This window comes from Burkholderia sp. E168m15 (assembly GCF_016586105.1).
Lineage (GTDB): Bacteria > Pseudomonadota > Gammaproteobacteria > Burkholderiales > Burkholderiaceae > Burkholderia > Burkholderia orbicola.
Genome location: NZ_BCPO01000076.1, coordinates 1 through 54,964, shown reverse-complemented (window position 1 = coordinate 54,964; position 54,964 = coordinate 1). Strand labels below are relative to the sequence as shown.

The 54,964-nt window shown below is 69.3% G+C and carries 54 protein-coding genes; 25 read left to right on the top strand and 29 right to left on the bottom strand.

The features are described from left to right. Positions 1-100: 100 nt before the first annotated feature. Positions 101-1,012, bottom strand: coding sequence for a LysR family transcriptional regulator (locus JMF86_RS12845; RefSeq protein ID WP_011546072.1), 912 nt, complete (start codon positions 1,010-1,012; stop codon positions 101-103). Positions 1,013-1,111: 99 nt separating this feature from the next. Here JMF86_RS12845 and mdlC point away from each other — a divergent pair, with 99 nt between their 5' ends. The 4 genes from mdlC to JMF86_RS12825 all read left to right on the top strand — a co-directional run bounded on the left by mdlC (position 1,112) and on the right by JMF86_RS12825 (position 6,822). Further along, complete coding sequence (gene mdlC / locus JMF86_RS12840; RefSeq protein WP_011694386.1) at positions 1,112-2,719, top strand: benzoylformate decarboxylase; 1,608 nt, start codon at positions 1,112-1,114, stop codon at positions 2,717-2,719. Between the two features lie 29 nt (positions 2,720-2,748). Further along, positions 2,749-4,200 (top strand): aldehyde dehydrogenase, encoded by a 1,452-nt coding sequence (locus JMF86_RS12835; RefSeq protein WP_011546071.1) that lies wholly within the window; start codon positions 2,749-2,751, stop codon positions 4,198-4,200. A gap of 13 nt (positions 4,201-4,213) precedes the next feature. Further along, positions 4,214-5,158, top strand: a complete 945-nt coding sequence (locus JMF86_RS12830; RefSeq protein WP_011546070.1) for a ketopantoate reductase family protein — start codon at positions 4,214-4,216, stop codon at positions 5,156-5,158. 260 nt (positions 5,159-5,418) lie between these two features. After that, positions 5,419-6,822 carry an MFS transporter gene (locus JMF86_RS12825; RefSeq protein WP_011546069.1) on the top strand — a complete coding sequence of 468 codons (1,404 nt, stop codon included), beginning with the start codon at positions 5,419-5,421 and terminating at the stop codon, positions 6,820-6,822. 29 nt (positions 6,823-6,851) lie between these two features. On the opposite strand, the gene kynA is transcribed toward JMF86_RS12825, so the two are convergent. The 3 genes from kynA to kynB form a co-directional block, all read right to left on the bottom strand. After that, a complete protein-coding gene (kynA, locus tag JMF86_RS12820) occupies positions 6,852-7,787 on the bottom strand; it encodes a tryptophan 2,3-dioxygenase (protein ID WP_011546068.1) in 936 nt (311 codons plus the stop codon). Positions 7,788-7,888: 101 nt separating this feature from the next. Next, complete coding sequence (gene kynU / locus JMF86_RS12815) at positions 7,889-9,142, bottom strand: kynureninase (protein ID WP_233629292.1); 1,254 nt, start codon at positions 9,140-9,142, stop codon at positions 7,889-7,891. Between the two features lie 27 nt (positions 9,143-9,169). After that, positions 9,170-9,811 carry an arylformamidase gene (gene kynB, locus JMF86_RS12810; protein WP_011546066.1) on the bottom strand — a complete coding sequence of 214 codons (642 nt, stop codon included), beginning with the start codon at positions 9,809-9,811 and terminating at the stop codon, positions 9,170-9,172. Between the two features lie 129 nt (positions 9,812-9,940). Between kynB and JMF86_RS12805 the strand changes: the two genes are divergently transcribed. After that, the gene (locus JMF86_RS12805; RefSeq protein WP_006477992.1) at positions 9,941-10,441 is read left to right on the top strand and encodes an Lrp/AsnC family transcriptional regulator; all 501 of its coding nucleotides are present in this window, start codon (positions 9,941-9,943) and stop codon (positions 10,439-10,441) included. Here the strand turns inward: JMF86_RS12805 and JMF86_RS12800 are convergent. From JMF86_RS12800 to JMF86_RS12790, 3 genes are all read right to left on the bottom strand, one after another. Next, positions 10,428-10,937, bottom strand: coding sequence for a flavin reductase family protein (locus JMF86_RS12800; protein ID WP_006477993.1), 510 nt, complete (start codon positions 10,935-10,937; stop codon positions 10,428-10,430). The genes JMF86_RS12805 and JMF86_RS12800 overlap by 14 nt on opposite strands. A 280-nt stretch (positions 10,938-11,217) precedes the next feature. Beyond that, positions 11,218-11,883 (bottom strand): hypothetical protein, encoded by a 666-nt coding sequence (locus JMF86_RS12795; protein WP_011546065.1) that lies wholly within the window; start codon positions 11,881-11,883, stop codon positions 11,218-11,220. Then, the gene (locus tag JMF86_RS12790) at positions 11,880-13,286 is read right to left on the bottom strand and encodes a selenium-binding protein SBP56-related protein (protein ID WP_011546064.1); all 1,407 of its coding nucleotides are present in this window, start codon (positions 13,284-13,286) and stop codon (positions 11,880-11,882) included. The genes JMF86_RS12795 and JMF86_RS12790 overlap by 4 nt, the downstream gene beginning before the upstream one ends. Positions 13,287-13,851: 565 nt before the next feature. On the opposite strand from JMF86_RS12790, the gene msrA reads away from it, so the two are divergent. Further along, positions 13,852-14,412, top strand: coding sequence for a peptide-methionine (S)-S-oxide reductase MsrA (gene msrA, locus JMF86_RS12785; protein WP_011546062.1), 561 nt, complete (start codon positions 13,852-13,854; stop codon positions 14,410-14,412). Positions 14,413-14,437: 25 nt separating this feature from the next. Here the strand turns inward: msrA and JMF86_RS12780 are convergent, their stop codons facing one another. The 3 genes from JMF86_RS12780 to pdxH all read right to left on the bottom strand — a co-directional run bounded on the left by JMF86_RS12780 (position 14,438) and on the right by pdxH (position 17,749). Next, the gene (locus JMF86_RS12780) at positions 14,438-15,739 is read right to left on the bottom strand and encodes a DUF72 domain-containing protein (protein ID WP_011694384.1); all 1,302 of its coding nucleotides are present in this window, start codon (positions 15,737-15,739) and stop codon (positions 14,438-14,440) included. A gap of 23 nt (positions 15,740-15,762) precedes the next feature. Then, a complete protein-coding gene (locus JMF86_RS12775; RefSeq protein WP_006477998.1) occupies positions 15,763-16,983 on the bottom strand; it encodes a cyclopropane-fatty-acyl-phospholipid synthase family protein in 1,221 nt (406 codons plus the stop codon). Between the two features lie 121 nt (positions 16,984-17,104). Continuing rightward, on the bottom strand, positions 17,105-17,749 hold the full coding sequence (gene pdxH / locus JMF86_RS12770) for a pyridoxamine 5'-phosphate oxidase (protein WP_011546060.1): 645 nt from the start codon (positions 17,747-17,749) through the stop codon (positions 17,105-17,107). A 128-nt stretch (positions 17,750-17,877) separates the two neighbouring features. On the opposite strand from pdxH, the gene JMF86_RS12765 reads away from it, so the two are divergent. After that, entirely contained in the window at positions 17,878-18,735 is an 858-nt protein-coding gene (locus tag JMF86_RS12765) for a ThiF family adenylyltransferase (protein WP_011546059.1), read from the top strand. 148 nt (positions 18,736-18,883) lie between these two features. On the opposite strand, the gene trxA is transcribed toward JMF86_RS12765, so the two are convergent. Both trxA and JMF86_RS12755 read right to left on the bottom strand, forming a co-directional pair. After that, positions 18,884-19,732 (bottom strand): thioredoxin, encoded by an 849-nt coding sequence (gene trxA, locus JMF86_RS12760; protein WP_011694383.1) that lies wholly within the window; start codon positions 19,730-19,732, stop codon positions 18,884-18,886. 52 nt (positions 19,733-19,784) lie between these two features. Further along, positions 19,785-20,666, bottom strand: a complete 882-nt coding sequence (locus tag JMF86_RS12755; protein WP_011546057.1) for a pirin family protein — start codon at positions 20,664-20,666, stop codon at positions 19,785-19,787. Between the two features lie 257 nt (positions 20,667-20,923). On the opposite strand from JMF86_RS12755, the gene JMF86_RS12750 reads away from it, so the two are divergent. Then, positions 20,924-21,802 carry an O-acetylserine/cysteine exporter gene (locus tag JMF86_RS12750; RefSeq protein WP_011694382.1) on the top strand — a complete coding sequence of 293 codons (879 nt, stop codon included), beginning with the start codon at positions 20,924-20,926 and terminating at the stop codon, positions 21,800-21,802. A gap of 44 nt (positions 21,803-21,846) precedes the next feature. Here the strand turns inward: JMF86_RS12750 and JMF86_RS12745 are convergent, their stop codons facing one another. Beyond that, positions 21,847-23,373 (bottom strand): N-acetylmuramoyl-L-alanine amidase, encoded by a 1,527-nt coding sequence (locus tag JMF86_RS12745; RefSeq protein WP_023477625.1) that lies wholly within the window; start codon positions 23,371-23,373, stop codon positions 21,847-21,849. Continuing rightward, on the bottom strand, positions 23,355-23,906 hold the full coding sequence (gene tsaE, locus JMF86_RS12740; RefSeq protein ID WP_041489242.1) for a tRNA (adenosine(37)-N6)-threonylcarbamoyltransferase complex ATPase subunit type 1 TsaE: 552 nt from the start codon (positions 23,904-23,906) through the stop codon (positions 23,355-23,357). Before tsaE ends, JMF86_RS12745 begins: the two co-directional genes overlap by 19 nt. Before the next feature lie 17 nt (positions 23,907-23,923). Here tsaE and queG point away from each other — a divergent pair, with 17 nt between their 5' ends. The 3 genes from queG (at position 23,924) to xerD (ending at position 26,650) form a co-directional block, all read left to right on the top strand. Next, positions 23,924-25,159, top strand: coding sequence for a tRNA epoxyqueuosine(34) reductase QueG (queG, locus tag JMF86_RS12735; protein ID WP_011546054.1), 1,236 nt, complete (start codon positions 23,924-23,926; stop codon positions 25,157-25,159). A 67-nt stretch (positions 25,160-25,226) separates the two neighbouring features. After that, on the top strand, positions 25,227-25,694 hold the full coding sequence (locus JMF86_RS12730; protein ID WP_011546053.1) for a methylated-DNA--[protein]-cysteine S-methyltransferase: 468 nt from the start codon (positions 25,227-25,229) through the stop codon (positions 25,692-25,694). Beyond that, a complete protein-coding gene (xerD, locus tag JMF86_RS12725) occupies positions 25,694-26,650 on the top strand; it encodes a site-specific tyrosine recombinase XerD (RefSeq protein ID WP_011546052.1) in 957 nt (318 codons plus the stop codon). The genes JMF86_RS12730 and xerD overlap by 1 nt, the downstream gene beginning before the upstream one ends. A 68-nt stretch (positions 26,651-26,718) precedes the next feature. On the opposite strand, the gene JMF86_RS12720 is transcribed toward xerD, so the two are convergent. Beyond that, a complete protein-coding gene (locus tag JMF86_RS12720; RefSeq protein ID WP_011694378.1) occupies positions 26,719-28,281 on the bottom strand; it encodes a class I adenylate-forming enzyme family protein in 1,563 nt (520 codons plus the stop codon). Positions 28,282-28,516: 235 nt separating this feature from the next. Here JMF86_RS12720 and ybaK point away from each other — a divergent pair, with 235 nt between their 5' ends. Together ybaK and plsY are read left to right on the top strand one after the other, a co-directional pair. Next, positions 28,517-29,008, top strand: coding sequence for a Cys-tRNA(Pro) deacylase (ybaK, locus tag JMF86_RS12715; RefSeq protein WP_011694377.1), 492 nt, complete (start codon positions 28,517-28,519; stop codon positions 29,006-29,008). Positions 29,009-29,124: 116 nt separating this feature from the next. Continuing rightward, a complete protein-coding gene (gene plsY / locus JMF86_RS12710; protein WP_011546049.1) occupies positions 29,125-29,766 on the top strand; it encodes a glycerol-3-phosphate 1-O-acyltransferase PlsY in 642 nt (213 codons plus the stop codon). A gap of 67 nt (positions 29,767-29,833) precedes the next feature. Here plsY and JMF86_RS12705 read toward each other — a convergent pair whose 3' ends face one another. Next, positions 29,834-30,319 carry a YajQ family cyclic di-GMP-binding protein gene (locus JMF86_RS12705; RefSeq protein WP_006478013.1) on the bottom strand — a complete coding sequence of 162 codons (486 nt, stop codon included), beginning with the start codon at positions 30,317-30,319 and terminating at the stop codon, positions 29,834-29,836. Between the two features lie 136 nt (positions 30,320-30,455). Between JMF86_RS12705 and murB the strand changes: the two genes are divergently transcribed. Next, positions 30,456-31,505 (top strand): UDP-N-acetylmuramate dehydrogenase, encoded by a 1,050-nt coding sequence (gene murB, locus JMF86_RS12700; RefSeq protein WP_011546048.1) that lies wholly within the window; start codon positions 30,456-30,458, stop codon positions 31,503-31,505. Positions 31,506-31,592: 87 nt separating this feature from the next. Here the strand turns inward: murB and argF are convergent, their stop codons facing one another. Then, positions 31,593-32,522, bottom strand: a complete 930-nt coding sequence (gene argF, locus JMF86_RS12695) for an ornithine carbamoyltransferase (RefSeq protein ID WP_006482207.1) — start codon at positions 32,520-32,522, stop codon at positions 31,593-31,595. 411 nt (positions 32,523-32,933) lie between these two features. Between argF and JMF86_RS12690 the strand changes: the two genes are divergently transcribed. Beyond that, positions 32,934-33,254, top strand: a complete 321-nt coding sequence (locus JMF86_RS12690; protein WP_011546046.1) for a DUF3579 domain-containing protein — start codon at positions 32,934-32,936, stop codon at positions 33,252-33,254. 156 nt (positions 33,255-33,410) lie between these two features. Here the strand turns inward: JMF86_RS12690 and rpsT are convergent, their stop codons facing one another. Next, positions 33,411-33,683: a 30S ribosomal protein S20 gene (gene rpsT / locus JMF86_RS12685; RefSeq protein ID WP_006482211.1), complete on the bottom strand. Its 273-nt coding sequence runs from the start codon at positions 33,681-33,683 to the stop codon at positions 33,411-33,413. Positions 33,684-33,988: 305 nt separating this feature from the next. Between rpsT and murJ the strand changes: the two genes are divergently transcribed. Continuing rightward, on the top strand, positions 33,989-35,539 hold the full coding sequence (murJ, locus tag JMF86_RS12680; protein WP_011694376.1) for a murein biosynthesis integral membrane protein MurJ: 1,551 nt from the start codon (positions 33,989-33,991) through the stop codon (positions 35,537-35,539). A gap of 8 nt (positions 35,540-35,547) precedes the next feature. Beyond that, on the top strand, positions 35,548-36,390 hold the full coding sequence (locus tag JMF86_RS12675; RefSeq protein WP_011546044.1) for a SirB1 family protein: 843 nt from the start codon (positions 35,548-35,550) through the stop codon (positions 36,388-36,390). 147 nt (positions 36,391-36,537) lie between these two features. Here JMF86_RS12675 and adk read toward each other — a convergent pair whose 3' ends face one another. The 4 genes from adk to lpxK form a co-directional block, all read right to left on the bottom strand. Further along, the gene (gene adk, locus JMF86_RS12670; RefSeq protein ID WP_006482212.1) at positions 36,538-37,200 is read right to left on the bottom strand and encodes an adenylate kinase; all 663 of its coding nucleotides are present in this window, start codon (positions 37,198-37,200) and stop codon (positions 36,538-36,540) included. A gap of 208 nt (positions 37,201-37,408) precedes the next feature. Further along, on the bottom strand, positions 37,409-38,200 hold the full coding sequence (gene kdsB / locus JMF86_RS12665; RefSeq protein WP_011546043.1) for a 3-deoxy-manno-octulosonate cytidylyltransferase: 792 nt from the start codon (positions 38,198-38,200) through the stop codon (positions 37,409-37,411). 125 nt (positions 38,201-38,325) lie between these two features. Further along, on the bottom strand, positions 38,326-38,520 hold the full coding sequence (locus tag JMF86_RS12660; protein WP_006482216.1) for a Trm112 family protein: 195 nt from the start codon (positions 38,518-38,520) through the stop codon (positions 38,326-38,328). Beyond that, a complete protein-coding gene (lpxK, locus tag JMF86_RS12655; protein ID WP_011546042.1) occupies positions 38,501-39,529 on the bottom strand; it encodes a tetraacyldisaccharide 4'-kinase in 1,029 nt (342 codons plus the stop codon). The genes JMF86_RS12660 and lpxK overlap by 20 nt, the downstream gene beginning before the upstream one ends. 449 nt (positions 39,530-39,978) lie before the next feature. On the opposite strand from lpxK, the gene xseA reads away from it, so the two are divergent. Together xseA and sodB are read left to right on the top strand one after the other, a co-directional pair. Beyond that, positions 39,979-41,361, top strand: a complete 1,383-nt coding sequence (gene xseA / locus JMF86_RS12650) for an exodeoxyribonuclease VII large subunit (protein WP_201317006.1) — start codon at positions 39,979-39,981, stop codon at positions 41,359-41,361. Positions 41,362-41,593: 232 nt separating this feature from the next. Next, positions 41,594-42,172 carry a superoxide dismutase [Fe] gene (gene sodB / locus JMF86_RS12645; protein WP_011546040.1) on the top strand — a complete coding sequence of 193 codons (579 nt, stop codon included), beginning with the start codon at positions 41,594-41,596 and terminating at the stop codon, positions 42,170-42,172. Positions 42,173-42,273: 101 nt separating this feature from the next. Here sodB and chrA read toward each other — a convergent pair whose 3' ends face one another. Next, the gene (gene chrA, locus JMF86_RS12640) at positions 42,274-43,485 is read right to left on the bottom strand and encodes a chromate efflux transporter (protein ID WP_011694375.1); all 1,212 of its coding nucleotides are present in this window, start codon (positions 43,483-43,485) and stop codon (positions 42,274-42,276) included. Between the two features lie 106 nt (positions 43,486-43,591). Further along, positions 43,592-44,299 carry a Crp/Fnr family transcriptional regulator gene (locus JMF86_RS12635; protein WP_011546038.1) on the bottom strand — a complete coding sequence of 236 codons (708 nt, stop codon included), beginning with the start codon at positions 44,297-44,299 and terminating at the stop codon, positions 43,592-43,594. A gap of 81 nt (positions 44,300-44,380) precedes the next feature. Here JMF86_RS12635 and JMF86_RS12630 point away from each other — a divergent pair, with 81 nt between their 5' ends. From JMF86_RS12630 to JMF86_RS12620, 3 genes are read left to right on the top strand one after another with little or no spacing between them, the layout of a single operon-like run. Next, the gene (locus tag JMF86_RS12630) at positions 44,381-44,905 is read left to right on the top strand and encodes a DUF962 domain-containing protein (RefSeq protein ID WP_011546037.1); all 525 of its coding nucleotides are present in this window, start codon (positions 44,381-44,383) and stop codon (positions 44,903-44,905) included. After that, positions 44,898-46,010: a 2-dehydropantoate 2-reductase gene (locus JMF86_RS12625; RefSeq protein ID WP_011546036.1), complete on the top strand. Its 1,113-nt coding sequence runs from the start codon at positions 44,898-44,900 to the stop codon at positions 46,008-46,010. Before JMF86_RS12630 ends, JMF86_RS12625 begins: the two co-directional genes overlap by 8 nt. A 42-nt stretch (positions 46,011-46,052) precedes the next feature. Beyond that, positions 46,053-46,658, top strand: coding sequence for a bifunctional 2-polyprenyl-6-hydroxyphenol methylase/3-demethylubiquinol 3-O-methyltransferase UbiG (locus tag JMF86_RS12620; protein WP_011546035.1), 606 nt, complete (start codon positions 46,053-46,055; stop codon positions 46,656-46,658). A gap of 19 nt (positions 46,659-46,677) precedes the next feature. On the opposite strand, the gene JMF86_RS12615 is transcribed toward JMF86_RS12620, so the two are convergent. Together JMF86_RS12615 and mdtD are read right to left on the bottom strand one after the other, a co-directional pair. Then, positions 46,678-47,952: an EAL domain-containing protein gene (locus tag JMF86_RS12615; RefSeq protein ID WP_011546034.1), complete on the bottom strand. Its 1,275-nt coding sequence runs from the start codon at positions 47,950-47,952 to the stop codon at positions 46,678-46,680. Between the two features lie 167 nt (positions 47,953-48,119). After that, entirely contained in the window at positions 48,120-49,556 is a 1,437-nt protein-coding gene (gene mdtD / locus JMF86_RS12610; protein WP_011694373.1) for a multidrug transporter subunit MdtD, read from the bottom strand. Between the two features lie 239 nt (positions 49,557-49,795). Here mdtD and JMF86_RS12605 point away from each other — a divergent pair, with 239 nt between their 5' ends. Next, the gene (locus JMF86_RS12605) at positions 49,796-50,119 is read left to right on the top strand and encodes a DUF2917 domain-containing protein (RefSeq protein WP_011546032.1); all 324 of its coding nucleotides are present in this window, start codon (positions 49,796-49,798) and stop codon (positions 50,117-50,119) included. Here JMF86_RS12605 and JMF86_RS12600 read toward each other — a convergent pair. Beyond that, positions 50,092-51,324, bottom strand: a complete 1,233-nt coding sequence (locus tag JMF86_RS12600) for a citrate/2-methylcitrate synthase (protein WP_011546031.1) — start codon at positions 51,322-51,324, stop codon at positions 50,092-50,094. The two genes, JMF86_RS12605 and JMF86_RS12600, sit on opposite strands and share 28 nt — an antisense overlap. Positions 51,325-51,464: 140 nt before the next feature. Between JMF86_RS12600 and JMF86_RS12595 the strand changes: the two genes are divergently transcribed. After that, positions 51,465-52,856 carry a CoA transferase gene (locus tag JMF86_RS12595; RefSeq protein ID WP_201317005.1) on the top strand — a complete coding sequence of 464 codons (1,392 nt, stop codon included), beginning with the start codon at positions 51,465-51,467 and terminating at the stop codon, positions 52,854-52,856. Positions 52,857-52,877: 21 nt separating this feature from the next. Here the strand turns inward: JMF86_RS12595 and JMF86_RS12590 are convergent, their stop codons facing one another. Next, positions 52,878-53,624 (bottom strand): GntR family transcriptional regulator, encoded by a 747-nt coding sequence (locus JMF86_RS12590; RefSeq protein WP_011546029.1) that lies wholly within the window; start codon positions 53,622-53,624, stop codon positions 52,878-52,880. A 167-nt stretch (positions 53,625-53,791) separates the two neighbouring features. Here JMF86_RS12590 and JMF86_RS12585 point away from each other — a divergent pair, with 167 nt between their 5' ends. Continuing rightward, positions 53,792-54,637 carry an aldo/keto reductase gene (locus JMF86_RS12585; protein WP_011546028.1) on the top strand — a complete coding sequence of 282 codons (846 nt, stop codon included), beginning with the start codon at positions 53,792-53,794 and terminating at the stop codon, positions 54,635-54,637. 27 nt (positions 54,638-54,664) lie between these two features. Here JMF86_RS12585 and JMF86_RS12580 read toward each other — a convergent pair. Beyond that, positions 54,665-54,964 (bottom strand): hypothetical protein (locus JMF86_RS12580; RefSeq protein WP_201317004.1); only part of this gene is annotated, 300 nt, incomplete at its 5' end.

Genomic DNA, 54,964 nt, shown 5'->3' with positions numbered 1-54,964 from the left:
ATTCAGGCGGACGAAAGTCAAGGCGGGGACACGGCATTTCGATGGTGCGCTGCGGCGCCGTGCGGGCAGGGCGGGCGCGGGGAGCCGCTGGAAAAGGGCGTCAGCGCCCTTCGCGCGTGAGTGCGACGAGTTCGTCGAGCAGCTTGCCGGTCGGCCCGGGGAGGATGCCGTGACGGCGCCGGAACGCGGTGAGCGTGCGCACTGCGACGACTTCGCGCACGGGCAGCGTGTCGATCGTGCCGGCGCGTCGTTCCGCCCCGTACATCGGTTCGGCCATCCAGCAGAGGAATCCCGCATGCGCGACCAGGCTTTTCAGCGTCGTGACCGAGCGCGTCTCGACCGCGATGTCGGGCAACGGCAGCCCGTGTGCGTCGAAGGTCGCGCGCATGTGGTCGAACGGCGCGGTGCCGCGCGGCGGAATCGCCCAGCGTGCGTGCAGCGTATCGGCGAGCGTCGGCGGGCGGCCGAGCACGCGCAGCGGATGGTGCGGCGCCGCAACGATATGGCTGCGGTCTTCCCAGCGGCACTCGGGAATCGCGACGATCTCGTCGGTATCGGGCCCGTGCGCGGACAGCGCAAGATCGATCTCGTGCTTGATCAGCCCTTCCGCGAGCCGGTCCCACACGCCTTCGATGATTTCGACGCGCAGGTTCGGCCAGCGATCGAGCACGCGGCCGACCGCGACCGGCAACACGAGGCTCGCGATGCTGCCCACCGTGCCGACCTTGATCGTGCCCTTCGCGAGCCCGCGCATCGCGTCCAGTTCCTCGCGCGCATGCTCGGCCTCGTGCTGCAGCAGCGTCGCGTGCGGCAGCAACGCTTCGCCGAACGCGGTGAGCTGCACGCCCTTCGAATGGCGTTCGAACAGCGGCGCGCCGACCTGATCCTCGAGCCGCTTCAGGATCCGGCTCAGCGCCGGCTGCGTGACGTGCAGCGCGTCGGCCGCGCGGCCGAGGCTGCCGCACGCGACGATCGTGGTGAACGCACGCAACTGTCGGAGATCGAAAGTCATGCTGGAACGTAATGGCTTTGCGCAAAAAATACAGTATCCGTGAATGGCTTGCGCTTCGATACTGTGGAAACCGCCAAGCCATCGAGGAGACGCCCGAGCATGTCCGGCACCCCGTCCCAATCCGCCGCACCCGTCACGGTCCGCGACGCCGTGATCGACCTGTTCCGCCAGTTCGGCATCGACCGCGTGTTCGGCAACCCCGGCTCGACCGAGCTGCCGATGTTCCGCGACTTCCCCGCCGATTTCCGCTACGTGCTCGGCCTGCAGGAGGCCGTCGTGGTCGGGATGGCCGACGGTCACGCGCAGGCCACCGGCAATGCGGCGGTCGTGAACCTGCATTCGGCGGCGGGCGTCGGCAACGCGATGGGCAATCTCTTCACCGCGTTCAAGAACCGCTCGCCGCTGATCGTCACCGCGGGCCAGCAGGCGCGCGCGATTCTGCCGTTCGATCCGTTCCTCGGCGCGACGCAGGCCGCCGAGCTGCCGAAGCCGTACGTGAAATGGAGCATCGAGCCGGCGCGCGCGCAGGACGTGCCGGCCGCGATCGCGCGGGCGTACCGCATCGCGATGCAGGAGCCGCGCGGCCCCGTGTTCGTGTCGATTCCGGTCGACGACTGGGATCAGCCGGCCGAATTGCTGCCGCGCCGTGACGTGAGCAGCATCGTGCGGCCCGATCCCGACGCGCTTGCGCGACTTGGCGACGCGCTCGACGCGGCGCGCCGCCCGGCGTTCGTGGTCGGCGCGGCCGTCGATCGCGCGGGCGCGTGGGACGACGTCGTGCGCGTCGCCGAGCGGCACCGTGCGCGCGTGTACGTCGCGCCGATGTCGGGGCGCTGCAGTTTTCCGGAGGATCATCCGCTGTTCGCCGGCTTCCTGCCCGCGATCCGCGAGAAGATCGTCGCGCGGCTCGACGGGCACGATCTCGTGTTCGCGTTCGGCGCGCCTGCGTTCACCTATCACATCGAGGGCTTCGGCCCGCACGTGCCGCCGGGCGCGACGCTCGTGCAGCTCGTCGACGATCCGGGCGTCGCCGCGTGGACGCCGTCGGGCGACGCGGTGGTCGGCAATTTGCGGCTCGCCGCGCGCGATCTGCTGGCGCGGCCCGCGCCGCCCGAGCGGCCGATGCCCGCGCCGCGCGCGCCGCGGCTGCGCGTCGACGCGCCTGCTGCCGGCGAACGCATGTCGGTCGCGTTCGCGCTGCAGACGCTCGCCGACGTGCGCGACGCGCACGACATCGTCGTCGAGGAGGCGCCGAGCGCGCGGCCGGTGATGCAGGAACATCTGCCGTTCACGCGCAGCGGCACGTTCTACACGATGGACAGCGGCGGGCTGGGCTACGGGATGCCGGCCGCCGTCGGCGTCGCGCTCGCGCAGCCGGGCCGACGCGTGATCGCGCTGATCGGCGACGGCTCGAGCCTGTATTCGATCCAGGCGCTGTGGAGCGCCGCGCAGTTGAAGCTGCCGATCACGTTCGTGATCCTGAACAACCGGCGTTACGCGGCGCTGCAGGATTTCGCGCCCGTGTTCGGCTTCGGCCCCGGCGACCCGGTGCAAGGCACCGATCTGCCCGACCTGGATTTCGTCGCGCTCGCGCAAGGGATGGGCTGTCGCGGCGTGCGCGTCGCCGAAGCGGCGAGGCTGCGCGACGCGCTGACCGACGCGCTGCGCGCGGCGACGCCGGTCGTCGTCGAAGTCGAGATTGCGTGACGCGCCGCGCGCGTCTTTCCGGAGATTCCATGCAAACCGTAGCGATGCTGATCGGCGGCGAACGCCGCCACTCGTCCGGCGGCGCGACCTTCGTGCGCCGCAACCCGCTCGACGGCGAAGTCGCGTCCGAAGCGCCCGCGTGCACCGTCGACGATGCGCGCGCGGCGGCCGATGCGGCTGCCCGCGCGTTTCCCGACTGGGCTGCGCTCGGCCCCGGCGCGCGGCGCGCGTTGCTGCTGAAGGCGGCCGCCGCGCTCGAAGCGAAGCACGAGCAGTTCGTCGCCGCGATGGCGGCCGAGACGGGCGCGTCCGCGCTGTGGGCCGGCTTCAACGTGCAGCTCGCGGCGAGCGGGCTCGTCGAGGCCGCGTCGTTGACCACGCAGGTCGGCGGCGAGCTGATTCCGTCCGACGTGCCGGGCTCGCTCGCGATGGGCGTGCGGCAGCCGGCCGGCGTCGTGCTCGGCATCGCGCCGTGGAATGCGCCGGTGATTCTCGCGACGCGCGCGCTCGCGCTGCCGCTCGCGTGTGGCAACACGGTCGTGCTGAAGGGCTCGGAACTGTGCCCGGTCACGCACGGGCTGGTCGTCGAGGCGCTGCAGGAGGCCGGACTGCCGCCGGGCGTCGTCAATTTCGTGACGAATGCGCCCGACGATGCGGGCGCCGTCGTCGACGCCCTGATCGCGCATCCGGCCGTGCGCCGCGTGAATTTCACCGGCTCGACGCGGGTCGGGCGGATCGTCGCCGAAGCGTGCGCGCGTCACCTGAAGCCGTCGGTGCTGGAACTCGGCGGCAAGGCGCCGTTCGTCGTGCTCGCCGATGCCGATCTCGACGCGGCGGTCGCCGCGGCTGCATTCGGCGCATTCGCGAATTCCGGGCAGATCTGCATGTCGACCGAGCGCATCGTCGTCGACGCCTCGATCGCCGATGCGTTCGTCGCGAAGCTCGTCGACAAGGCCGCGTCGCTGCCGCTCGGCGATCCGCGCCACGGGCCCGTCGTGCTCGGTTCGCTGATCGACACGAGGGCCGTCGAGCGCTGCAACGCGCTGATCGATGATGCGCTCGCGCACGGCGCGACGCTGCGGTGCGGCGGCCGGGCCGACAGCACGCTGTTTCCCGCGACGCTGCTCGACCACGTGACGCCGGCGATGCGCATCTACGCGGAAGAGTCGTTCGGCCCGGTGAAGGGGATCGTGCGCGTCGACGGCGAGGAGGCCGCGATCCGCTGCGCGAACGACAACGCGTTCGGGCTGGCGTCGGCCGTGTTCAGTCGCGACGTCGCGCGGGCGCTGCGCGTCGCGGCGCGCATCGAGGCGGGCATCTGTCACGTGAACGGCCCGACCGTGCACGACGAGGCGCAGATGCCGTTCGGCGGCGTGAAGGACAGCGGCTTCGGCCACTTCGGCGGCAAGGCCGGCATCGCCGCGTTCACCGACCTGCGCTGGATCACCGTGCAGACGGCCCCGCGCCACTATCCGTTCTGACGAGGCGCCGACGATGAGAATTGCAATTCTGGGCGCGGGCGCGATGGGCTCGCTGTTTGGCGGGCGGCTCGCCGAAAGCGGCGAAGCCGTCACGCTGATCGACGTGAACGATGCGCATCTCGATGCGATCGGCCGCGACGGGCTGCGCATCGACGACGACCGCGGCGACCGGCGCGTTCGCACGCTGCAGGCCGTGCGGCCGGAAGCCGCGAATGCGCACGCGGCCGCAGCACTCGACACACCGTTCGACCTGCTGATCGTTTTCACGAAATCGCTGCATACGCGGGCGGCGCTCGACGGCGTGCGGGCGCTGCTGAGCTCGGACACGTTCGTGCTGACGCTGCAGAACGGGCTCGGCAACGTCGAGACGCTGAACGCGTTCGTGCCGCTCGAGCGCATCCTGGTCGGCGTGACGACGTGGCCGGCCGATGCGGCCGGCCCTGCGCACGTGCGCTCGCACGGCGCCGGCACGATCCGGATGATGACGGCCGACGGCGCGGTACGTCCCTTTGCGACAGCCGTAGCCGACACGCTGTCGCGCGCGGGGCTCGCGTGCACGCTCGACGCCGACGTATGGGCCGCGATCTGGGAGAAGGTCGCGTTCAACGCGGCGCTCAACACGCTGTGCGCGACGACGGGCTGCACCGTCGACCAGCTCGGCCATCATCACGACGGGCCGCGGCTCGCGCTCGCGATCGCGGCCGAGACGGCCGCCGTCGCGCGCGCGAAGGGCATCGCGGTCGACGGCGAGCGCATCGCGCGCAACGTCGAGCATGCGATCCGCGACCATCGCGGCCATCGCCCGTCGATGCTGCAGGACGTGCTCGCGGGCCGTCGCACCGAAATCGATGCGATCAGCGGCAAGGTCGTCGCGGCCGCGCGTGAAGCGGGCGTCGCGGTGCCGCATGCGGAGACGCTGCTCGCGCTGGTCCGCTTGATCGACGCACGGACGAATTGAGCAACAGGCCAGCGGCCGGCTGGCGCCGCATGACGATACGGATGCCGCGCCCGCGGGGCGATGGCGCCGGATCGTGAAGGGTGGGACGAGACACCGGCGCCGATCGATGGGCGCCGCTCGACTGCACAGCATGAGATTCGGGCACGCGTGCGCGCGCCAGCCCGGACAACCGGAGACGCCATGAAAACCATTGAATGCCGTTGTCTTGTCGCGCACCGTTCGCGCATCTTGCCGCCGCCGCGCGGTGCATCGGAGGCCGCATGAGCACGCCCGACGCACTGAATGAACGGCCGTCGTCGATCGACATCGGCACGACGCTCGACGACGGCCCGTTCACGCTGATGCAGCGCTGCGTGGTGCTGCTCGCCGCGCTCGCGATCGTGCTCGACGGCTTTGACGGCCAGTTGATCGGTTTCGCGATTCCGGTGCTGATCCGCGAGTGGGGCATCACGCGCGGTGCGTTCGCGCCGGCCGTCGCGGCGGGACTGGTCGGGATGGGTATCGGCAGCGCCTGCGCGGGGATCGTTGCGGACCGCTACGGCCGCCGCCAGGCCGTGATCGGCAGCGTGTTCCTGTTCGGCATCGCGACCTGCGCGATCGGGTTCGCGCCCGACGTCGCGACGATCGCGATGCTGCGTTTTTGCGCGGGGCTCGGGATCGGCGGCGCGCTGCCGACGGCCACGACGATGACCGCCGAATACACGCCCGCGCGGCGCCGCACGATGATGGTGACCGCGACGATCGTCTGCGTGCCGCTCGGCGGGATGCTGGCCGGCCTGTTCGCGCACGAGGTGCTGCCGCGCTACGGCTGGCGCGGGCTGTTCTTCGCGGGCGGCGCGTTGCCGCTCGTGCTCGGCTTCGTGCTGGTGCGCGCGTTGCCCGAATCGCCGCGCTATCTCGCGCGGCGCCCCGCACGCTGGCCGGAACTCGGCGCGCTGCTCGCGCGGATGCAGCGGCCGGTCGCACCGGGCACCGTGTTCACCGATACGAAGGACGCCCGTGCGCCGGGCAGCCGCGGCGGCTTCGGCGCGCTGTTCGCGAGCGGCCAGGCGCGCGACACGATCGCGCTGTGGTGCGCGTTCTTCATGTGCCTGCTCGCCGTGTACGCGGCGTTCAGCTGGTTGCCGACGATGCTCGCGGCGAGCGGGTTGAGCGTGTCGGTCGCGGGCTCGGGCCTCACCGCGTACAACCTCGGCGGCGTGATCGGTGCGCTGCTGTGCGCATGGGCGATCGCGCATGCGGGGTCACGCTGGCCGCTCGCGCTGTGCAGCATCGGCGGCGCGGCGAGCGCGGTATGGCTGATGGGCGTCGATGCCAGCCGCCATACCGGCTGGCTGATCGTCGGGCTCGGTCTGCACGGGTTGTTCGTCAACGCGGTGCAGTCGACGATGTATGCGCTGTGCGCGTACATCTATCCGACGGCCGTGCGCGCGACGGGCACCGCGAGTGCGCTCGCGTTCGGTCGGCTCGGCGCGATCCTCAGCGCGTTCGCGGGCGCGATCGTGATCACGGCGGGCGGCGCGGGTGCGTACCTGACGATGCTGGCCGTCGCGATGGGGGTGGTGTGCATCGCGCTGCTCGCGATGCGGCGGCACATTCCGCGGCTGTCGCGCGCGGCGGCGCAGCCGCGCGAAGGGGAGGCGCTCGCCCGCACGTCGTCGTGATCGTCGTGACGGCGGGCGCGTGGCGTGCGTTACAGCGTGGTGCGCACGTGCCAGAGCTCGGGGAATAGCACGACGTCGAGCATCTTGCGCAGGTACGGCGCGCCGCTCGTGCCGCCGGTGCCCTGCTTGAAGCCGATGATGCGCTCGACCGTCGTCACGTGACGGAAGCGCCACTGGCGGAACGCATCCTCGAGATCGACGAGTTCCTCGGCCATCTCGTACAGCTCCCAGTGCTGCTGCGGATGACGATAGACCTCGAGCCACGCGGCCTCGACCGTCTCGTCGTGCCGCGTCGGCTGGGTCCAGTCGCGCTCCAGCCGCTCTGCCGCGATCGGGAAGCCGCGCCGCGCGAGCAGTCGCACGACTTCATCGTAGAACGACGGCGCCTCGAGCGTCGCGCGCACCTGTTCGAGGATGTCGGGCCGGTGCGCATGCGGCTGCAGCATCTGCGCGTTCTTGTTGCCGAGCAGGAATTCGAGCTGACGATACTGGTACGACTGGAAGCCGGACGACTGGCCGAGGTACGGGCGCATCGCCGAATACTCGGACGGCGTCATCGTCGACAGCACGTTCCACGCCTGCACCAGTTGCTCGAGGATGCGCGACACGCGTGCGAGCATCTTGAACGCCGGCGGCAGCGCGTCGGTGCGCACCGCATCGAGCGCGCCGCGCAATTCGAACAGCGCAAGCTTCATCCACAGCTCGCTCGTCTGATGCTGGATGATGAACAGCATCTCGTTGTGATCGGGCGACAGCGGATGCTGCGCGTCGAGGATCGAATTCAGCGACAGGTAGTCGCCGTAGCTCATCGACTTCGAGAAATCGAGCTGCGCGTTGTGCCAGCCGGCTTGAGCGTCGGCCTCGCCCGGCACGTGCGGGGCTTCGTGCGGGGCTTGCGCCGGTTGTGCGGCGCGTGCGCCCGAGAACGGGCAGCCTGCCGGCGCGTCGCCGCCGGGGGGCTGCATATGACCAGAATTCACGACTATCTCCAGATTTGAATGACGAACGCGTGGCGCGCTTCGCATGCAGCTGCGGCATGCAACGGCGGCGCGCCGCGCAAAACCGGTCAGGTCACCGCGCCGCGTTCGGCGAACTCGGGTGCCTTCCACGCGTCGGTGGCGAGGATGTCGCGCAGCGTCTCGACCGCATCCCACACGTCGGCGAAGCGCGTATAGAGCGGCGTGAAGCCGAAGCGCAGCACGTACGGCTCGCGGTAGTCGCCAATCACGCCGCGCGCGATCAGCGCCTGCATCACTTCGTAGCCGTGCGGATGCTCGAAGCTCGCCTGCGAGCCGCGCTGGTGATGCGCGCGCGGCGTGACGAGCTTCAGCGACAGGCCCGCGCAGCGCGCTTCGACGAGCGCGATGAACGCGTCGGTCAGCGCGAGCGACTTGCGGCGGATCGCGTCCATGTCGGTCTGCAGGAACACGTCGAGCCCGCATTCGACCATCGACATCGACACGATCGGCTGCGTGCCGCACAGGAAGCGCGCGATGCCCGGATCGGGCGCGAAGCCCGGCTGCATCGCGAACGGCGCGCGGTGGCCCCACCAGCCGGACAGCGGCTGCGAGAAATGCGCGAGATGGCGTTGCGGCACCCACACGAACGCGGGCGAGCCGGGGCCGCCGTTCAGGTACTTGTACGTGCAGCCGACCGCGCCGTCCGCGCGCGCGCCGTTCAGGTCGACCGGCACCGCGCCGGCCGAGTGCGCGAGATCCCACAGCATCAGCGCGCCGGCGTCGTGCACCAGCTGCGTGACGGCCGGCATGTCGTGCATGTAGCCGGTGCGGTAGTTCACGTGCGTGATCATCGCGACGGCCGTGTCCGCGCCGAGCGCGCCGGGCAGGTCGGCCGGATCGTCGATCAGGCGCAGCTCGTAGCCGCCGCCGAGCTGCTCGATCAGCCCCTGCGCGATATACAGGTCGGTCGGGAAATTCGAGCGCTCCGACACGATCACCCGGCGCTCGGGCGCGCGCTCCGCCTGGTGGCGCAGCATCGCCGACAGCAGCTTGAACAGGTTGATCGAGATGGTGTCGGTCACGACCGTTTCGCCGGGCGCGCCGCCGATCAGCGTCGCAAGCTTGTCGCCGAGGCGGCGCGGCAGCGCGAACCAGCCGGCGGTGTTCCAGCTGCGGATCAGGCCTTCGCCCCACTCGGCGCCGATCACCTGCTGCGCGCGGGCGGCCGATGCGCGCGGCTGCGCGCCGAGCGAGTTGCCGTCGAGGTAGATCACGCCGTCGGGCAGCGCGAACTGGTCGCGCAGCGGGGCCAGCGGGTCGTCGCGGTCGAGCGCGAGCGCATCTTCACGGGTCTTGATCATCATGATGTGGGGTCGTAGGTCGGGTAATCAGGAAGCGTGCGCGGGCAGCGCGCGCAGCACCGCGCGCACGGGGCTCGCGTCGAGTGTCGCGAATTTGAGCGGCAGCGCGATCAATTCGTAGTCGCCGGGCGGCACGTCGTCGAGCACGATGCCTTCGAGGATCGCCATCCGGTGCGCGCGCACGCGGTGATGCGCGTCCATCGTCTTCGATTCCTGCGGGTCGAGCGACGGCGTATCGATGCCGATCAGCTTCACACCGTGCGCGGCGAGCAGGTCGACGGTATCGGGTGCGACCGCGCAGAAATTGCTGTCCCATTGTTCGACCGCGGCGCGCGCATACGTGCGCAGCAGCACGCGCGGCGGTACGCCGTCGAGCGCGGCTTCCACATCGGCCGGCCGCACGACCGGCGACGCGCCGATGCAATGAATCACGCGGCACGGGCCGAGATAGGTATCGAGCGGCACCGCGCCGATCGGCGCGCCGTCGGCATCGTAGTGCAGCGGCGCGTCGCAGTGCGCGCCCGTGTGCGGCGACAGCGTCAGGCGCGCGACGTTGACCGGCGAACCGGCCTCCATCCGCCATACGCGTTCGACGGCAACTGGCGTATCGCCCGGCCACACGGGGGTGGCGGGGCTGACCGGCGGCGAGATGTCCCAGAGTGTGTCCATGGCATGACGAAGCGTGAGTCGATCCTTCGAATGATAGGTGGACGCTCGCAGAAAGTGCTTGCGAAATAAACATGGACAATCCGCCGGATTGGCAGATAATTCGACTCAGAGGGAAAACGGGGACCAAAAATGCACGCGATCACGCTCGATGCCACCGACTGCCGGATTCTGGCGGTACTGCAGGAGGAGGGCAGAATCAGCAATCTCGACCTGGCCGAACGCATCTCGCTTTCGCCATCCGCCTGCCTGCGTCGCATGCGCCTGCTCGAGGAGCAGGGCGTGATCGAGCACTATCGCGCGTGCCTGAGCCGCGAGAAGCTCGGCTTCGAGCTCGAGGCGTTCGTGCAGGTGTCGATGCGCAACGAAGAGAATCAATGGCACGAGCGCTTCGCGGAAGCGCTGCGCGAATGGCCGGAGGTGGTCGGCGCGTTCGTCGTGACGGGCGAGAGCCACTATCTGCTGCGCGTGCTCGCGCACAACCTCAAGCACTATTCGGATTTCGTGCTGAACCGCCTCTACAAGGCGCCGGGCGTGATGGACATCCGGTCGAACATCGTGCTGCAGACGCTGAAGGACGAAGCCGGCGCGCCGGTCGGACTGGCGCGCACGGGGGCGATCAAAGCGGTGTGAGGCCGTGGAAGCCGCCGCCGTGGAACACGAGCGGCGGGGCCGTTTCCGATACCGCGCGCACGCCGCAGCGTTCCACTTCGCCGACGAAGATCACGTGGTCGCCTTCGTCGTAGCGGCTGCGGTTGTGGCATTCGAACCACGCGAGCGCGCCGTCGAGCACCGGCATTCCCGAGTTGCCGGCCGCGTGCGCGATCCCTTCGAAACGATCGCCCTTGTAGGTCGAGAAGCGCTTGCACAGGTCGAGTTGCGACGCCGCGAGCACGTTCACCACGTAATGGCTGTTGCCGCGGAACACCGGCGTCGACGCCGATTTGTGCGCGAGGCTCCACAGCACGAGCGGCGGATCGAGCGACACCGAATTGAACGAGCTGGCGGTGATGCCGATCAGCTGGCCGGACGGCGCGCGCGTCGTGATCACCGTCACGCCCGTCGCGAACTGGCCGAGTGCCTGCCGGAAGGCGGCCGCGTCGAAATCCGGCGGATTGGCGTGGCTCATCGGGCAGCCATCCGGAACGGGACGGGCGGGCGCGACACGACACGGGCGTGACGGGCGCGGCGGACGAAAAATGACAACGCGGTCGATTGGGAAGGGGTGCGCATGGCCCGATTTTAGCGGAATCGGGGCCGCCGGACCCGGTCGGGCGGCGCATCGCGACGGCAGGGTGACGTAGCGAACACTGCGGCGCGCAGCCGGCAGCGCCGTTCCGTCACGTTTTTTAACGGTGCGGCCATTCCATTCGGTGCCGCGTTGCGCGAACGGGTCCTCGCTGCCCGCACTATCGCGCCGCCGCCAGCCCGAGCGACAGCGCTCCCGTCACGATCAGGCTCGACGCCCACACCGCATCGAGATTGAACCAGCTCCGCGCCACGAACTTCAGCCCGAGATAGCGGTACACGAGCCACGCGAGCCCGCCGCCGGCGGCGATCATCGCGGCTGCATGCACGGCCGCGACGACAAGCGCCATGCCGAGATGCGCATCGACGAGCAGCGCCGCCGCGCGGTGGCCGGCATCCCGGTCGAGCCCGCACAGGCCGAGGTAGATCGGCACGAGCATCAGCCCCGCGCCGTGCGCGAGCGCGACCGCGAACGACCACAGGCCGAGCCGCGCCGGCGCGATCCGTGCAAGCGCCCGCGGATGCCGGCGCCGGATCAGCAGCACCGCGCCGAAGCCGATCACGAGCGCGCTCGCGCCGATCCGGATCGCCGTCTGCCACGCGAGCAGCGCGGCAAGCAGCCCGAACGGCAGCATCACCGCGAAGACGGCCAGCGCATGACCGAGCGCGAGATAGCCGAGCGCCGCGACGAGCGCGCTGCCGCGGCGCGTCATTAGCGCGTTCGATACCGCGAGCGGCCAGCCCATCGCCGGGTTGAGCCCGTGATAGACGCCGCTCGCGAGCACGGCCGCCCACAGCGCGAACGGCGCGTGAAGGCTGGTGCTCAACGCTTGACCGACGGATAGCAGAACGAGTCGGTCGAGCAGTCGCCGCCTTCGAGCCGGATCTGGTGCGCGCGATAGCCGTCGGGGAATTCGACCCAGTAGTCGTCGGCGAGCGTCAGCCCGCCGTCCGGCCCCGCGTGCGCGAGCACCTGCGCGGCCGGCACCCCGTCCGGATAGAACTGGTCGTCCCACGTCGAATAGAGCGAGTTGGTCCAGTACACGCGCCGGCCGTCGCGGCTGATCTCGACCATCTGCGGGCCGCCCGCGAACGTGCGGCCGTTCGGGTGCGGCGCACGGCGCGCGATGCCGCCGATGCGCACCGACCCCGCGAGCACCGGGTTGTGCGGGTCCGACACGTCGTACTGGCGCATCTCGCCGGTGCCCCAGCACGACACGTACAGGAAGCGGTCGTCGAGCGACAGGTCGATGTCGGTCACGAGCGGCGGCACCGCGCCGAATCCTTGCAGCAGCGGCGGCAGCTCGTCGGCCGTGGCCGGCTCGGCCGGGATCGTCGCGGTTTTCTTCACATGGAACTTGCCGCCTTCGCGCCACCAGGTCCAGATCGAGCCCTCGAGATTGGTCGTATCGACCACGACGCCGACGAACCCGTATTCGCGCACCGGGTCGTGCGCGGGCCGCACCTCGAGCGCCATCTGGTGCTGCGCGCCGAGATCGATCGTCTGCACGTTGCGCCGCGCGCGCAGGTCCCAGAAATGCAGCCGGTGCCCGTACTTGTTCGCGAGCAGATCCTCGGGGACGATCCCGTTCTCGAATTGCGGCGGCAACGCCCATTCGCTCGACACCATGTAGTCGCGCGGCAGGTTCCACCAGAAGTCGTAATGCTTGTCCTGCGGGCCGCGGTCGATCTCCCAGCGGCCGAGCACGTCGAAGGTCTCGCAATCCATGATGAAGATGCCGGGCGCGCCGTCGGTGCCGTCCTTGCCCGCGCCGCCCAGCGTGCTCACGTAGATGCCCTCGGGCCCGCAATGCACGGTGTGCGGCCGCGAATAGCCTGTCTTCGCGAAGATCTCGTCGGGCTCGATGATCTTGTGGATGCGCGCCTGCGTCGGGTGCGGCTTCGTGTCGATCACGTAGATGCGCGACGAGCGCAGGCCTGGGATGATCAGGAAGCGGCGCTCGAGGAACGCATGGCCGGTCAGCGGCGACAGCGACGACGAGCACGCATTCCAGCCGAAGTGATGAAATTCGTCGCCGGTGTTCGGCATCGTCACCGTATGCACGATCTTGCCGTACGTCGACGAGCCGGGCTTCACGTCGATCACGGCGAGCGCGTCGGGTCTGGAAAAATCGGGGCTCAGCAACAACGTATAGGCAAATTCCTCCGCCGGCGCCTGCATCGCAAGCTCGGGCGAAGCGTGAAACGTCGGGTCGGGCCGCATGCTCATGGTGATGTCCTCTGAATGGTGTCGAATCGTGGACGCACGGCCGTTCGTTGCGGGCGTGCGGACTGCGGTGGCCGCGCGGCGCGCATCATGCCGGCGCGGCGATCGGCCAGGCGGACGCCCGCGTCGGCGACGCGCGCGATGCCGTGCATCAGGTCGTGAAAGCGGGAAAAGGCGAGAGGTTGGCGCGCCGCGCACTCGGTGAACCGGGCGCGCGCCATCGCGATGGCGCGATGGATGTAGCGGCGACGGGGCCCGCGACGCGGGCGATGTCTGTTAAGGCGTGCATATCGATGTTCCGGCAGATGATGTGGGCATCGGGGTCGGGCATGCATCGGACGCTGCGCGGGTGCGACGGGTTGGCCGCCGCTTGCGCGTGCCTAAGTGTAGACGAGAAACACGCGGCGGGGCGCGTGCGGCGCCCTGTCCGATCTGCCAGTTGTGCGCACGAGTGAGATACTTGACGAAGTGCCGCTGCCTCCCGCCTCGCGGGGCGGGCAGCGGCGATGCGAAACGATGGCGCCGGCACTGGCGTGCCGGCTGCCGTCATCCACGAGGGACTGATTTCATGGGGAACGAGATGCTTGAAACCGCGACGCTCGGAGGCGGGTGTTTCTGGTGCACGGAGGCCGTGTTTCTCGACGTCGATGGCGTGACGGCCGTCCAGTCGGGTTATGCGGGCGGCCATACGCGCAACCCTGGCTATCGCGACATCTGCGAAGGCGACACCGGCCACGCGGAAGTCGTCAACGTGACGTTCGATCCGGCGCGCATCGGCTATCGCGAGATCCTCGAGATCTTCTTCGCGACGCACGATCCGACCACGCTGAACCGGCAGGGCAACGACGTCGGCACGCAGTACCGGTCGGTCGTGTTCACGCATTCGGATGCGCAGCGCGACACGGCGCTCGACCTGATTGCCGAGCTCGAACGCGAACAGGTGTTCGGCCAGCCGATCGTCACGCAGGTCGTGCCGCTCGACGGCAACTACTGGCCGGCCGAGGACTATCATCAGAACTATTACGCGCGCAACCCGGGGCAGGGCTATTGCTCGGTCGTGATCGGGCCGAAGCTCGCGAAATTCCGGCAGAAGTTCTCGCACCGGCTGAAGTCGCTGCGCGGCGCGTAAGCGTCGGCGGCGGCGGAAACCGCGGTCACGCCGCCTCGTTGCGCCACTGTGCGCACGCGGCGGCGATTTCGCGTGCGAGCGCGATGCACGACAGCGGCGCGGAGCCTTCCGCCTTGTTGTTGATCGTGATGATCACCGGCTGCCCGGCCAGCGCGTAGCGCGCGGCCAGTTCGGCGAGCGCCGAGCGGGTGGCTGGGTCTTCGTCGACGAGCTTGTCGAACGGCTCGTATTTCGCCTTCGCCTGCTCGTACTTGAAACCGCCGTGCAGGCTCCAGCGTACGATCAGCGGGCCCGGCGCGTCGCCGTCGAGCAGCGCGAGCGCGGCGGCCTGGCGCAGCGGGTCGGGCATCCGCGCGTGCAGGCCGACGCAGTAGCGCACACCGAGCGCGGCCAGCGCGCGGATGAAGCGCGGCGTGAGCAGGCTCGCGTCGCGGATCTCGATCGCGTAGCGCGTGCCGTCGGCATCCGGCGGCAGCGACGGCAGCGCCGCGAAGAACGCGGTGAGCCGGTCGATCAGCGCGGCCGGTTCAGCGAGCAGTTGGTCGGGCAGCGGCGAGAACTGGAACACCAGCACGCCGGCTTTGCGGCCGAGCCCGTCGAGGCACGGCTGGACGAATTCGCGGGTCGCGAGCTGGGCATCGAGGAAAGTCGGGTTCGGCCCGGACGGCTCGCCGCGCCGGCCGCGGATCACCGCGTCGGTCACCGCGGCCGGCGCCTTCACGACGAAGCGGAAATCGTCGGGCACCTGTTGCGCATAGCGCAGGTAGTCGGCCACCGACAGCGGGCCGTAGAACGACCGGTCGAGGCTCACGCTCCTCAGCAGCGGATGCGCGCCGTACGCTTCGAGCCCTTCGCGCGACAGCTTCGTCTGCGCGAAATCGCCGTCGTAGACGATGCCGTTCCAGCCGGGGAAGTACCACGACGACGTGCCGAGCCGTACGTTCGGCGGCAGGCCGGCCGCAGCGGCGGCGACGTCCGCCGAGATCGGCGCGGGAAGCACGCCGCGTTTGCGGCGGCCTTTCTTCGGCGCGGCGACCGGCGGGGACGGTTCGTCCCACAGCAGGCCGGACGACGGGACAGGTTCGTCGTCGTCGGCGGGTCGGGAGGTCGTACGGGCGGGCGGTGGTGCCGGTCGTGCGTCTTCCGGCGTGTCCGGCGTCACGTGCTCATCGGGGCTGGCGGGTTGCTCGTCGTCCGCTGGCGATGCGCGTGCGGCATCCGTCGGCATGCCGAACAGGTCGAATTGCCCGTCGGCGTGCGACTCGTCGGTGTCGTCGCGCTGCTGTCGTTGCGGCGGCGCCTTGCGCCGCGTCCTGCCGTCACCCATGCATGCCCAGCGTGATGCGCCGCCTAGCGCGGCAGCGCGTGTTCGTACATGTAGCGCCGCGACCACGGCAGCGTTTTCGCGCTGCGTCCGGCCTTGCGGCACACGATCTGGAAGATCGACACGTCGTCGTGCTCGAACGCATACGCGCAGCCGGCGAGATACACGCGCCAGATACGGAATTTTTCGTCGTCGACGAGCTTTCTCGCTTCCTCGGCTTTCGCTTCGAAATTTTCCGTCCAGATATCGAGCGTGCGCGCATAGTGCCGGCGCAGGCTTTCGACGTCAACCGCCTCGAGTCCGCCGCGCTGCGCCGCTTCGAGCGCGAGGCTGATGTGCGGCAGCTCGCCGTCCGGGAACACGTAGCGATCGATGAATTCGCCGCCGCCGAGCGCCGTTTCGCCGCTTTCCGCGTCGGTCGACGTGATCCCGTGGTTCATCGCGATGCCGTCGTCGGTGAGCAGGTCATGCACGCGCGAGAAATAGAGCGGCAGGTTCTTGCGGCCGACGTGCTCGAACATCCCGACGCTCGTGATGCGGTCGAACTGGCCTTCGATCTCGCGGTAATCCTGCAGACGAATCTCGATCTTGTCTTCGAGCCCCGCGGCCTTCACGCGCGCGGTCGCGAGGTCGAACTGGTTCTGCGACAGCGTCACGCCGAGACACGTCGCGCCGAACTTCTGCGCGGCGCGCAGCACGAGCGCGCCCCAGCCGCAGCCGATGTCGAGCAGGCGCTGGCCGGGCTGCAGCTGGATCTTCGTCAGGATGTGGTCGATCTTCTTGATCTGCGCGGTGGCGAGATCCTCGTCGCCGTTCTCGAAGTACGCGCACGAGTACACCATGTTCTCGTCGAGCCACAGCTGGTAGAACTCGTTCGAGACGTCGTAGTGGTACTGGATCGCCTTCTTGTCGGTGCTCTTCGTGTGATTGAAGTAGCGCTTCACGCGTGCGAGCTTGCTGGCGCTCGTCACGGTGCTGCGCGCGAGCGAGTAGCCGATGTTGATGATGTCCGACAGCTTGCCTTCGATGTCGATCTTGCCCTTCACGTACGCCTCGCCGAGATTGTCGAGGCTCGGTTCGAGCAGCAGCGGCAACGCCGACGCGCTGTTTACCTTCAGCGTGACCTGCGGCGCGCTGAAGGTGCCGAAATCGAGTTGATCGCCGTTCCACAGCACCAGTCGCGCCGGTATGTTCGCTTTCGCCCGTACTTCATCCGCCCACTGTGCCAGCTTCTTTTCCCAGAACATTTGGATTCTCCGTTTGTTCGTTGAATCGAATACAGCCAAGTATCCTGACCGGCGCCCGCCGCTTGCGGCGCGGGCACCCGGATGCAACACGAGACACGACCGGCGCGCACCGGCGCCGCGCTTACGGCGACAGGCGCGAGATCGTCCAGCCCGACGCCGCCGCGGCGTCGCGCGTATAGAGCAGGCGGTCGTGCAGCCGCGACGGGCGCCCCTGCCAGAACTCGATCGAGTCGGGCACGAGGCGGTAGCCGCCCCAGTGCGGCGGGCGCGGCGGGTTGTCGCCGTAGCGCTCGCTGACGGCCTTCTCGCGCGCCTCGAGCGTCGCGCGGCTGTCGATCACGGCGCTCTGCTCCGACGCCCATGCGCCGATGCGCGAGCCGAGCGGGCGCGACGCGAAATAGCGGTCGCTTTCTTCCGCGCTGGTTTTCTCGATCCGGCCTTCGATGCGCACCTGGCGCTCGAGCTCGATCCAGTAGAACAGCAGCGCGGCTTGCGGATGCACGGCGAGATCGTGACCCTTGCGGCTTTCGTAATTGGTGAAGAAGACGAACCCGCGTTCGTCGACGCCCTTGATGAGCACGATCCGGGCCGACGGCCGGCCGTCGGCGCCGACGGTCGCGAGCGTCATCGTGTTCGGCTCGGGCAGTTTGGCGGCGAGCGCCTCCTTGAACCAGCGATCGAACTGGGCGAAGGGGTCGGGGGCGGCATCGGCTTCGTCGAGCGAAGCACGTGAATAGTTGATGCGGAGATCGGCGAGAGTCGTCATGTTATGCAAACGCTTCAATCTGGGGCCAGTATAGCGAACGCGCGAGAATCGTGCGTGCACAGTGGCGCGTGGGAGCGGGGAGTTCAGGCAGAATAGAGGGCTGCACGACTTACGTTTTCCTTGCTGCCATGTCCTCCGCCGACGCTGCCCCGCCCAGTTCTTTCGATCTTACCCCGACCCCGGAAATCCAGCTTGACGTGGATCGCGCGCGGCGTTTTGGCGGCGTCGCGCGCCTGTATGGCGCGCCGGCCGCGGCCGCATTCGAGCGGGCGCACGTCGCGGTGATCGGGATCGGCGGCGTCGGGTCGTGGGTGGCCGAGGCGCTCGCGCGCAACGCGGTCGGCACGCTGACGCTGATCGATCTCGACAACGTCGCGGAAAGCAACACGAACCGGCAGATCCATGCGCTCGACGGCAATTACGGCAAGCCGAAGGTCGACGCGATGGCCGAGCGCATCGCGCTGATCGACCCCGCGTGCCGCGTGAACCGGATCGAGGATTTCGTCGAGCCCGACAACTTCGACGCACTGCTCGGCGGCGGTTTCGACTACGTGATCGATGCGATCGACAGCGTGCGCACGAAAGTCGCGCTGATCGCGTGGTGCGTCGCGAAACGGCAGCCGTTGATCGTCGTCGGCGGCGCGGGCGGGCAGCTCGATCCGACGCGCATCCGCATCGACGATCTCGCGCTGACGATCCAGGACCCGCTGCTGTCGAAGGTGCGTGCGCAGTTGCGCAAGCAGCACGGTTTTCCGCGCGGGCCGAAGGCGCGTTTCAAGGTCAGCGCCGTGTATTCGGACGAGCCGCTGATTTACCCTGAAGCGGCGGCCTGCGACATCGAGGACGGCGCGGAGCCATCCGCGGCCGCGCACGTCGCGGGGCTCAACTGCGCGGGTTTCGGTTCGAGCGTGTGCGTGACCGCGAGCTTCGGTTTCGCGGCGGCCGCGCATGCGCTGCGAGCGATCGCGGCACAGGCGGCCGGCTGAGCGTGCAACGCGCGGGCAGGAAAGGGTGATGCTGCGGCGCGGGTAACGCGCGTCGAGCGATACGGCAGGTCAGCCGGGCCATCGTGGCCCGGCCTCTCGTGGCCCGGCCTTTCGTGGCCCGGCCTTTCGTGGCTCGGCTCGTCGTACTTCAGTTGAGCGCCATGCTCAGCTTGCGTCGCCACGCGGCGACGAGGTCGGGGCGATCGCCGGCCAGTTCGAACACCGAGATCATCGTGCGGCGGCCGAGATCGTCGCCGTATGCGCGATCGCGCGTCACGATTTCCAGCAACTGTTCCAGTGCCCCTTCGTACGCGCGCCGCGCGATCAGGCTCTGCGCGAGGTCGAAGCGCGCGTCGAGATCGGCGGGATTCGCCGCGATGCGCGCTTCGAGCGCGTCGGTCGGCGGCAAGTCGGCCGTGGCGTCCAGCGCGTCGAAACGGGTCTTGATCGCCTGGTAGCGCGGATCGCCGTTCTGCACGGTTTGCGGCGACAGGCGCTCGGTTTCCGCGCGCGCGGCGTCGACCTCGTTGCGCGCGAGCAGCAGCTCGATCAGGTCGAGGCGCGCGTCGTCGTAGCCGGGGTTCAGCGCCAGCGCCGCTTCGAGGTGGGCGAGCGCATCGTCGAAGCGCTGTTCGGCCATCGCATATTGCGCGGCGCGGCGCTCGGCTTCCTCGGCCGCCGGCAGCAGCCGGTCGAGGAACGCGCGCAACTGGCCCTCGGGCAGCACGCCGACGAACTGATCGACCGGGCGCCCGTCGGCGAACGCGATCACATGCGGGATGCTGCGCGTCTGGAAGTGCGCGGCGAGTTCCTGGTTCTCGTCGACGTTGACCTTCACGAGCTTCCAGCGGCCTGCGTAATCGGCCTCGAGCTTTTCCAGCAGCGGGCCGAGCGTCTTGCAGGGGCCGCACCACGGCGCCCAGAAGTCGACCAGCACGGGCGTATCCAGCGACGCCTCGATGACGTCTTTCTCGAATGTGGCAAGCGTGGTGTCCATGTCGTTCTCTCCCGTTCGAATGTCGTCAGGATGGGGGCGGCGCGCCGCTTTTTCAACGCGGCTTCGCTTCGGGCAGCGGAATCCATTCCGTCTCGCCAGGCACCTTGCCCATTTCCTGGCGCGTCCACGCCGCTTTCGCCCGCTCGATCGCGTCGCGGCTGCTCGCGACGAAATTCCACTCGATGAAGCGTTCGCCGTCCATCCGGTCGCCGCCGAGCAGCATCGCGCGCGCGCCGCTGGCGCTCGTCAGCGTGACCGTCGCGCCCGGCGCGAGCACGGCCATCTGTTCGGCCGGTACCGGCGTGCCGTCGATCGCGAGCGCGCCGTCGACCACGTAGACCGCGCGCTCCTCGTGCGATGCATCGAGTTCGAGCCGGCCGCCGGCCGCGAATTCGGCCGCGACGTACAGCGTGCGCGAGAACGTCGTCACGGGCGAGCGCAACCCGAACGCGTCGCCGGCGATCACGGTCAGCGCCACGCCGTCTTCGTCGCGCTTGGGCAGCGTGTCGGCCGCGTGGTGCTCGAACGACGGCTCGGTCGTCTCGTGCGCCTGCGGCAGCGCAACCCAGGTCTGGATGCCGTGCACGGTGTGGCCGCTCGCGCGCTGCGCGTCCGGCGTGCGCTCGGAGTGGACGATGCCGCGGCCGGCCGTCATCCAGTTCACGTCGCCCGGCACGATTTCCTGCAGCGAGCCGAGGCTGTCGCGGTGCAGGATCGCGCCGTCGAACAGGTAGGTGACCGTCGCGAGCCCGATGTGCGGATGCGGGCGCACGTCGAGCCCCGTGCCGGCGGACAGCGTGGCGGGCCCCATGTGATCGAAGAAGATGAACGGGCCGACGAGGCGTGCGGCGAGCGCGGGCAGCGTGCGGCGCACCTGCAGGTTGCCGATGTCGCGCACGTGCGGCTTCAGCAGGGCTTTGATCGAGTCGGTCATGGGGGCCTCGTGGGGAACGGCTGGATTGCCGGTCATTGTACTGGCGGCGCGGCGCTGCGCGTGACGGGGGAGCGCGAAACGCGCGCGGCGCGATGCACCCGCGGCAGGCACGCGTCGTGCGGCATCCTCCGCCGTGCGCAGGCCGCCGCGCCCGCCGCCGATTCCATACGCGCCGCGCGGGTATCGGGCCGGGCGGCGAAACCCGGTAGACTGACCGGCTTCATACCGACAATTCGACAATCGAGGAGACGCCGATGATGGCCCCGAAGGACTTGCTGCTCGCGCTGGTCGTGATCCTCGCGTGGGGCGTGAACTTCGTCGTGATCAAGGTCGGCCTGCACGGCATGCCGCCGATGCTGCTCGGCGCGCTGCGCTTCACGCTCGCGGCCGTGCCCGCGGTGTTCTTCGTGCGCCGGCCGCAGATTTCGTGGCGGCTGCTGGTGCTGTACGGCGCGACGATCCAGCTCGGCCAGTTCGTGTTCCTGTTCACCGGCATGTACGTCGGCATGCCGGCCGGCCTCGCATCGCTCGTGCTGCAGTCGCAGGCGTTCTTCACGCTGGTGTTCGCGATGCTGTTCCTCGGCGAGCGGCTGCGCGTGCAGAACCTGGTCGGGCTCGCGATTGCCGCGGGCGGGCTCGTCGTGATCGCCGCGCAGGGCGGCCGCGCGATGACGCTCGCGGGCTTCCTGCTGACGATCTGCTCGGCCGCGATGTGGGCCGTCGGCAATATCGTCACGAAGAAGGTCGGCAAGGCGAACCTCGTGTCGCTCGTCGTGTGGGCGAGCCTTGTGCCGCCCGTGCCGTTCTTCCTGCTGTCGCTGTGGTTCGAAGGGCCGCAGCGGATCGCGACCGCGCTCGCCGGGCTCGACGGCGCATCGATCTTCGCGGTCGTTTATCTCGCGTTCGTCGCGACGCTGCTCGGCTACGGGCTGTGGAGCCGCCTGCTGTCGCGCTACCCGGCCGCGCAGGTCGCGCAATTCTCCCTGCTGGTGCCGATCATCGGGCTCGCGTCGTCGGCGCTGCTGCTCGACGAGCATCTGACGCAGGCGCAGTTGATCGGCGCCGCGCTCGTGATGGGCGGGCTCGCGGTGAACGTGTTCGGCGGGAAACTGCTGAGCCGCTTCGCGGCGTCGTGACGCGCCGGCACGCACTGCGTGCCGGCGGGGGGAAGCGGTGGCGCTCAGGCCATCCGGCTCTTCGCGAGCGGCGGATTCGCGGCGAAATAGCGCTTGATGCCGCGGAAGATCGCGTCGGCCATCTCGTCGCGATAGCTGTCGTCGTTGAGCCGGCGCTCTTCGTCCGGGTTGCTGATGAACGCGGTCTCGACGAGGATCGACGGAATGTCGGGCGCCTTCAGCACCGCGAACCCGGCCTGCTCGACCGAGCCCTTGTGCAGCTTGTTGATGCCGCCGACTTCCTTCAGCACGTAGTTGCCGTAGCGCAGCGAGTCGCGGATCTGCGCGGTCGTCGACATGTCGAACAGCGCGCGGTTCACGGCCGCGTCCGCCGTCTTGATGTTGATGCCGCCGATCAGGTCCGACGAATTCTCCTTGTTCGCCATCCAGCGCGCCGCGGCGCTCGTCGCGCCGTGGTCGGACAGCGCGAACACCGACGAGCCGCGTGCGGACGGCGTCGTGAACGCATCCGCGTGGATCGACACGAAGAGATCCGCGCCGACGCGGCGCGCCTTCTGCACGCGCACGTTCAGCGGCACGAAGAAGTCGGCGTCGCGCGTCATCATCGCGCGCATGTTCGGCGCGGCGTCGATCTTCGCGCGCAGCTTCTTCGCGATGTCGAGCGCGATGTGCTTCTCGTACGTGCCGTTGCCGCCGATCGCGCCCGGATCCTCGCCGCCGTGGCCCGGGTCGATCGCGACCGTCAGCAGACGCACGGTGCCGCCCTTGCCGGATTTCGGCGCGGTGAACTTGTAGGTGTCGCCGTCGTCGTCGCTGTCGTCGCGGCGCGCGATGACGGGCGGCGGCTTGACGGCCGGCTTCGCGGGCGTCGACGGCGTGCCGGCGGCCGGCGGCGCGTGCGGCGTGGCCGGCGTGTTCTGCGCGAAACGCTGGAAGAATGCGTCGCTGTTGTCGCCCGCGCCGGGCGGCGGGGTGCCGGGGCCCGCCAGCGTGGACGGCGGCTGCATCTGCTGCGCGCGCGCGGTGTCGTTGAGCGCCTGTTCCTTGCGTTCCGTCTGCGCGATCAGGTCGGACAGCGGATCGGGCGCGACGGCCGGATACAGGTCGAACACCAGCCGGTACTTGTACGTGCCGACGGGCGGCAGCGTGAACACCTGCGGCTTCACCGAGCCTTTCAGGTCGAACACCATCCGCACGACGTGTGGCTGATACTGGCCGACGCGCACCGACTGGATCTGCGGATCGTTCGGCGCGATCTTCGAGACGAGGTCGCGCAGCGCCTGGTCGAGGTCGAGGCCGCTCAGGTCGACGACGAGACGGTCGGGACCCTGCAGCAGCTGTTGGCTATTCTGCAGCGGCTGGTCGGATTCGATCGTGACGCGCGTGTAATCGCGTGCGGGCCACACGCGCACGCCGAGCACCGACGACGCGTGCGCGAGCCGCGGCGCGACGAGACCGAGCACCAGCGTCGACGCCCCCGCGCGCAGGATCTGACGGCGCCGCCAGTTGTGCGTCGCGGTGGCCGCCGATTCGATCGAGCGGAACGGTTTGATCAACATCTTTCGAGACATGCCTTTCCTGAAGCGCTGTACGCCCGGACGGTGAGGGCACGGCCGTCGCCATCCACGTCGAGCGAGAAAACCAGATCGGGCACGCCGAGCAGGGCGCCCGCCTGTTGCGGCCATTCGACGAGGCAGATCGCGGTGGAATTGAAATATTCGCGAAAGCCTGCATCGGACCATTCGGCCGGATCGTTGAATCGATACAGATCGAAGTGATAGACCTCGAGTTCCCCATCGCTGCGTTCGAGCGCGTACGGCTCGACGAGCGTATAGGTTGGGCTGCGCACACGCCCCTCGTGGCCGAGGCCGCGCAGGATCGCGCGCACGAGGGTCGTCTTGCCCGCGCCGAGATCGCCGACCAGCTGGATCTGCAGCCCGTCGAACGTATGCGCGCGGTCGAGCTCGAGGCGCGCCGCGTCGAGCGCGTGCGCGAAGCGGGTGCCGAAGGCCTCGGTTGCCGCTTCGTCGGCGAGCGCGACCACGCGCTCCGCGAGCGGGGCGGGCAACGTGGCATGAGGCGGTTGGCTGGACGTGGCTGGCATTCTCGTAAAATAGTGCGATGAACCGACTACCGGAACGCGCCGCATCCGACAGGCCTTCGACTCGTGACGAAGGCGCGGCGCCGTGCGCGCTCGACGATGCGGCGTTGACTGCGCTCGCCGCTCGCATCAGGGCGTGGGGGCGCGAATTGGGTTTCGGGGCGATCGGCATCAGCGATACCGATCTCTCGGATGCCGAAGCGGGCCTCGCCGCCTGGCTGGAAGCCGGATACCACGGCGAAATGGATTATATGGCGAAACATGGGATGAAACGCGCGCGGCCGGCCGAACTTGTGGCCGGTACGCGACGCGTGATCTCCGTGCGGCTCGCCTATTTGCCGGGCCAAACGCTCGCGGCCGACGCGCCCGCTGGCGAGCCCGGCGCGCTCGTGCCGCACGACTGGCGCGCGCGCGAACGGGCGCGGCTCGAGGATCCGCAGGCGGCCGTCGTGTCGATCTATGCGCGCGGCCGCGACTATCACAAGGTGCTGCGCAACCGGCTGCAGACACTCGCGGAGCGCATCGAGCACGAGATCGGCGGGTTCGGCTACCGCGTGTTCACCGATTCGGCGCCCGTGCTCGAGGTCGAACTCGCGCAGAAGGCCGGAGTCGGCTGGCGCGGCAAGCACACGCTGCTGCTGCAGCGCGATGCCGGCTCGCTGTTCTTTCTCGGCGAGATCTACGTCGACCTGCCGCTGCCGACCGACGCGCACACGTTGCCCGACACCGCGCCCGAGACGCCCGGTGCGCACTGCGGCAGCTGCACCCGCTGCATCGACGCGTGCCCGACCGGTGCGATCGTCGAGCCGTATCGCGTCGATGCGCGCCGCTGCATCTCGTACCTGACGATCGAACTGAAAGGCAGCATCCCCGAGCCGCTGCGGCCGATGATCGGCAATCGCGTGTACGGCTGCGACGACTGCCAGCTCGTGTGCCCGTGGAACAAGTTCGCGCAGGCCGCGCCCGTCGCCGATTTCGACGTGCGGCACGGCCTCGACCGCGCGACGCTCGTCGAGCTGTTCGCGTGGGACGCGGAGGCATTCGACACGCGGATGCAGGGCAGCGCGATCCGGCGCATCGGCTACGAAAGCTGGCTGCGCAATCTCGCGGTCGGGCTCGGCAATGCGCTGCGCGCCGGCGCGGACCGGCTCGCGCCGCCCGCGCGCGATGCGATCGTCGCCGCGCTGCGCGCCCGGGCCGACGATCCGTCGCCGGTCGTGCGCGAGCATGTCGAATGGGCGCTGCGAGCCGCGTGAAGGCGGCGTAAAGTGTCGTCGGCGCGTGCGCAGGGCCGCGCGCGCATCCCTCGGTCAGGAGAATTCAATGTTCAACGCTGTCATCGACGCGCCGTTCGGCAAGGTCGGCATCCGCACGGATGCAGCGGTGGTGCGCGAGATCGTCTATCTGCCCGAATCGATGAAGTCGGTCGATCCGGATTCGGCGCTCGCGAAGCGCGCCGTGAAGCAGATCGAACGTTATTTCGAGCGCGCGTCCGCACGCTTCGACCTGCCGCTCGCCGACGTCGGCAGTGCATTCCAGCACCGGGTGTGGGACGCGATCAGCGATATCCCGCCCGGGACGGTGCTGACCTACGGCCAGGTCGCGAAGCGGATCGGCAGCGCGCCGCGCGCGGTCGGCCAGGCGTGCGGCGCGAACTATTTCCCGCTCGTGATTCCGTGCCATCGCGTCGTCGCGGCGGGCGGTCTCGGCGGATTCGCGAACCACGACGACAACGGCTATTACCAGCAAGTGAAGCGCTGGCTGCTGACGCACGAGGGCGTGCCGTACTGATGAGCGAACCGATGATTTCCCCCGCCGCCGACAACGACACCGACGCCGTCGCGGCATCGCCCGCGCTGCTCGCGAGCCGCGCGTCGATCGACGTGTTCTGCGATGCGCTGTGGCTCGAGCACGGGCTCGCGCGCAACACGCTCGATGCGTACCGGCGCGACCTGGCGCTGTTTTCCCAATGGCTGGCCGCGACGCACGACGCGCCGCTCGACTCGGCCGACGAGGCGATGGTGACGGGCTATATCGCCGCGCGCAGCGACGGCAAGGCGACGTCGTCGAACCGGCGGTTGTCCGTGTTCCGCCGCTATTACGGCTGGGCCGTGCGCGAGCATCGCGCGAGCGCCGATCCGACGCTGCGGATCACGTCCGCGAAACAGGGGGCCCGGTTCCCGTCGACGCTGTCCGAGGCGCAGGTCGAGGCGCTGCTCGGCGCACCCGACATCGGCACGCCGCTCGGCCTGCGCGATCGCACGATGCTCGAGCTGATGTACGCGAGCGGGCTGCGCGTGAGCGAGCTCGTGACGCTGAAGACGGTCGAGGTCGGCCTCAACGAAGGCGTCGTGCGCGTGATGGGCAAGGGCTCGAAGGAGCGGCTCGTGCCGTTCGGCGAAGTCGCGCACGGCTGGATCGAACGCTACCTGCGCGACGCGCGGCCGGCGCTGCTCGGCGCACGCGCGGCCGATGCGCTGTTCGTGACCGCGCGCGGCGACGGCATGACGCGCCAGCAGTTCTGGAACATCATCAAGCGTCACGCGCAGCAGGCCGACGTGCGTGCGCACCTGTCGCCGCACACGCTGCGGCACGCGTTCGCGACGCACCTGCTGAACCACGGCGCCGACTTGCGCGTCGTGCAGTTGCTGCTCGGCCACAGCGACATCTCGACCACGCAGATCTATACGCACGTCGCGCGCGAGCGGCTCAGGACGCTGCACGCGCAGCATCACCCGCGCGGCTGACGCGCGACGCGGGCATGCGGCTCGGCGTGAGCCGCAATGTGGACTCGCGTGCCGTCGCGTCGGCCGCGTCAGACCAGCTCGCGCAGCCGGTGCTTCAGCACCTTGCCGGTCGACGCGGCCGGCAGCGCATCGAGCACGCGGATGTGCGCAGGGCGTTTGTAAGCGGTGAGCCGATCCGCGCACCATGCGTGCAAGGCTGCCTCGTCCGCCGCCGCGCCCGGCACCAGTTCGACGAACGCGAGCACTTCCTCGTTGCCGTCGATCGCGCGGCCGATCACGGCCGCCTGCACGACGTCCGGATGCGCGTTCAGCACCTGTTCGACCTCGACCGGATACACGTTGAAGCCCGAGCGGATGATCAGCTCCTTGCTGCGGCCCGCGATCGTCACCGCGCCGTCCGCTTCCTGCCGCGCGAGATCGCCGGTGCTCAGCCAGCCGTCCGGGGACACGGCCGCGTGCGTCGCGTCCGCGTTGCGGTAGTAGCCGAGCATCACGTTCGGCCCGCGCACGCGAATCTCGCCGACTTCGCCCGGCGGCACGTCGCTGCCGTCCGGCGCGACGATCCGCACGTCGACGCCCGGAATCGGCACGCCGACCGAACTGTCCGTGCGCGGCGCGTCGAGCGGCGTCTGCGTGATCGTCGGGCTGCTTTCGGTCATCCCGTAGCCGTTGTGCAGCGGCACGCCGTACAGGCGCTCGACGCGCGCCTTCAGGTTCGCATCGAGCGGCGAGCCGCCCGAATATGCGAAGCGCAGCCGCGGCGCGCGCCATGCGTGGCCGTGCGTGTGCAGGTGTTCGAGCAGCTTTGCGTGCATCGCGGGCACGCCCTGGAAGATCGTCACGCCTTCGTCGGCGAGCGCGACGCGGACGGCTTCCGGCGAGAAGCGCGGCGCGAGCCGCAGCGTCGCGCCCGCATACAGGCTGCCGAGGCATACCGACGCGAGCCCGTACACGTGCGACACGGGCAGCACCGTGTAGACGACGTCGTCCGGCGACACGCGGCGCAGCATGCTCGACGTCGCCGCGATGAACAGCAGGTTGCGGTGCGACAGCATCACGCCTTTCGGTGTGCCGGTCGTACCGGTGGTGTAGATCAATGCCGCGCATTGTGCGGCACTGCCGGTGGCCACCGGCTCGGCGGGCGCGCTCGCGTCGACGTGATACGAACACGCGCCGATGTCGACCGGCAGCGCCGCGGCCGGCGTGGCGCCGAGCCGCTCGGCATGGGCGCGCGCGTCGGGCGATACGTCGGTCGTGAACGCGATCAGCTTCGGGCGCGCATGCGCGGCGATCGCGTCGAGCTCGGCGGCCGACAGCCGCGCGTTCGACACGAGCGCCCATGCGTCGAGGCGGGCGGCGGCGAACAGCAGCACGATCTGCGCGACGCAGTTTTCGGCGACGATCATCACGCGGTCGCCGCCTTCTACGCCGAGACTCGCCAGCCGCGCGGCCGCCGCGTCGACGGCCTGCGCCAGGTCGCCGTACGACAGCCGGCGCGCATCCTCGATCAGTGCCGGCTGCGCGGGCGACTCCGCGGCCCGGTACGCGGGCACGTCGGCGATGCGGCGCGGCAGCGCGGCGAGCAGCGCATCGACATCGAGCGATTCGGATGAGCGGATGGGCGAGGACATGGCGTCTCCAGATGAAGGGCCGGCGGCAGCCGACGATATTTGCGAACGATCGTGCCATGGCGAGACGCGCGCCACAATCAGCCAATCGGGCAATAGCGCTTCACGATGTCTGCAATGATGATGGGTGCAATCGTGACGGCGACGCGGTGGGCCGGCGGAAAACGGGCCGCGAGTATACCGTCGGCGCGGGCTCGCCACTGCGCGCCCGGCGATCGTTCGCCATTAAAATGCCGCCATGAGCAAATCCAGACACGTGTCCGAAACCCCTGCGACCCAGCTGCTGCGCCGTCATGGCGTCGCATTCGGCGAGCATCCGTACGAATACGTCGAGCACGGCGGCACCGGCGAATCGGCGCGCCAGCTCGGCGTCGACGAGCACAGCGTCGTGAAGACGCTCGTGATGGAAGACGAGCACGCGAAGCCGCTGATCGTGCTGATGCACGGCGACCGCACCGTGTCGACGAAGAATCTCGCGCGGCAGATCGGCGCGAAGCGTGTCGAGCCGTGCAAGCCCGAGGTCGCGAACCGCCATTCGGGCTATCTCGTCGGCGGCACGTCGCCGTTCGGCACGCGCAAGACGATGCCCGTCTACGTCGAGTCGACGATCCTCGAATTGCCGACGATCTACCTGAACGGCGGCCGGCGCGGCTACCTCGTCAGCCTCGCGCCGGCGGTGCTCACGTCGCTGCTCGGCGCGCAGCCGGTGCAGTGCGCGAGCGTCGACTGAGGGTTTCACCTTCGTGGCACCCCGCGCCCGTTCGGTAGAATGGGCGCCGTTTCGGCCTGCCGGCTTGCCGCGCCCGGCCGTTCCTTTCCCGATACGTTGAAAGAAGAGTCCTCCGCATGCAGATCCTGCTCGCCGCCCTCGTTGCCTACCTGATCGGTTCGGTGTCGTTCGCCGTCGTTGTCAGTTCCGTGATGGGGCTGGCCGACCCGCGTTCATACGGGTCGAAGAACCCCGGCGCGACCAACGTCCTGCGCAGTGGCAACAAGAAGGCCGCGATCCTGACGCTCGTCGGCGACGCGTTCAAGGGCTGGATCGCCGTCTGGCTCGCCCGGCACTTCGGCCTGCCCGACGTCGCGATCGCGTGGGTCGCGATCGCCGTGTTCCTCGGCCACCTGTACCCGGTGTTCTTCCGCTTCCAGGGCGGCAAGGGCGTCGCGACCGCGGCCGGCGTGCTGCTCGCCGTGCACCCGGTGCTCGGGCTCGCGACCGCGCTGACCTGGCTGATCGTCGCGTTCTTCTTCCGCTATTCGTCGCTCGCGGCGCTGGTGGCGGCCGTGTTTGCGCCGGTGTTCGACGTATTCCTGTTCGGCATGCCGGGCCACAACCCGATCGCCTGGGCCGTGCTGGCGATGAGCGTGCTGCTCGTGTGGCGTCACCGCGGCAACATTTCGAAGCTGCTCGCGGGGCAGGAGAGCCGGATCGGCGACAAGAAGAAGGCGGCCGCGGACGGCGGCGCGCAGGACGGCGGGAAAGCCTGAGAAACGCGGCGCCGGGCGCGCCGCGTGTGCGGGGCCCGGCCGGATGACGCGACGGGCCGGCGGCCGGTCAGTCGCGGAAGTTGTTGAAGTCGAGCGGCGTGTCGGTCACGTCCTTGCGCAGCATCGCGATCGTGCTCTGCAGGTCGTCGCGCTTCGTGCCCGAGATGCGCACCGCGTCGCCCTGGATGCTCGCCTGCACCTTGATCTTGCTGTCCTTCACGAGGCGCACGATCTTCTTCGCGAGGTCGCCCGTCACGCCCTTCTTCACGGTGACGACCTGCTTGACCTTGTCGCCGCCGATCTTCTCGACCTTGCCGTAGTCGAGGAAGCGCACGTCGACGTTGCGCTTGGCCAGCTTGCCGATCAGTACGTCCTTGACCTGGCCGAGCTTGAAATCGTCGTCGGCGAACAGCGTCAGCTCGCGTTCCTTCTGCTCGACGCGTGCGTCGGAGCCCTTGAAGTCGAAGCGCGTCGAAATTTCCTTGTTCGACTGCTCGATGGCGTTCTTCACTTCGATCATGTTCGCTTCGGAAACGACGTCGAACGATGGCATGGCATTCTCCCTAGAGATGCGGGCACCCGGCTCACGCACGGGCACTCGCTATAATTGCGGACTGTTTGCCATTTTACCGATGCCCCTCCGTTTGCCCAAGGCCGGCCATGCGCCGCCCGGGCCGACGTGACCGCGAATGCCGATGCCCCCTGACGATTCCGCCCTGTCGCTGCTTCCCGACCATCCGCTCGCCGCGCACAACACGTTCGGCATCGCCGCGCGTGCGCGCTTCGCCGCGCGCATCACGCAGGCGGCGCAGTTCGAGGCGCTGCATCGCGACCCGCGGGTCGCGAACCTGCCGCAGCTCGTGCTCGGCGGCGGCAGCAACATCGTGTTCACGCGCGATTTCGACGGCGTCGTGCTGCTCGACGAGATCGCGGGCCGCCGCGTCGTGCGCGAGGACGACGACGCGTGGTACGTCGAGGCCGGCGGCGGCGAGAACTGGCACGCGTTCGTCGCGTGGACGCTCGAGCACGGGATGCCGGGCCTCGAGAATCTCGCGCTGATCCCGGGCACCGTCGGCGCCGCGCCGATCCAGAACATCGGCGCGTACGGCCTCGAGATGAAGGCGTATTTCGATTCGCTGGTCGCGGTGGAGCTGGCGACGGGGCGCCGCGAGCGCTTCGACGCCGCGCGCTGCGCGTTCGGTTACCGCGACAGTTTCTTCAAGCGGGAAGGGCGCGGCCGGTTCGCGATCGTCGCGGTGACGTTCCGGCTGCCGAAGCAATGGACGCCGCGGCTCGGCTATGCGGACGTCACGCGCGAGCTCGACGCGCGCGGCATCACGCCCGAGGCGGCAACGCCGCGCGACGTGTTCGATGCGGTCGTCGCGATCCGCCGCGCGAAGCTGCCCGATCCGCTGGTGCTCGGCAACGCGGGCAGTTTCTTCAAGAATCCGGTGATCGACGCCGCGCAATTCGATGCGCTGCGCGCTCGCGCGCCGGATGTCGTGTCGTATCCGCAGCCGGACGGGCAGGTGAAGCTCGCGGCCGGCTGGCTGATCGACCGCTGCGGCTGGAAGGGGCGCGCGCTCGGCGCGGCGGCCGTGCACGACCGCCAGGCGCTCGTGCTCGTCAATCGCGGCGGCGCGACCGGCGCCGACGTGCTGGCGCTGGCGCGGGCCATCCAGGCCGACGTGCGCGCGCAGTTCGGCGTCGAGCTGGAGGCGGAACCGGTCTGCCTGTAACGTAGCGCGCGCCGGTTTTGGCGCGCCCAAACGAAAGCGCCGATCGTCGACCGGCGCTTTTTTTACGCGTGTGCGTTGAGCGGCGCGTCAGTGCTTGAGGCGGCCGAGCAGCAGGAATTCCATCAGCGCCTTCTGCACGTGCAGGCGGTTTTCCGCTTCGTCCCACACGACACTCTGCGGGCCGTCGATCACGCCGGCCGTCACTTCCTCGCCGCGGTGCGCGGGCAGGCAGTGCATGAAGAGGGCATCCGGATTCGCATGGCCCATCATTTCCTCGTCGACGCACCAGTCGGCGAATGCCTGCTTGCGCGCCTCGTTCTCGGCCTCGAAACCCATGCTCGTCCACACGTCGGTCGTCACGAGATCGGCGCCCTTGCACGCTTCGTTCGGATCGTCGAACACCTCGTAGAACGGCGCGCTGTCGGGCGACACGAGCTTCATGTCGAGCGCATAGCCGGGCGGCGTCGACAGGCGCAGCTTGAAGCCGAGGATCTGCGCGGCCTCGATCCACGTGTAGAGCATGTTGTTCGCGTCGCCGACCCACGCGACGGTCTTGCCGGCGATCGGGCCGCGGTGCTCGTAGTACGTGAAGATGTCGGCGAGCACCTGGCACGGATGGTATTCGTTCGTCAACCCGTTGATCACCGGCACGCGGGAATTCTGTGCGAAGCGCGTGATCACGTCCTGCTCGAACGTGCGGATCATGATGATGTCGACCATTCGCGAGATGACCTGCGCGGAATCCTCGACGGGCTCGCCGCGGCCGAGCTGCGTGTCGCGCGTGCTCATGAACACGGCGTGGCCGCCGAGCTGGAAGATCCCGGCCTCGAACGACAGGCGCGTACGCGTCGAGCTCTTCTCGAAGATCATCGCGAGCGTGCGGTCGTGCAGCGGGTGATAGGTTTCGTAGTTCTTGAACTTGCGCTTCAGGATACCCGTGCGTTCGAGCACGTACTCGTAGTCTTCCAGCGAGAAATCCTTGAACTGCAGGTAGTGACGAATGGTTTTGGCGGTCATGAAACGAAATACGGCGGTCTCACCCGGCCGCGAGGCCGGACGGCGCCGCCGTCGGGTGTGGATAACTCAAAGCAGCATAAAGGATTTTCTGTGCTTTGACGAGCCGTGGAACGACGCGGGGCAGGATCGCCGCGCCCGATCCGCGGTGCGGGAAGAGGGCCGTCGGGACGACGCGCGATGGCGCGCTGCGGTATAATTCGAAAGTTTTCTCCAGCCCGGCAGGCAAGGCTTTTCGCGCTCTGCCGGACACAAGCCGTGCGCTGCACACATCCGGTGCAGTCCACCGGCGGCGCGCATCGACGCCCCGTTTTCGGGATATCGATCGGCTCGTGCCGCCGCCTCTCCAGCTTTGTGTTCGCGTATCCAGGCGCCGTTGCCTGGACATCGCCGGGCCGTCACTTGGGTAACCACATGGCTGAAACCCCTCCGACCGAATTTTTCATCCAGGGCATCACGAAAGACGGGAAAAAGTTTCGCCCGAGCGACTGGTCGGAACGTCTGGCCGGTGTGATGGCCTGCTTCGGGCCGGGGGCGAGCGGGCCGAATGCGCGACTCAAGTATTCGCTGTACGTGCGCCCGACGATGCTCGGCGACCTGAAATGCGTGATCCTCGATTCGCGGTTGCGCGACATCGAGCCGATGGCTTTCGATTTCGTGCTGAATTTCGCGAAGGACAACAACCTCGTCGTGACCGAGGCGTGCGAATTGCCGGACTACAACACGAAGAAGTGAGTGATGCCGACGGGCGAGGGCGCGGGTTGCGTCCGCCCGGGCAACTGCCGCCGCCGCGCGTGATGCGCAGGCGGCAGGCGACAAAAAAGCCCGCCTAGGCGGGCTTTTTCGTGATCGCAGGAAACAGGAACGCCCGCCTGAGCGGGCGCACCGGAGTTACGCTGCTGCCTGCAGGCCCTTGACGGCTGCGGCCAGGCGGCTCTTGCTGCGAGCGGCCTTGTTCTTGTGAACGATCTTCTTGTCGGCGATCGTGTCGATCGTCTTCACGGCAGCCTTGAACAGCTCGGCAGCCTTTGCCTGGTCGCCGGCTTCAACAGCCTTGCGAACCGACTTGATCGCGGTACGGAATTTCGAGCGCAGCGCCGAGTTGTGCGAGTTTGCCTTCGCGGCCTGGCGGGCGCGCTTGCGTGCTTGTGCGGAGTTAGCCATGACGGTTCCTTATCCTGTCCTGTTTCCAGAGCTTGGAGCCTGACGGCCAAGCGCTGCTTTTCGATCCGTCCCCTGAGAACGATTGCCCAGGGGCGCATAAAAAAACGGTGATTTTAACCGAGGCCGGGACATGAAAACGGCAGTTGCCGTGCATGTACGAGCCCAGAAACCGGCGATTATAGCAACAAAATCAAGCGAGTGGCAAGTTCAACGTGATGCCGGCCGGATGGAGCCGCGGGCGGCCGGTGCGCTTTTCGGCATCGGCCGGTGGCCGGGTCGCGCAACGTCCGTATAATAAGCGCCCCATGAATCTATTCCGAGCCCTGCTGACGGTCAGCGGCTTCACGCTGCTGTCGCGCGTGACCGGACTGGCCCGCGAGACGCTGATCGCCCGTGCGTTCGGCGCCAGTCAATACACCGACGCGTTCTACGTCGCCTTCCGTATCCCGAACCTGCTGCGCCGCCTGTCCGCCGAAGGCGCGTTCTCGCAGGCGTTCGTGCCGATCCTCGCCGAGTTCAAGAACCAACAGGGGCACGATGCGACGAAGGCGCTCGTCGACGCGATGTCCACCGTGCTCGCGTGGGCGCTGGCCGTGCTGTCGGTCGTCGGGATCGCGGGCGCGTCGTGGGTCGTGTTCGCGGTCGCGTCCGGCCTGCACAGCGACGGCCAGGCGTTTCCGCTCGCGGTCACGATGACGCGGATCATGTTCCCGTACATCGTGTTCATTTCGCTGACCACGCTCGCGTCGGGCGTGCTGAACACGTACAAGAGCTTCTCGCTGCCCGCGTTCGCGCCGGTGCTGCTCAACGTCGCGTTCATCGCCGCGGCCGTGTTCGTCGCGCCGCACCTGAAGGTGCCGGTCTACGCGCTCGCGTGGGCGGTCATCGTCGGCGGCGTGCTGCAGTTTCTCGTGCAGTTGCCGGGCCTGAAGAAGATCGACATGGTGCCGCTGATCGGCCTGAACCCGCTGCGCGCGCTGCGTCATCCGGGCGTGAAGCGCGTGCTCGCGAAGATGGTGCCTGCCACGTTCGCGGTGTCCGTCGCGCAACTGTCGCTGATCATCAACACCAACATCGCGTCGCGGCTCGGGCAGGGCGCCGTGTCGTGGATCAACTACGCCGACCGCCTGATGGAGTTCCCGACGGCGCTGCTCGGCGTCGCGCTCGGCACGATCCTGCTGCCGAGCCTGTCGAAGGCGCACGTCGACGCCGATTCGCACGAATATTCGGCGCTGCTCGACTGGGGGCTGCGCGTCACGTTCCTGCTCGCGGCGCCGAGCGCGCTCGCGCTGTTCTTCTTCGCGACACCGCTCACCGCGACGCTGTTCAACTACGGCAAGTTCGACGCGCATACCGTCACGATGGTCGCGCGCGCGCTCGCGACCTACGGGATCGGCCTCGTCGGCATCATCCTGATCAAGATCCTCGCGCCGGGCTTCTATGCGAAGCAGGACATCAAGACGCCCGTGAAGATCGCGATCGGCGTGCTGATCGTCACGCAGCTGTCGAACTACGTGTTCGTGCCGCTGATCGGCCACGCGGGCCTCACGCTGAGCATCGGCGTCGGCGCGTGCCTGAATTCGCTGCTGCTGTTCCTCGGGCTGCGCAAGCGCGGCATCTACCAGCCGTCGCCGGGCTGGCTGCGCTTTTTCGTGCAGCTCGTCGGCGCGGCGCTCGTGCTCGCGGGCCTGATGCACTGGTGCGCGATCAGTTTCGACTGGACCGGCATGCGCGCGCAGCCGCTCGATCGCATTGCGCTGATGGCTGCGTGCCTCGTGCTGTTTGCTGCACTATATTTCGGTATGTTGTGGGTGATGGGCTTCAAATACGCTTACTTCAGAAGGCGCGCCAAGTGACGACCGCAATGACCCGCGTCCTCGACTACTTCAGCACGCTCGTGGCGGACGACGACAGTCTGCCCGTCACGGAAGCCGCGCTGTCGCTGGCGCAGGACGCGTATCCCGACCTCGACCTGCAGGGCACGCTGGCCGAACTCGACATGCTGGCGGCGCGGCTGCGCCGGCGGCTCGCCGACGATACCGACCTGAAGGGCCGCGTCGCCGCGCTGAACGACTTCTTCTTTCGCGAGCTCGGCTTCGCGTGCAATCACAACGATTACTACGACCCCGATAACAGCCACCTGAATGCCGTGCTGAAGCGGCGGCGCGGGATTCCGATCTCGCTGTCGGTGCTGTACCTGGAGCTCGCCGAGCAGATCGGCGTGCCGGCGCGCGGCGTATCGTTCCCCGGCCATTTCCTGCTGCGCGTGACGCTGCCGGATGGCGACCTGATCATCGATCCGACCAACGGCCATTCGCTGTCCGAAGCCGAGATGGTCGAGATGCTCGAGCCGTACGTCGCGCGGGCGGCGGGGGCGGTCGACAGCGCGTTGCGCGCGCTGCTGCAGCCCGCGACGAGCCGCGAGATCATCGCGCGGATGCTGCGCAACCTGAAGACGATCTATCTGCAGACGGAGCGCTGGCAGCGGCTGCTCGCGGTGCAGCAGCGGCTCGTGATCCTGCTGCCCGAGCAGCTCGACGAGGTGCGCGACCGCGGCTTCGCGTATGCGCGGCTCGACTACCTGCGCCCCGCGCTCGAGGATCTCGAGCAGTATCTCGGCGAGCGGCCCGAGGCGGAAGACGCGACCGTCGTCGAGTCGCAGGTCAGCGAATTGCGGCAACGGATGCAGCGCGACGGCGAGGATTGAGCCGCCAGCGCGCTGCTTCTTGGACACGGAAAAAACGCCCGCATCGCGGGCGTTTTTCTTGCGCGCTTGCCGCAGGGGCGTGCAAAGCGTGACAGGCGAAAAAAAAGCCGCCCGGACCGGGCGGCTTGCGGGTGCGCGACGCGCTGCTTACTTCAGCGCGTCGAACGCGCGCTCGCGGATTTCGTCGACGGTGCCCAGGCCCGAGATCTTGCGATACTGCGGCGCCTTCAGACCGTTTTCCTCGCCGCGCTGTGCCCAGTCGCCGTAGTACGTGATCAGCGGCTTGGTCTGCGCTTCGTACACTTCGAGACGCTTTTTGACAGTTTCTTCCTTGTCGTCGTCGCGCTGGATCAGCGGTTCGCCCGTCACGTCGTCGTGACCTTCGACCTTCGGCGGGTTGAACTTGACGTGGTACGTGCGGCCCGATGCCGGGTGCGTGCGGCGGCCGCTCATGCGCTCGATGATTTCCGAGAACGGGACGTCGATCTCGAGCACGTAGTCGATCGCGACGCCGGCTTCCTTCATTGCGTCAGCCTGCGCGATCGTGCGCGGAAAGCCGTCGAACAGATAACCGTTCGCGCAGTCGGATTCCTTCAGGCGCTCCTTGACCAGGCCGATGATCAGCGCGTCCGGCACGAGCTTGCCGGCATCCATGTAACCCTTCGCCTCGACGCCGAGCGGCGTGCCGGCCTTGACGGCCGCGCGCAGCATGTCGCCCGTCGAGATTTGCGGAATGCCGAATTTTTCCTTGATGAAGTTTGCCTGGGTGCCCTTTCCCGCGCCGGGCGCGCCCAACAGGATCAAACGCATGGTGATATCTCCAAGTATGTAGATTCGTGTGGCGAGACACAAAGGCGTCGGCGACAGCGGGCGCGGGGCTCGCCCGGCGCATGGCGGACCGGTCTGATGCGGCGCGTCGGCCGAGGCGACGCGCGGCTGCCGGCAGGGCCACGGGCGGGGTCAAGCGAGGACGCGCTGGTCGCGGACGGCTCGCACAATCGCCTGATTATGCCACGGGTTATTTTGAACCCGGCTGAAAAAGGGCCTGCACGCGCGCGAGATCGGCCGGCGTATCGATGCCGGCTTCGGGCGCGGATTCGGTGATCAGCACCGCGATGCGCTCGCCGTGCCACAGCGCGCGCAACTGTTCGAGCTGCTCGGCCTGTTCGATTGGCGCCTGCGCGAGCGACGGATAGGTGCGCAGGAAACGCGCGCGATACGCATAGAGGCCGATGTGCCGATAGACCGGGAAAGCCGGTGCAGGCATGGCCGCGACGTCGGGCCAGTGCGGCTGGTACGCGTCGCGGCTCCACGGAATCGGCGCGCGCGAGAAGTACAGCGCGACGCTCTGCGCGTCGAGCGCGACCTTCACGACGTTCGGATTGAACACGTCGGCCGCGTCGTGGATCGGGTGAGCGGCGGTCGCGATCGCGCACGCCGGATGCGCGGCCAGGTGCGACGCTACGTCGCGCACGAGCACGGGGTCGATCAGCGGCTCGTCGCCCTGCACGTTGACGACGACGGTGTCGTCGCGCCAGCCGAAGGCCGCCGCGACTTCCGCGAGCCGGTCGGTGCCGGACGGATGGTCGGCGCGCGTGAGCACCGCTTCGAAGCCGTGATCGCGCGCCGCGTCGAGCACGCTCTGCGCGTCGGACGCGACGAGCACCTGTTGCGCGCCCGCTTCGCGCGCGCGCTCGGCGACACGCACGACCATCGGCTTGCCGCCGAGATCGGCGAGCGGCTTGTTCGGGAGCCGCGTCGACGCGAGCCGGGCGGGAATGACGGCGATGAAGGGGGGCGGGTGAGTCATCAGGGGAGCGCTGGGAAGAACGGGGCGGGCGACGCCGGAAGCCGGGCGCCCGGCGAGTGCGGCAGCCCGGCCGGGGCCGGGCCGTCACGGTGTCGAACGGGGCGCCGGGCGAGCGGCGCGGCGGTTCAGCGGCCGGCCGGATCGACCGGCGTGCCTTCGACGGTCTGGCGCGCTTCGTCGACCAGCATCACGGGGATGCCGTCGCGGATCGGGTACGCGAGCTTGTCCGCGTTGCAGATCAGTTCCTGCGCGGCACGGTCGTAGTGGAGCGGGCCTTTGCAGATAGGGCACACAATGATTTCAAGCAGGCGAGCGTCCACGGAGTTTCTCCACAACGAGGGCAATGAGGCGAGGGTCGAGCGCGGCTTCGACGGGGACTACCCACAGTCGGGCGTCGCGCCAGGAAGCGCCCAATTTTACTGCATCCTTCTCGGTGATCAGGATCGCATCGACGGCATCGTCGACGAACGGATTGTCGGCGAACGCGTAATGGTCGGGCAGCGCGCGGGTCGCCGGCGCGAGACCGGCCGCGCGCAGCGTCGCGAAGAAGCGTTCCGGCGCGCCGATGCCGGCCGCGGCGAGCACGCGTTCGTGCGCGAATTGCGACAGCGGGCGGCGTAGCGCGGGCTGGTCGAGGTGCCAAGCGGCGCCCGGCGTCAGCGCGAGCGCGTAGGTGTCGGGCCACGGCGGCAGCGCGCCGCTGTACGGATCGTTGACGAGCGTCGCGTCGCGGTGCCGCGACAGCGGCTCGCGCAGCGGGCCGGCCGGCAGCAGGAAGCCGTTGCCGCCGAGCCGGTGGTCGAATACGACCAGCTCGACGGTGCGCGCGAGGCGGTAGTGCTGCAGGCCGTCGTCGCTGACGATCACGTCGACGTCCGGATGCGCGGCGCGCAGCGCCTGCGCGGCCGCGACGCGGTCGGGGCACACCCACACGGGTGCGCCGGTGCGGCGCGCGATCAGCAGCGGTTCGTCGCCGGCCGCGGCCGCGCGCGACGCCGGCGTGACGGCGGTGGGCGCCTTCACGTTCGCGCCGTAGCCGCGCGACACGACGCCGGGCGTGAAGCCGGCCGCGCGCAGCGCGTCGACGAGCGCGATCACGGTCGGCGTCTTGCCGGTGCCGCCGACGGTCACGTTGCCGACCACGACCACCGGCACGCCGACGTCGACCGGCTGCTTCCAGCCCTGCGCGTAAGCGGTGCGCCGCAGCGCCGCGCACAGGCCGAACACGCAGGCGAACGGCGTGAGCGCCCACGCGAGCGCGCCGCGCCGCTGCCATTCGCGTGTGAGGCGCGCTTCGAGTCGCGCGAGCGGGCCGCCGGGCGCGCTCATCGGGTCGGCCGCGGCGCGTCGTGCGCCGCGGCGAGGGACGGATTCGTCAAGGCGGATTCTCCGTTGGGCGGCGCATGCCGCAGGGTCCGTGGAAGGCGGCACTCTAGCGCGCCGCACGCCGGCGCGGCAAGCGCGACCGGCCGCCGCAGCGTGCGGGGCCGGATCGCGGCGCCCTGTGGATAACTCTGTGAAAAACTCCCCCGTCGATTGTCTCAAACGCCCGTCCGGCGGGCCTCGAATCGGATGAGAATCATTCTGAAAGGTTTAAAAAATTATAAAAATCAAGGCGTTACCGAGAATCGTCTGGTTTTTTTAGCGGTTTCCGAGCGTTTTACGCGGACGAATGCCAGAGTGTGGACACCTTCCGTGCGCGACGGCGAATACGGCGGCGCTGGACGCCGCGCGCGTGTCGGACTATCGTGACGCCGCCAGCATTCATCCGACCGCCCATGCTTTCCGATTCCCCTTTTTCCGCCCCCGGCACCACCCGCGGCGGCGACGAAGTGATTCCCGTTTCGGCGCTCAATCGTGCGATTTCGACGATGCTCGAGCGCTCGTTTCCGCTGTTATGGATTTCCGGCGAAGTGTCGAATTTCACGCGCGCCGCGAGCGGCCACTGGTATTTCTCGATCAAGGACCAGCAGGCGCAGATGCGCTGCGTGATGTTCCGTGGCCGCGCCCAGTATGCGGAATTCACGCCGCGCGAAGGCGACCGCATCGAGGTGCGCGCGGTCGTCACGATGTACGAGCCGCGCGGCGAAGTGCAGCTCAACGTCGAAGCCGTGCGGCGCACCGGGCAGGGGCGCCTGTACGAGGCATTCCTGCGGCTGAAGGCGCAGCTCGAGGCCGAGGGCCTGTTCGCCCCCGAGCGCAAGCGGCCGCTGCCGGCGCACCCGCGCGCGATCGGCATCGTCACGTCGCTGCAGGCCGCCGCGCTGCGCGACGTGCTGACCACGCTCGCCCGGCGCGCGCCGCATATTCCGGTGATCGTCTATCCGGCCCCCGTGCAGGGCGCCGGTTCCGCCGAAAAGCTCGTCGCGGCCGTGGCGACCGCGAATGCGCGGCGCGAGGTAGACGTGCTGCTGGTCTGTCGCGGCGGCGGCTCGATCGAGGATCTGTGGTCGTTCAACGACGAAGCGCTGGCGCGCGCGATCGCGGCGAGCGAGCTGCCGGTCGTCAGCGGCGTCGGGCACGAAACCGATTTCACGATCGCCGACTTCGCGGCCGACCTGCGCGCGCCGACGCCGACCGGCGCGGCCGAACTCGCGAGCCCGCAGCGCGCGCTGCTGCTGCGCGAGGTCGACGAGCGCCAGCGTGCGCTCGCGCGCGGCATGGCGCGCCGGCTCGAACAGCGCGCGCAGCAGCTCGACTGGCTCGCGCGCCGGCTCGTGAGTCCGGCCGAGCGGCTGCAGCGGCAGCGCACGCACGTCCAGCAGCTCGCGGCGCGGCTGGCGTCGGCGGCGTCGCGGCCGGTGCGCGATGCCCGTGCGCGTTTCGCGCTCGCGCAGTTGCGCTGGCAGCGCGCGCGGCCCGATGCGTCGCAGGCGCGCCACGCGCTCGCGGGGCTGTCGCAGCGTCTGGCCAGCGCGTTGCAGCGCCGTCACGAACGCGACACGGCGCGCGTGTCGGCCTGTGCCGCGCGGCTCGAGGTGCTGAGCCCGCAGCGTACGCTCGAGCGCGGCTATGCGGCGCTGATCGATGCGCAGACGGGCCGTGCGGTGCGCGCGCCGAACGCGCTGAAGCCGCAGCGGCGCCTGACCGTGCATCTCGCCGAAGGCTCGGCCGACGTGTCGCTCGCCGACGTGCAGCCGCGGCTGACCGATACGATCTGACGCAAGAAGCGGCGCGCGAGACACGCGAGGATCGTCGCAACGCATGCGGCACGGCCGGGCACGAATGCTGCGCATCGTCCGGTTCGTCCTGCCGGACGTCGCGCCAGCAGCGCTTTTCCGCATACCGCGGATAAATGGCCCGTGAGTTTGCGGGGTTATTCGTCCTCGCCTACAATCGGACGCTCGGCAGCATCCAACACAGCCTCCCTACATACTCAACGAAGGAATCGCCATGGCTCATACGCTCCCGCCGCTCCCGTACGCTGAAGACGCACTCGCGCCGACCATCTCGCTCGAGACGATCCAGTACCACTACGGCAAGCACCATCAGGCATATGTGACGAACCTGAACAATCTGATCCCGGGCACGGAATTCGAAAACCTGCCGCTGGAAGAGATCGTGAAGAAGTCGTCGGGCGGCATCTTCAACAACGCCGCGCAAGTCTGGAACCACACGTTCTTCTGGAACAGCCTGTCGCCGAACGGCGGCGGCGCACCGACGGGCGCGCTGGGCGACGCGATCAATGCGAAGTGGGGTTCGTACGACGCATTCAAGGAAGCGTTCACGAAGGCCGCGGTCGGCACGTTCGGTTCGGGCTGGGCATGGCTCGTGAAGAAGGCCGACGGTTCGCTCGACATCGTGTCGACGAGCAACGCTGCCACGCCGCTGACGACCGCCGACAAGGCGCTGCTGACGATCGACGTGTGGGAACACGCGTACTACATCGACTACCGCAACGCCCGTCCGAAGTTCGTCGAAGCGTACTGGAACATCGTGAACTGGGACTTCGCCGCGAAGAACTTCGCGTAAGTCCGGTGCCTGCGCGCCGCCACGGCGCGCAGCATCGAAAAAAGCCCTCGTTTCGAGGGCTTTTTGTTTTTGCGCGGCCCGAACGTGCCGCGCCCGCCGGATCAGCCGGCGATGCCGAGCAGCCAGCCGAGCGCCGCGCTCGCGATCACGACGGCCCATGGCGGCACGCGCCAGAACACCAGCGCGACGAAGGCGACCAGCGCGGCGGCCAGGTCGCGCGGCGCGACGATCGTATCGGTCCAGACCGGGTGATAGAGCGCGGCGAGCAGCAGCCCGACGACGGCCGCGTTCACGCCGGCGAGCGCGGCCTGCATGTGCGCGCTGCGGCGCAGGCGTTCCCAGAACGGCGCGGTGCCTCCGATGAGCAGGAACGACGGCGCGAAGATCGACACGAGTGCGATCGTGCCGCCGAGCCAGCCGTTCGGCGCATCGCGCAGCGACGCACCGAGGAATGCCGAGAACGTGAACAGCGGCCCCGGCACGGCCTGCGCGACGCCATATCCGGCGAGAAACGCCGAATCGCCGACCCAGCCGGGCGCGACCACGGCCGCCTGCAGCAGCGGCAGCACCACGTGCCCGCCGCCGAACACGAGCGCACCCGTGCGGAAGAACGCATCGACGACGGCGAGCGTATCGGAGCGCAGCACGCGGGCCGCGAACGGCAGCGCGACGAGCAGCGCCGCGAACAGCAGAAGCCACAGCACGCCCGCGCGGGACGACACGTGCAGCGGCAACGGTTCGTGCGCGTCGCGCGCCGGTTGCGGCAGCAGCACGACACCGGCCGCGCCGGCCACGACGATCACCGCGACCTGCGTCCAGGCGGCCGGTGCGAGCAGCGCGACGCAGGCGGCCGCGGCCATCAGCGTGACGCGCCGCGCGTCCGGGCACAGCGTGCGCGCCATGCCCCATACGGCTTGCGCGATCACCGCGACCGACACGATGCGCAGCCCGTGCAGCGCGCCGGCTTCGATCGGCGCGCCCGTCGCGTGAACGCCGAGCGCGAACAGCATCATCAGCAGCGCCGACGGCAGCGTGAAACCGAGCCACGCGGCGAACATGCCGGCATAGCCGGCGCGCGCGAGACCGATCGCCATCCCGACCTGGCTGCTCGCCGGCCCCGGCAGGAACTGGCACAGCCCGACCAGATCGGCATAGGTGCGCTCGGTGAGCCAGCCGCGCCGCGTGACGAATTCCGCGCGAAAGTAGCCGAGATGCGCGACCGGCCCGCCGAACGACGTGAGCCCGAGCCGCAGGAACGCGATGAAGACGGGCCACGGATGACGGGCGGGGGCGGGGAGGGTCGACGTGTTCAAGGCGGTGCGCGCGGCTGGCGGAACGAGTCGCCACGATAGCGCAACTCGGCGGCTGCGGGGCAGCGCGCAGCGTCGACAAAGGCCTGCCGAGGCCGTTGCGCGGCGTTCAGGACGCGCCGTCGCCGAGCCCGCTCGCGCGGCGCAATGCGTCGATGTCCACGAGCTCGATCTCGCCGACGTGCAGCCGCACCACGCCGTCGGCCTGCAATGCCTTCAGCAACTGGTTGGTGGTCTGCCGCGTCAGCGACAGCATCGACGCGAGCGTTTCCTGCGACAGCCGGATATGCGTGCGCCCGGCGCTGATGCCGCCGTAGCCTTCGGCGATCATCAGCAGCCGCGCGGCGAGCCGCTGCGCGGCCGGCATCACGCTCATCGACTCGACGGTCAGGAAGCTCAGGCGCAGCTTTTGCGCCATCAGCAGCGCGAACTGCCGCCAGTATTGCGGCGTCGTATCGAGGATCGCGAGCAGCGCGGCCTGGGGCACGTGCAGCAGCAGCGCGTCGTCGAGCGCGATGGCGTCGTGCGTGCGCGGCTGGCCGTCGAACAACGCGATCTCGCCGAACCACGTGACGGGCTCGGCCACCGTCAGCAGCGCTTCCTTGCCCTGCGGATCGACCGCCCCTATCGTGAGTGAACCGGCCAGTACCGCGTACAGCCCGCACGGCGGGTCGCCGCGCCGGAACAGCGCGTGGCCGGACGGCAAGCGGCGCAGCGTCGCGCGGGCGATCAGGGCGGCGCGCAGCGCGGGCGGCAGCCCGGCGAACCACGGGTTCGCTTCGATCTGCGGCAGGTACGGGGCGAGCGAAGAAGGCATGGGCACGCGATGTCGGGTAGCTGACAGAGGTTCTCGGGCGTGACGCGCATCATAGCGCTCAATAACCGATCAGGAGACGCCATGAAGACCCTCGAAGATCATCTTTCCCAGTATGCGGCCTACCATCGCGACGCGCGCAACATCGCGACGCATCTGGTCGGCATCCCGATGATCGTGTTCGCGGTCGAGGTGCTGCTGTCGCGGCCGGCGCTCGGGATGCTGGCCGGCATCGCGCTGTCGCCGGCGCTGCTGCTCGCCGTCGTGTCCGCGCTGTTCTACTTGCGTCTCGACCTGCGGTTCGGGATCGTGATGACCGGGCTGCTCGCCCTCGGCCTGTGGGCCGCGCAGTCGCTGGCGCCGCTGCGGACCGCGCAATGGCTTGCAATCGGCATCGGCGCGTTCGTCGTCGGCTGGATCGTGCAGTTCGTCGGGCACTGGTTCGAAGGCCGCAAGCCCGCGTTCGTCGACGATCTGGTCGGCCTGATCGTCGGGCCGCTGTTCGTCGTCGCCGAGGTCGCGTTCTTCGTGGGGCTGCGCGGCGACGTACGCCGCGAAGTCGAGCGGCGCGCGGGCCCGGTGCATGGCGGCGCGCATTCGCATGTCTGATGCGTCGGCCGGGCCGGTCTGCGTATTCGGCGCGGGCGCGATCGGGTGCTACCTCGGCGGCCGCCTCGCGGCAGCCGGCGCGCACGTCACGCTCGTCGGCCGCGCGCGGATCGGCGACGCGATTCATCTGCACGGACTCACGCTGACCGACCGGCGCGGCTATCGCGGGGCGCTCGCGCCGGCCGATGTCCGATTCGCCACCGATCCGGCCGCGGCGGCCGCCGCGCGGCTCGTGCTCGTCGCGGTGAAGTCGGCCGCCACGCGCGAGGCCGCCGCGCAACTGGCCGGCGTGCTGCGGCCGGGCACGATCATGATCAGCTTCCAGAACGGCCTGCACAACGCCGACGTGCTGCGCGACGCACTCCCGCAAGCGACCGTGTTGGCCGGCATGGTGCCGTTCAACGTGATCGAGCGCGGGCCCGGCGCGTTTCACCAGGGCTCGGCGGGGAGGCTGGCGGTCGACGCGTCGCCTGCGCTGCAGCCGTTCACCGGCCTGTTCGCGCGGGCCGGCCTGCCGCTCGTGCTGCATCGCGACATGCGCACCGTGCAGTGGGCGAAGCTGCTGCTCAACCTGAACAATGCGGTCAATGCGCTCGCGAACCTGCCGTTGCGTGACGAGCTCGCCCAACGCACGTACCGGCGCTGCGTCGCATTGGCCCAGCGCGAGGCGCTGCACTGGCTGGCGCGGGCCGCGATCCGGCCTGCGCGCTTGACGCCGCTGCCGGCCGCATGGATTCCGGCGATGCTCGATCTGCCCGATGCGGCTTTCCGCGTGCTCGGCGGCCGGATGCTCGAGATCGATCCGTTGGCGCGCTCGTCGATGTCCGACGATCTCGCGGCGCATCGTGCGACCGAAGTCGAATGGATCAACGGCGAAATCGTGCGGCTGGCCGGGCGCTTCGGCGCGCCGGCGCCCCGGCGCCGGTCAATGCGCGGCTGTGCGCGCTCGTCCACGACGCGGAAAGCGCGGCGTCACGTCCGGTGTGGCGCGGCGATGCGCTGTGGGCCGACCTGGCCGCGCAGGCGCCGCGTGCGGGCCACGTGCCGGCCGCGTAGGCCGGCGTCGCGGCGCTTGCCGACGGCGCGGGCTGGGCGCAACGACTAAGATGCGGAGTGCGTCATCCGACGCCCTTGCGGAGCAATCGCCATGGTGGATCGCCCAACTCTCGATGCCTACGACGCCCATGCCGCGCAATACGCGCAGGACTGGCTCGACCAGGCTGCGCCCGACGACATGTACGCGCTGCTCGAACAGCATTTCTCGCCGGGGCTGACCGCCGACGTCGGCTGCGGCGCGGGGCGCGACACGGCCTGGCTCGCGTCGCGCGGCTTCGACGTGCGCGGCTACGACGCGAGCGCCGCGCTGCTCGATGAGGCGCGGCGGCGCCATCGCGATCTGACGTTCGAACTGGCCGCGCTGCCGGCGCTGGCCGGCGTACCGTCCGGCGCGTTTCGCAACGTGCTGTGCGAAACGGTCGTCATGCATCTCGAACAGGCGGATGCAGCGGCGGCTGCCGCGCGGCTGGCCGATCTGCTGATGCCGGGCGGCACGTTGTACCTGAGCTGGCGGGTGGCCGGAAGCGGCATGTTGCGCGACGAGCGCGGCCGCCTCTATACGCCGCTCGATTCGGCGCGGATGCATGCGGCGCTGGGCGCGGGCGTGCACGTGATCGACGAACACGAGGTCGTCAGCGCGTCGTCCGGCAAGCGCGTGCACCGGCTGATCGTGCGCAAGGCGGGCGGCGACGCGTGAGCGCGCCGCGCCGGCGAACTCACTCGCGGCTGAGCGCCGCTTCCCAGTTGATGTCGACGCAGAGCACCTGCATGCCCGTCGCGGCCGGTGCGGCGATCGACGCGGTCACGCACAGGTGCGCCTCGTTGATCGACAGGTAGGGCGGCGTCAGATGCACGCCGCCGGGCGCGCGCATCGCGTCGATGAAGTACGGGCGGCGTTCCCAGCTCGCGCCTTCGGAATGCAGCAGCGGGCGGAAGCGCTTCGCACGTTGCGACACGCTGCCGCGCGCGAGCACGTTGTCGCCGATCTGGCGGCCCGACGCGTCGAGCAGGAAGCAGCGCGCGGTCTCGGGCAGCCCGAGCACGGCCGCCGCCGCATCGGTGAGCGATTCGCCCGCGCCGAGCTTGCGGCTCGCGTCCTCGAGCGCGGCCACGTACGGCGCGAGCCGTTCGGCCTGCGTGCGTTCGCGCTGCGCGACGCGCAGCCGCAGCGCGGCCGACAGCGTATCCATGCAGCCCGCGGCGGCCTGCGGCTGCACGGGATCGACGCTCGGCCCCGCGAAGTACTGGCCCTGTACGAAATCGACGTCGCATTCGAGCGCGATCAGCGCGTCGCGTTCGGTCGCGAGCCCGCCCATCAGCACGAGCTGGCCGGATTCGTGCAGCAGCGACACGAGCCCCGGCAGCACGCGTTCGAGATGCGAGTGCTCGCTCGCCTGCGCGAGGATGCCGCGGTCCAGCGTGACGATGTCCGGATGCAGGTGCCACACGCGATCGATGTTCGAATGCTTCGCGCCGAACCCGACGAGCGCGATCAGGAAGCCGGCCTTGCGCAGCCCGTCGATGATCGCCGCATAGCGTGGCGTCTCGCCGCCGGCCTGTTCGGGCACCTCGAGCACCACGCGGTGCGGCGGCAGCCCGAGCGCCTTCAGGTTCGCGAGCAGCGCGTCGCCGTAGATGGTGTCCATCAGCGCGGCCGGATGCAGGCTCAGGAAGAGCCATTCGTCGTGGCTGTCGAACGCGTGGAAGTTACCGAGATGCAACGATTCGGCGAGCCGGCCGAGCTCGAGCAGGTCGCCGCGCCGCGCCGCCTGCGTGAACACCTCGTGCGACGCCACCTGGCGGCTTTCCTCGTCGTGCGCGCGCAGCGACGCGTGATAGCCGATCGCGCGCCGGTGCGACACCGAGAACACGGGCTGGAACACGCTGAACACGGTGTAGCCGCCGTACAGCACGGTGCGTCGGTTCCCGTCGTCGCCGGCGACCGGGCGGGGCGGCTGAAAGCCGGGGGGATCGATTTCGATCATGCTCATGATGTCGGCCGAAGGAAGACTCCCAGTTTACCTACAGAATACGCGAGCAAGAAGTATGCACGGCAGGCGCCGTGTGCGGCCGCCCGCCGCTGCCGACATGCGCACGCGTGTCGGGCCGCGTTGCACCGCGATGGTGCGTTCCGGCCCGATTCGGCGCGCGCCGCGCGTCACGCGCGCTCGGACGGGTCGGTCTTGCGCGCGGTGCTGCGGATCTCGGGTGCGAGCTGCGCGAAGATCCACGCGGACGCGGCCGTGATGATCCCGACGCAGATGAAGGTCGCATGGAACGCCGGCAGCGTGTTGCTCGGCGTCACGGTGCGCAGCATGCCGGTGAACGTTGCGAGCAGCGCGCCGGCGACCGTGACGCCGAGGCTCATCGACAGCATCTGCACGAGCGAGAACAGGCTGTTGCCGCTGCTCGCGCCGCCGGTGCCGAGATCCTTCAGCGTCAACGTGTTCATCGCGGTGAACTGCATCGAGTTGAAGCCGCCGAACAGCGCGAGATGCACGACCTTCACCCACACCGGCACCGTGTCGCGCATCAGCGCGAAGCTCGCCATCATCACGCCGACCATGATCGTGTTCGCGAGCAGCACCTTGCGATAGCCGTGCTGCGTGATCAGCCGCGTGATGATCCGCTTCGAGAACATGCCGGCCGCCGCGACCGGCAGCATCATCAGCCCGGCCTCGAACGCCGAGTAGCCGAGGCTCACCTGCAGCAGCAGCGGGATCAGGTACGGCATCGCGCCGCTGCCGATCCGCGCGAACAGGTTGCCGAGCAGCCCGACGCTGAACGTGTGGATCTTGAACAGCTCCAGCGAGAAGATCGGCTGCGGCGCGCGCACCGCGTACAGTCCGTACGCGACGAAGCACGCGAGGCTCAGGATCAGCAGCACCAGCACGGCCGCGTGCTGCATGCCGAGATCGGCGAGCCCGTCGAGCGACAGCGAGATCGCGACCATGCCGATCGTCAGCAGCAGATAGCCCTTCAGGTCGAAGCGGCCGGCGGCCGGGTTGCGCGAGTCGGGCATCGAATAGAAGGTCGCGATGCAGCCCGCGACGCCGACCGGCACGTTGATCAGGAAGATCCAGTGCCACGACGCGATCTTCACGAGCCAGCCGCCGAGCGTCGGCCCGATCAGCGGGCCGATCAGGCCCGGAATCGCGACGAACGACAGCGCGGGCAGGTAGCGTTCGGCCGGAAAGGTGCGCAGCACCGCGAGCCGCCCGACCGGCAGCAGCATCGCGCCGCCGACCCCCTGCACCACGCGGAACGCGACGAGTTGCGTCAGCGTATGCGCGTTCGCGCACAGCAGCGAGCCGAGCGAGAACACCAGGATCGCGCTGAAGAACACGCGCCGCGTGCCGAACGTATCGGCGAGCCACCCCGACACGGGAATCATCACCGCCATTGTCAGCGAGTATGCGATCACGACCGATTGCATTCGCAGCGGCGATTCGCCGAGGCTCGCGGCCATCGACGGCAGCGCCGTGTTGACGATCGTCGCGTCGAGCGTCTGCATGAAGAAGCCCGTCGCAACGAGCCAGAGCATCACGGTGAGGTTCTTTTCGCCGGGAGCGGCGGCGGGCGGGCGTTGGAACATGACGGCGGGGGCGGTGGCGCGGGACAGCCGACATTGTAGGGAAAGCCGCCGCGCCGTGCAGGTTCGGCGCGGTATGTCGTGTGGCCGCCGACCGGACTGGCTCGGACCGGCTGCGGGAAGCCTGTCCCCGTCGGACGGCCAGTACAGTTCAGCCAAAAGTGTCTGCGGCCGTATCTGTCCGTGTGCCGTCACTGTCCGAAATACTGGCGTCATCGAACCCGTGCGACCAGGAGGCTGCCATGCGCGAACTGCGACTTTACGTGATGGACGGCGACGAGCCGGCCGGACGGTGGCGGATCGTCGATCGCACGCTGCTCGAAGTGGCCGAGGGCGACGTGTGGGTGACCGTCGAGGGCCAGCCAGACGATCACTGGCTGAGTGCCGGGGCGTCCTTGGCCTTGCTGCCCGGCATGCGCGCGTGGGTCAGCGCGGGGCCGCGCGGCGCGACGTTCGCATTCGGCCCGCTCGCGGCACCGGCCGTGCGCACAGCGTCTGCATGGTGGCGTCCGTTCGCCGTGTGGCGCGACGGCCGGCGTCACGCGGCCGCGTCGCTGCCGACGTAGCGGGCGCGCGGCCGGATCAGCTTCCCGTCCGCGTACTGTTCGAGCGCATGCGCGATCCAGCCGGCCGTGCGGCCGGCCGCGAACAGCGTGAATGCCGCGCCGTCGGGCAGCGCGAGCGTGCGCTCCAGCACCGCGAGCGCGAAATCGATCGTCGGCCGCAGGCCCGTCGCCGCTTCGACGCGTGCGGCGAGCGCGTGCGCGACGCGTAGCACCGGCCGCTCGGGCGCCGCCGCGTGCAGCGCATCGAGCAACGCCCGCGCGCGCGGGTCGCCGTCGGGGTACAGCGGGTGTGCGAAGCCTGACAGGGCGGTGCGGCCGCCGTCCGCGCGTTCGTCGTGCGCCAGCCGCAGCGCGAGGTAGCGATCGAGATCGGCGGCGCGGGCCGCTTCGTCGAGCAGCGTGCCGGCGCGGAACGTCTCACCGCCGTGGCGCGGCCCCGACAGCGCCGCGAGCCCGCCCGAGATCGCGCCGAACAGATGGGTGCCGGTCGACGCGATGCAGCGTACCGCGAAGGTCGACGGATTCAGTTCGTGATCGGCGCACAGCACGAGCGCGCGCCGCAGCAGGTCGGCTTCATTGCGCCGCCGCACGCGCCACGCGGCCGCGAGCTGTTGGTGCACGGGCGCGTCGCCCGGCGCGATGCCGGCGAGTGCGGCCGTCGCGACGCGCAGCAGCAGCGCCGCGGAATCGAGCTGTGCGTCGCGCCCCTGCGCCCACAGGCGCGGCAGCGACGCGGCGGCGGCCGGCAGCAGCACCAGCGTGCGTTCGAGCGGCGCGAGGTGCGCCCAGCGACGCGCCCAGTCGTCCCACTGCGCCGCGTCGAAACCGGTCGACGCGAGCGACGCGGCGGCCAGCCGCGCGGGCGCACAGTCCCACAGCCGCGCGGCCGTTTCTTCGAGTGTCGCCGCGTCGGCCAGCGCGATCGCATCGGTGCCGCGGTAGCGCAGGCGACCGTCGGCGATCTGCGTGATCCGCGATTCCAGGACCGGCACGCCCCAGTCGAGCGAACGTTCGGCGACGCCGCCCGCGCGCTTCGCGTCGGCGCGGCGGCGCGCGAGCAGGCGCACTTCGTTGGCGTCGTAGCGGCGGCGCTTGGTCGCGCCGTCGGGCAGCGAGCGCAGCAGGCCGCGGCTCACGTACGCATAAAGGGTGCTCACGCTGACGCCGAGCATGCCGGCGGCTTCCTGCGCGCTGAGAGACGTCATGCCGGTTGCTCCTGTCGCCGCGCATGAAGCGCGGGCCCGCTACAACTATTCGTTATGTATTGATTCGCGCAATCAAGATTGATCGCGCCTGACGCGAATTCTAGACTCGATTCCGTCTCCTCAACGGCGTCTCCTTCACCATGACACCCGATTCCGCCTTGGCGCATCTTTGGCAACTCGCACGCGGCGAACGCGACACGCTGGCCCGCACGACCGTGACCGGGCAGGACCCGACGCTACCGTCGACGTTTCATGTCGGCACGCTCGCCGCCGCGACGATCGCCGCAGCCGGGCTCGCGGCAGCCGAATGCCATCGGCTGCGGACGGGCGTGGCGCAATCGGTCGACGTGTCGGTGCGCGACGCGCTCGTGGCGTTCCGCAGCGAACGCTACCTGCGCGTGGACGACGGCCCACCGCCGGAGTTGCGTCATCCGGTGACCGGCTTCTTCGAGACGGGCGACGGACGCTGGATTCAACTGCACGCGAATTTCCCGCATCACCTGCACCGTATTCTCGACGTGCTCGGCTGCGGCCGGCAGCCCGCCGACGTCGCCGCGGCGATCCGCACCTGGGACGGCGCGGCGCTCGATACCGCGCTGGCCGACGCCGGCCTGTGCGCGGCATTGATCAGAACCCCTGACGAATGGGCGGCGCACGAGCAGGCGCGCGCGATCGCGTCGCTGCCGCTGTTCGAGATCGAGCGGATCGGCGACGCGCCGGCCGAGCCGATCGGCCGCGGCGACGCCAGCCAGCCGCTGGCCGGCGTGCGCGTGCTCGATCTCACGCGCATCATCGCGGGCCCGGTCGCGGGCCGCACGCTGGCCTCGCACGGCGCGCAGACGCTGCTCGTCAACGGTCCGCACCTGCCGAACATCGCGCCGCTCGTGATCGACAACGGGCGCGGCAAGCGTTCGACGTGGATCGATTTGCGCGACGCGGAAGGCGTCGATACGCTGCACGCCCTGGCGCGCGAGGCGGACGTGTTTCTGCAGTCGTACCGCCCCGGCGCGCTCGCCGCGCGCGGTTTCACGCCGCATGCGCTGGCGGCGCGGCGGCCCGGCATCGTCTACGTGTCGGTGTCGGCGTACGGGCATGCAGGGCCGTGGGCGCAGCGGCGCGGGTTCGACAGCCTCGTGCAGTCGGCGAGCGGCATCGCATGGCACGAGCAGCAGGCCGCGCAGGCGAGCGGGCCGCGCCATCTGCCGTGCCAGGCGCTCGATCATGCAACGGGGTATCTCGCGGCGTTCGGCGCGATGATCGCGCTCGCCCGGCGGGCGCGCGAAGGGGGAAGCTGGCACGTGCGGATGTCGCTCGCGCAGACGGGGCGCTGGCTGCAGTCGTTCGGCGCGGTGCCGGACGGGCTGCAGGCGCCCGATCTCGCGCTGGCCGACGTGCGCGACCGGATCGACCGCATCGCGTCGCCGTTCGGCGCGCTCGATACCGTGCGGCCGGCCGAGCGGTTGTCGGCGACGCCGCCGTCGTTCGCGCGGCCGCCCGTGCCGCTCGGCACCGACGACGCGCGCTGGCTGTGAGGGGAGGCGGCGCGGCTCGCGTTACTTGCGTAGCTCGACGACGAAATCGTAGTAGTCGTTGCGGCAGTAGGTATCGGTCAGTTCGATCGCGCGCTGGTCGGACGTATAGCCGATCCGCGTGATCAGCAGCAGGGCGTCGTGGGGGGCGATGCCCATCTGCTCGGCGATCTCGTCGGTCGCGTTCACCGCGCGGAAATGCTGCAGCGCGCGCACGATCGGTGTGCCGCGCGCTTCGAGATAGCTGTACAGCGAACCGGCGATTGCCTGCGGATCGGGAATCAGCGTCGCGGGGAACGTCGAGTTCTCGACGGCCATCACGATGCCGTCGGCGAGACGCAGGCGTTTCAGGCGCGTAACCGATGCGGCCGGCGACAGGCCGAGCTGGATCACTTCGTCGCGGTTGGCGGGCTGGATTTCGCGCGCGAGCCACTGCGAGCTCGGCTTGAAACCGCGGCGCTCGAGCATCTCGCTGAAGCTCGACAGCCGCGACAGCGGGTCCTCGTAGCGCGGCTGGATGAAGTTGCCCGCGCCTTGCGTACGGCGGATCAGGCCTTGCTCGACGAGCAGCGCAATCGCCTTGCGCGCGGTGATGCGCGACACGCCGAGCGCTTCGGACAACACACGCTCGGAAGGCAGCGCTTCGCCGGCCGTCCAGCGGTTGTCGTGGATCGCATCGCCGAGCTTGCGGGCGAGCTGCAGGTAGAGCGGCGTATCGTTGTCGGGGTCGGGGCGCAGGTCCTGCCAGCGGTCGTCCGTGGGTGCCTTCATACAATGGGTATCGATCAGGTTGCGGCCATTCTAAGTCATCATGCCGCGCCGTTATAGCCGGTTTTTGCCGCGTAATAGGCCGGGGGCGCACCGATTGACTACACTGATGCGTCGTATCCGATGCTTCGGCCGCGATGGGCGGCCACGAATCCGCGACGAGGACACGCATGACAGACACGATCGCCACGGTCGTCTTGCCGAACGGCGAGACGATTCCGAAGCTGGGCCTGGGCACCTGGGAAATGGGCGAGCGGCCGGCGCGGCGCGCGGACGAGATCGCCGCGCTGCGCGAAGGCATCGAACTCGGGATGACGCTGGTCGATACAGCCGAGATGTACGGCGACGGTGCGACCGAGGAACTCGTCGGCGACGCGCTCGCCGGCTTGCGCGACGACGTGTTCCTCGTCAGCAAGGTCTACCCGCACCATGCGAGCCGGCGTGGCGTCGTCGCCGCGTGCGACGCGAGCCTCAAGCGCCTGCGTACCGATCGCCTCGATCTATACCTGCTGCACTGGCGCGGTTCGGTGCCGCTCGCGGAAACGGTCGAGGGCTTCGACGCGTTGCAGCGCGCGGGCAAGATCCGCCACTGGGGCGTGAGCAACTTCGATACGGCCGACATGGCCGAACTCGTCGACGAGGCGGGCGGCGGTGCGTGCGCAACCAACCAGATTCTCTACAACATCGCGCGACGCGGCCCGGAATTCGACCTGCTGCCGTGGCTGGCCGACCATCGTATTCCGGCGATGGCGTACAGCCCGGTCGATCACGGGCGGCTGCCGAAACGCTCGCCGCTCGACGAGATCGCGCGGCTGCGCGGCGTGTCGGTGATGCGCGTCGCGCTGGCGTGGGTGCTCGCGCAGCCGGGCGTATTCGCGATTCCGAAGGCGTCGCGGATCGAACACGTGCGCGACAACCGCGCCGCGCTCGATGTCGTGTTCAGCGATGACGAGCGCGCGCAGCTTGACGCATATTTCCGTCCGCCGCGCAGCAAGCGCGCGCTCGAGATGCTCTGACCGACTTCGGCCGGGCAACGCGTCGGGTCAGTGGTTGCCGCCGGACGATCCGCCGTTGCCGTGACCGCCGCCATTGCCGTTGCCGGTGCCATGGCCGTTGCCGACGCCGTTGGCACCGCCGTTGCCGGCGCCGCCGCTGCCATTGCCGTTACCGTTGCCGCCGCCATTGCCGTGGCCGCCGGTGCCGTTGGCGCCGCCGCTCCCGCCGCCGTTACCCGCGCCTCCACCGCCGTTACCGTTGCTGCCGCCGGCATTGCCACTGTTGCCGCCATTGCCACGGCCGTTGCCGACGCCGTTGGCGCCGCCATTGCCGGCTCCGCCACTGCC

Bases quoted from the DNA above. Each gene is read 5' to 3' on its own strand.
- murJ (WP_011694376.1), top strand. From the start codon at position 33,989: ATGAATCTATTCCGAGCCCTGCTGACGGTCAGCGGCTTCACGCTGCTG.
- JMF86_RS12625 (WP_011546036.1), top strand. From the start codon at position 44,898: ATGTCTGATGCGTCGGCCGGGCCGGTCTGCGTATTCGGCGCGGGCGCG.
- kynA (WP_011546068.1), bottom strand. From the start codon at position 7,787: ATGCAGCCCCCCGGCGGCGACGCGCCGGCAGGCTGCCCGTTCTCGGGC.
- JMF86_RS12590 (WP_011546029.1), bottom strand. From the start codon at position 53,624: ATGAAGGCACCCACGGACGACCGCTGGCAGGACCTGCGCCCCGACCCC.
- JMF86_RS12675 (WP_011546044.1), top strand. From the start codon at position 35,548: ATGACCCGCGTCCTCGACTACTTCAGCACGCTCGTGGCGGACGACGAC.
- JMF86_RS12780 (WP_011694384.1), bottom strand. From the start codon at position 15,739: ATGGGTGACGGCAGGACGCGGCGCAAGGCGCCGCCGCAACGACAGCAG.
- argF (WP_006482207.1), bottom strand. From the start codon at position 32,522: ATGACCGCCAAAACCATTCGTCACTACCTGCAGTTCAAGGATTTCTCG.
- JMF86_RS12765 (WP_011546059.1), top strand. From the start codon at position 17,878: ATGTCCTCCGCCGACGCTGCCCCGCCCAGTTCTTTCGATCTTACCCCG.
- sodB (WP_011546040.1), top strand. From the start codon at position 41,594: ATGGCTCATACGCTCCCGCCGCTCCCGTACGCTGAAGACGCACTCGCG.
- JMF86_RS12630 (WP_011546037.1), top strand. From the start codon at position 44,381: ATGAAGACCCTCGAAGATCATCTTTCCCAGTATGCGGCCTACCATCGC.
- JMF86_RS12605 (WP_011546032.1), top strand. From the start codon at position 49,796: ATGCGCGAACTGCGACTTTACGTGATGGACGGCGACGAGCCGGCCGGA.
- JMF86_RS12835 (WP_011546071.1), top strand. From the start codon at position 2,749: ATGCAAACCGTAGCGATGCTGATCGGCGGCGAACGCCGCCACTCGTCC.
- kdsB (WP_011546043.1), bottom strand. From the start codon at position 38,200: ATGACTCACCCGCCCCCCTTCATCGCCGTCATTCCCGCCCGGCTCGCG.
- rpsT (WP_006482211.1), bottom strand. From the start codon at position 33,683: ATGGCTAACTCCGCACAAGCACGCAAGCGCGCCCGCCAGGCCGCGAAG.
- plsY (WP_011546049.1), top strand. From the start codon at position 29,125: ATGCAGATCCTGCTCGCCGCCCTCGTTGCCTACCTGATCGGTTCGGTG.
- JMF86_RS12845 (WP_011546072.1), bottom strand. From the start codon at position 1,012: ATGACTTTCGATCTCCGACAGTTGCGTGCGTTCACCACGATCGTCGCG.
- xerD (WP_011546052.1), top strand. From the start codon at position 25,694: ATGAGCGAACCGATGATTTCCCCCGCCGCCGACAACGACACCGACGCC.
- JMF86_RS12775 (WP_006477998.1), bottom strand. From the start codon at position 16,983: ATGTTCTGGGAAAAGAAGCTGGCACAGTGGGCGGATGAAGTACGGGCG.
- JMF86_RS12750 (WP_011694382.1), top strand. From the start codon at position 20,924: ATGGCCCCGAAGGACTTGCTGCTCGCGCTGGTCGTGATCCTCGCGTGG.
- trxA (WP_011694383.1), bottom strand. From the start codon at position 19,732: ATGGACACCACGCTTGCCACATTCGAGAAAGACGTCATCGAGGCGTCG.
- ybaK (WP_011694377.1), top strand. From the start codon at position 28,517: ATGAGCAAATCCAGACACGTGTCCGAAACCCCTGCGACCCAGCTGCTG.
- JMF86_RS12830 (WP_011546070.1), top strand. From the start codon at position 4,214: ATGAGAATTGCAATTCTGGGCGCGGGCGCGATGGGCTCGCTGTTTGGC.
- JMF86_RS12705 (WP_006478013.1), bottom strand. From the start codon at position 30,319: ATGCCATCGTTCGACGTCGTTTCCGAAGCGAACATGATCGAAGTGAAG.
- JMF86_RS12585 (WP_011546028.1), top strand. From the start codon at position 53,792: ATGACAGACACGATCGCCACGGTCGTCTTGCCGAACGGCGAGACGATT.
- JMF86_RS12720 (WP_011694378.1), bottom strand. From the start codon at position 28,281: ATGTCCTCGCCCATCCGCTCATCCGAATCGCTCGATGTCGATGCGCTG.
- xseA (WP_201317006.1), top strand. From the start codon at position 39,979: ATGCTTTCCGATTCCCCTTTTTCCGCCCCCGGCACCACCCGCGGCGGC.
- lpxK (WP_011546042.1), bottom strand. From the start codon at position 39,529: ATGAGCGCGCCCGGCGGCCCGCTCGCGCGACTCGAAGCGCGCCTCACA.
- JMF86_RS12635 (WP_011546038.1), bottom strand. From the start codon at position 44,299: ATGCCTTCTTCGCTCGCCCCGTACCTGCCGCAGATCGAAGCGAACCCG.
- JMF86_RS12595 (WP_201317005.1), top strand. From the start codon at position 51,465: ATGACACCCGATTCCGCCTTGGCGCATCTTTGGCAACTCGCACGCGGC.
- murB (WP_011546048.1), top strand. From the start codon at position 30,456: ATGCCGATGCCCCCTGACGATTCCGCCCTGTCGCTGCTTCCCGACCAT.
- adk (WP_006482212.1), bottom strand. From the start codon at position 37,200: ATGCGTTTGATCCTGTTGGGCGCGCCCGGCGCGGGAAAGGGCACCCAG.
- JMF86_RS12800 (WP_006477993.1), bottom strand. From the start codon at position 10,937: ATGAGCCACGCCAATCCGCCGGATTTCGACGCGGCCGCCTTCCGGCAG.
- JMF86_RS12600 (WP_011546031.1), bottom strand. From the start codon at position 51,324: ATGACGTCTCTCAGCGCGCAGGAAGCCGCCGGCATGCTCGGCGTCAGC.
- JMF86_RS12745 (WP_023477625.1), bottom strand. From the start codon at position 23,373: ATGTCTCGAAAGATGTTGATCAAACCGTTCCGCTCGATCGAATCGGCG.
- msrA (WP_011546062.1), top strand. From the start codon at position 13,852: ATGGGGAACGAGATGCTTGAAACCGCGACGCTCGGAGGCGGGTGTTTC.
- kynU (WP_233629292.1), bottom strand. From the start codon at position 9,142: ATGATCAAGACCCGTGAAGATGCGCTCGCGCTCGACCGCGACGACCCG.
- kynB (WP_011546066.1), bottom strand. From the start codon at position 9,811: ATGGACACACTCTGGGACATCTCGCCGCCGGTCAGCCCCGCCACCCCC.
- JMF86_RS12790 (WP_011546064.1), bottom strand. From the start codon at position 13,286: ATGAGCATGCGGCCCGACCCGACGTTTCACGCTTCGCCCGAGCTTGCG.
- mdlC (WP_011694386.1), top strand. From the start codon at position 1,112: ATGTCCGGCACCCCGTCCCAATCCGCCGCACCCGTCACGGTCCGCGAC.
- JMF86_RS12615 (WP_011546034.1), bottom strand. From the start codon at position 47,952: ATGAGCATGATCGAAATCGATCCCCCCGGCTTTCAGCCGCCCCGCCCG.
- JMF86_RS12690 (WP_011546046.1), top strand. From the start codon at position 32,934: ATGGCTGAAACCCCTCCGACCGAATTTTTCATCCAGGGCATCACGAAA.
- tsaE (WP_041489242.1), bottom strand. From the start codon at position 23,906: ATGCCAGCCACGTCCAGCCAACCGCCTCATGCCACGTTGCCCGCCCCG.
- JMF86_RS12805 (WP_006477992.1), top strand. From the start codon at position 9,941: ATGCACGCGATCACGCTCGATGCCACCGACTGCCGGATTCTGGCGGTA.
- JMF86_RS12755 (WP_011546057.1), bottom strand. From the start codon at position 20,666: ATGACCGACTCGATCAAAGCCCTGCTGAAGCCGCACGTGCGCGACATC.
- pdxH (WP_011546060.1), bottom strand. From the start codon at position 17,749: ATGACGACTCTCGCCGATCTCCGCATCAACTATTCACGTGCTTCGCTC.
- JMF86_RS12825 (WP_011546069.1), top strand. From the start codon at position 5,419: ATGAGCACGCCCGACGCACTGAATGAACGGCCGTCGTCGATCGACATC.
- mdtD (WP_011694373.1), bottom strand. From the start codon at position 49,556: ATGTTCCAACGCCCGCCCGCCGCCGCTCCCGGCGAAAAGAACCTCACC.
- queG (WP_011546054.1), top strand. From the start codon at position 23,924: ATGAACCGACTACCGGAACGCGCCGCATCCGACAGGCCTTCGACTCGT.
- JMF86_RS12620 (WP_011546035.1), top strand. From the start codon at position 46,053: ATGGTGGATCGCCCAACTCTCGATGCCTACGACGCCCATGCCGCGCAA.
- JMF86_RS12730 (WP_011546053.1), top strand. From the start codon at position 25,227: ATGTTCAACGCTGTCATCGACGCGCCGTTCGGCAAGGTCGGCATCCGC.